Raw genomic sequence first — 55498 nt, forward strand, 5'->3', positions numbered from 1 at the left:
CTCGCCCGCGCCGCGCGACACCGCGCCGCCGGATTTCGGCGAAACGTAGATCAGATCCGTGGTCTCCCCGGTCACCGCGCAGTTTTCGAGTGCCAGCCCGAAGCCGAGCTCGGAGAGCATGGCCAGCTCGAAATGGATGAGATGCACGGCCGCGCTGCCGACGTCGTCGAAATCGTCGAGCGAATGCTCGAGCAGCGCAAAGATGTCCTCGTGCGGATCGCGCTCGGGCAGCAGCCGCGCAATCGAGGCCAGGTGGGTGATGCCATAGACACCATGGGAGGATGCCAGCAGCGTAGCGGCGCGCAGCTTCAATCCCTCGATCGCGTAGGTGCCGAGATGCTCGTCGAGCCGCGCCCGCCACACCGCGCTGACGCTGTTGCCGGGCTGCAAGAGCGGCCGCAGCCGCGAGCTGGCGCCGCCGCGCACCAGGCCGAGATGCCGGCCGTGCTGACGCGTCAAGAGTTCGACGATGGCGCTGGATTCGCCATGCCGCCGCACACCCAGCACGATGCCTTCGTCGGTCCATTCCATGGGGATGAAGCTTATCGCATTTCGAGCTGTCGTAGGGTGGGCAAAGCGAAGCGTGCCCACGCATTTTTCGTGATCGAGAGAGGTGGTGGGCACGGCGCAAGGGCGCGCCTTTGCCACCCTAGGGAACCTCTCGAAATCTAGGCGTTGAACCAGCCCCTCGCATCGCCGGTGAAGGAGAAATACAGCCCGAATGCCGTCAGCACGCAGGAGACGATCTCGATGGCGCTGTCGAGCTCCAGACCCCGCTCGCCGAGGATCTGAGCGAGCGAGATCGCCGACAGCACCAGCGCCGCTGCCAGCACCCAGCGCGGCCAGTTCTTGCGCCAGCGCGCAGCCAGCCAGACGAAATAGACCAGCAGCAGGATCATCCCGCCGGCGAGCAGCGTCGCCGTCATGATCATCTGCTCGGTCATCTCCATGGAGGGCGTGCGATCCTGCACCGCCACCGACAGCGAGTCGAGCATCAGCGAGGCATAGAGCAGCGCTTCGAAACGCTGGACGTTGCGGGGCACGCTCATAAAATACCGATCTGTTCTTGCTTATTCTTTGGGGAATTCCAGGCCCATCTCGCGGTAGCGATCGGGGTCGTCACCCCAGTTCTCGCGCACCTTGACGAACAGGAACAGATGGACCGGCACGTCCAGGATCTGCATCAGTTCCTTGCGCGAGTCCGCGCCGATCGACTTGATGGTGGCGCCGCCCTTGCCGAGCACGATCTTGCGCTGGCTTTCGCGCTCCACGAAGATCGTCTGCTCGATGCGCACCGACTTGTCCTTGCGCTCCTCCCATTTGTCGGTCTCGACCGTCGACTGGTAGGGCAATTCCTGGTGCAGCTTCTGATAGATCTTCTCGCGCGTGATCTCGGCCGCCAGTTGCCGCATCGGCGCGTCCGACATCTGGTCCTCGGGGTAAAGATACGGGCCCGGCGGCACCATCTCGGCAAGCGTGCTGCGGACGTCGTCGACACCATCGCCCGAGATCGCCGCGATCATGAAGGTTCTGACAAACTTCGTGCGCTCGTTGGCGGCCTGCGCCAGCGCCAAGAGCTTCTCGCGCTGGACCAGATCGACCTTGTTGATGACAAGGATCTTGTCGTGATTGACGCTGGCGGCCTTGGCGAGGATCGCCTCGGCCTCCTCGTCGATGCCGGTCTTGGCATCGAGCAGCACGCAGACGAGATCGGCATCATGCGCCCCGCTCCAGGCGGTCGACACCATGGCGCGGTCGAGCCGCCGCTTGGGCAGGAAGATGCCGGGCGTGTCGACCAGAATGATCTGTGCGTTGTTCTCGATCACGATACCGCGGATCAGCGCGCGCGTGGTCTGGACCTTGCGCGAGACGATCGTGACCTTGGCCCCGACCAACGCATTGACCAGCGTGGACTTGCCGACATTCGGCGCGCCGATCAACGCGACGAAGCCGCAGCGCGTCGCCGTGGGCGTCTCGCCGCTTGTTTCAGCCGTCATTGCCACCGCCAACGCCTTCACGTTCGATCATCACTGAAGCTGCTACTTTCTCCGCCGCGCGCTTGCTGCCGCCGATGCCTTCGGCCGGCGCCAGTCCCGGCAGGTCGACGGCGACGCGGAACTGCGGATCGTGATGCGGGCCGGTCCGCTCGACCTCGCGATAAACGGGCGTCGGCAATCCCTTGCCCTGCGCCCATTCCTGCAGCACGGTCTTGGGATCGCGCAACGGGCGCCGCGGCTTGTGCATGCGCTCGGTCCAGTTGCGCTTGACGAATTCGTCCGCCGCCGCATGGCCGCCGTCGAGGAAGATCGCGCCGATCACGGCCTCGCAGATGTCACCGAGGATGGATTTTCGCAGGCGGGCATCGGCGCTGGAGCCGACCGAGCCGAGCTTGATGTCGTCGAGCAGGCCGAGCGACTTGGCAACGTCGGCGCAGCTCTCCTTGCGCACGAGCTCGGCAAGCCGCTTGGACAACTCGCCTTCATCGGCATTCGGGAAGGCATGATAGAGCATGTCGGAGACGACGAGCCCGAGCACGTGGTCGCCGAGGAACTCCAGCCGCTGATAGCTGTCACCGCGCTTGCGCCCGGACTTCAGCGCCGAGACATGCGTGATCGCCTGCATCAAGAGGTTCGGATCAGCGAAGTGGTGGCCGATGCGGGCCTCGAGCGCCGCGTTGGCGTCGGCCGCCGCCTTGGCCTTGTCCTTGGCCTTGCTGCTCCGCGTCCGCTTCTTCTTCGCGGGCACCTTGCCTTCAGGTGCCTTTCCCTCGGGAGTCTTGTTCGCAAGCGTCTTGGTTGCAGCTTCGCCGTCAGGGGCGGCTTGCGCCTCGATCGATTGGGTCGCGACGTCCTTGGCTTCGTCTTTCATCGGACGATTTTGAAGAAGCGATTCCAGCGCACCGACCACGGCCAGCGCCAGAACATCCAGGCATGCTCGCCCTCGCCGATCGAGAAGAAGATCATCTGGGCGCGGCCGATCAGGTTTTCCGCGGGCACATAGCCGACCTGGCCGAGGAAGCGGCTGTCGGTCGAGTTATCGCGGTTGTCGCCCATCATGAAGAAGTGGCCGGGCGGCACCGTATAGACGTTGGTGTTGTCCATGTAGCCGTTGTCGGCGCAGTCGAGCGTCTCGTAGGAGACGCCGTTCGGCAGCGTCTCCTTCCAGCGCTTCACCCGCGAGATGCCGCCGCCTTCGGAGCCGCACGGATCCTCGCCGACATATTCGCTCATGCGTTGGCGCTCGACCGGGGTATCGTTGATGTAGAGCAGACCGTCCTTCATCTGGATGTGGTCGCCGGGCAGTCCGATCACGCGCTTGATGTAGTCGGTGCTGTCGTCCTTCGGCAGACGGAACACGACGATGTCACCACGGTTCGGATCCGAGCCCCAGATCCGTCCCGAGAACAGCGGCGGCGAGAACGGGATCGAATAGTGGCTGTAGCCGTAGGAATATTTCGAGACGAACAGATAATCGCCGACCAGCAGCGTCGCCTTCATCGAGCCGGACGGGATGTTGAACGGCTGAAACAGGAAGGTGCGGATCACCAGCGCGATCAGGAGAGCATGGATCACGACCCGGACCGTTTCGCCGACGCCGCTCTCAGTTTTCGTTCCTGAAGTCACGCTCATTGCTCTCTCAATTCCGGCCGGCGATCACAGAACGCTCTCCCTCCGCGAACGGCCCACCCGGCTCGCAGCCCAAGGAGATTGTCCTGATTCTGATAGTGAGGGCCAATTCCGGCGTAAAGCCGAATTCACCCAGCCTGATTTGCGTCGGCAAACTTTTAGACGGTTGTCGCATGCCACGCAATCAAGGATCGCATCAAAAACTCGCAAGCCATTGACTTGTAACAAGAATTATAAATTAATCACTCGTCGTTCAGGGCTTAGCCAGCGGCACGGCGGAAATGATCACGAACGCCTGCGCCAGCGGCCAGTCATCGGTGATCGACAGATCAATCTGGGCCTCGAACCCCTCCGGCGTCAGGGCCTGGAGGCGGGCCAGCGCTCCCCCGGTCAGCCGCATCGACGGCTTGCCCCCGGGCAGATTGATCACCCCCATGTCGCGCCACCAGACGCCCTGCCGGATGCCGGTGCCGAGCGCCTTGGAGCACGCCTCCTTGGCGGCAAAGCGCTTGGCATAGGTCGCCACCACCATCTTCTCGTTCTTGGCGCGCCGCTCCGCCTTGGCGCGTTCGGCGGCGGTGAAGATGCGGTCGAGGAAACGCTCGCCATGGCGCTCGATCACCTTGGCCACACGGGTGATGTCGATCAGGTCGGAGCCGATGCCGATGATCATGCACGGCTCCGGCCGCGATCCATCGCCGACCGCATCCGGCGCACCGTGTCGGCAAGACCGACGAACAGCGCCTCGCCGATCATGTAGTAGCCGATGTTGAGCTCCAGGATCTCGGGTAGCGCGGCAATCTTCTCGGCCGTCGCATAGTCTAGCCCGTGCCCGGCATGGACCTCGAGGCCCGCGTCCTTCGCCAGTTTCACGCCCGCCACGATCCGCAGCCACTCCGCCTCGGCCTTGTCGGTATGGCCGTCGGTGACGGCATCGCACCAGGCCCCGGTGTGGATCTCGATCACGGGCGCCCGCAGGCGGGCTGCCATTGCGATCTGCGCGGGATCGGCGGCGATGAACAGCGAAACGCGAATGCCGGCATCGTTCAGCCGCGCAATATAGGGCGCAAGCGCATTATGCTGGCCGACCACATCTAACCCGCCTTCGGTGGTCACCTCCTGGCGCCGCTCCGGCACCAGGCACACCGCATGCGGCTTGGTGGCGAGCGAGATCCGCATCATGTCGTCGGTCGCCGCCATCTCGAAATTCAGCGGCTTGGAGATCTCCGCCTTCAGCCGCGCCATGTCCTCGTCGCGGATGTGCCGGCGGTCCTCGCGCAAATGCGCAGTGATGCCGTCGGCGCCGGCCTCGATCGCCAGCAGCGCGGCGCGGACCGGATCCGGATGGCGGCCGCCGCGGGCGTTACGGACGGTCGCGACGTGGTCGATATTGACGCCGAGGCGGAGCGGAGATGCAGGCATTTCAGGACTCGCGAAGTGATGTTTCCCAACTCGTCATGCGCGGGCTCGACCCGCGCATCCATCTTCTTTGAAAAGATGGGTTGCCGGGTCAAGCCCGGCAACGACGTGCTTCATCCATTAACGCGTTCGACTTTGGCGACGACCGCCTTGGCGCGCAGCTGGGCCAGGATCGCGCTCAAATGCTTGAGATCGTAGACTTCGAGATCGATTGTCGTCTCCGTGAAGTCGGGCGAGCGGCGCTGCATGCTGATATTGTCGATATTACCGTCATGCTCCGCGATCACGGTCGCGATCTGCGCCAGCGCGCCGGGCTCGTTGACGTTTTCGACCTTGATACGCGCCGGAAAGCGCTGCGGCGCGGAGTCCTCGATGTCCCAGCGGACGTCGAGCCAGCGCTCCGGTTCCTCCTCGAAATCCTTCAGCGCCGGCGACTGGATCGGATAGATCGTGATCCCCTCGCCCGGCGTGACGATGCCGACGATGCGGTCACCCGGGACGGCACCGCCGTTCGGCGCGAACTTCACCGGCAGGGCGGAATTGTTGCCGCCGATGGGAATCGCAACCGGGCTGCGCGACGGCTCCGGCGACTTCTCCTTGAGCTTGGCCGCAAGTGCACCCTTCTTGATGCCGTACCGCGCGACACGCTCTTCCTTGTAGTCAGGATACATCGCGCGGGCGACATGGGAGGCCTTGATCTCACCGCGCCCCACAGCCGCCATGACGTCCTCGATCGAGGTGCGCGCCAGCCGCGGCAATGCGCCCTTGAGCTTGTCATCGGCGTATTCGATCTTGGCACGTTCAAACAGGCGCTCGACGATCCGCCGGCCGAGGCCGACATATTGATCGCGCACGGCGGTCCGCGTGGCGCGGCGGATCGCGGCACGCGCCTTGCCGGTGACCGCGAGCGTCTCCCAGGCCGAGGGCGGCGCCGACTGCGCTTCCGAGGTCAGCACCTCGACCTCGTCGCCGTTCTGCAACTCCGAGGACAACGGCGCGAACTTGCCGTTGATCTTGCACCCCACAGCGCTGTTGCCGACGTCGGTATGCACGGCATAGGCGAAGTCGATCACATTGGCGTGGCGCGGCAGCGCGATCAGCTTGCCCTTCGGGGTGAAGCAGAACACCTGGTCGTGGAACAGCTCGAGCTTGGTGTGCTCGAGGAATTCCTCGGGATTGGCGCTCTCCGAGAGAATGCCGATGGTATGGCGCAGCCAGGCGAACGCGTTGGACTCACGCTTGAGGAATTCGGTCGGCGATCCCACGCCTTCCTTGTAGAACACATGCGCGGCGATGCCGCGCTCGGCGATCTGGTCCATCGCCTCGGTGCGGATCTGCAGCTCGACACGCTGGTTGCCGGGTCCGATCACGGTGGTGTGGATCGAGCGGTAGTCGTTCTGCTTCGGCGTCGAGATGTAGTCCTTGAACCGCCCCGGCACGACCGGCCAGGTGGTGTGGACGATGCCGAGCGCGCGATAGCAGGCCTCGATGTCGTTGACCACGACACGGAAGCCGAAGATGTCGGACAGCTGCTCGAAGCCGACCGATTTGCGCTCCATCTTGGTCCAGATCGAAAACGGCTTCTTGCGGCGGCCATAGACCCGCGCCCCCAGGCCGCGATGACGCAGATTGTTGGAGAGCTGGTCCTCGATCTCGCCGATCAGATTGCGGTTACGCTCGGCGAGCGCATCGAGCCGCTGCATCACCACCGAATAGGCTTCGGGGTCGAGGGTGCGGAAAGACAGATCCTCCAGCTCCTCGCGCATCTCCTGCATGCCCATGCGCCCGGCCAGCGGCGCGTAGATGTCGAGCGTCTCCTCGGCGATGCGCCGGCGCGATTCCGTCGGCACGAAATCGAGCGTGCGCATGTTGTGCAGGCGGTCGGCGAGCTTGACCAGGAGCACGCGGACATCGTCGGCAATCGCCAGCAGCAGCTTGCGCAGGTTCTCGGCCTGCTTGGCCTCGCGCGAGACCAGCTCAAGCCGCTTCAGCTTGGTCAGGCCCTCGACCAGCGCGCCGATCTCGGGGCCGAAGATCTGGTCGATCTCGGCACGCGTCGCCTCCGTGTCCTCGATCGTGTCGTGCAGCAGGGCGGCGACAATGGTGGCGTCGTCGAGCTTCAGATCAGTGAGAATCGCCGCCACTTCGAGCGGGTGCGAGAAATAGGGATCACCGGAGGCGCGGGTCTGCGACCCATGCGCCTTCATGGCGTAGACATAGGCGCGATTCAGCAGGTCTTCGTTGGTGTTCGGATTGTAGGACCGCACACGCTCGACGAGGTCATATTGACGCATCATCCGCGCGCGCGGTTTCGCCGGCCGTGCCACTGGCGCAGTCGGAGCGACGGCAACCGATTCGGTTGCGGCCAGCATCTGCGTGGGTCTGCGGCGTCGATACACCATGCCGTCCTGCCTTCAGACGGACCAGGAAGTGGCCCGTTGTATACATCCTAAGCTCCGATCGCGGCTGCGGCCGATCAATTCACTGACAGGCGCGGCGCGAACGGGCGACGCTATGGTAACCACGAAAACGCCAACAAAAGCAAAGGCCCGAACGCGGGTTCGGGCCTTTGATAAGATCACAAGAAGTCGACGATCGCGAGTAAGACGATTACTCGTCCTCTTCGGGCTGCTCTTCGGGCGGCGCGAGGCCTTCGAGACCCTTCAGGAGCTCCTCTTCGGTCATGCGCTCCACGGCAACTTCGGTATCGTCCGCATCGACGCTGGCGCCGGCGGAGCCGATCAGCGGAACCGTGTCCGGCTCGGGCTCGTCGACCTCGACGAACTTCTGCAGGGAGTGCACCAGCTCCTCGCGCAGGTCCTCCGGCGAGATGGTCTGGTCGGCAATTTCACGCAAAGATACAACAGGGTTCTTGTCGTTATCGCGGTCAACCGTTAGTTGTGACCCGGACGAAATCATGCGGGCGCGGTGGGCGGCCAGCAGGACCAGGTCAAACCGGTTGTCGACCTTGTCGATACAATCTTCTACGGTGACGCGAGCCATGGACTGTCGCTCCGTTGTGGGTGGGACGAAATATGTGGATGATCGGGGCTAGTTATAGGGGCTGGGCCGATTTCGCAAGGCCAAATTGTGATTTGGCCTCGCCAAACGGCTCTGCTACCCCCACATTGGGGCTGAGATGGGTGGACCCCCGGGCTGCCATGGAAAGTGGCGCCGGGTGTAAGCAGGGCCGCCATAACTATACCTTGATTGCCCCGACTTCTCCGGATTTGCGGTTTCGACGGGTTTCGGCAGCACTTTGAACTGCGCGGCACGCTGCCGCCGCGCCAACAATAAAACGATCAATCACGAACACACTACGCGAGCAAACTGAATGTCACCTTCCCCTACCAACAAGATCGCGCTCTTCATCGACGGGGCCAATCTTTACGCGACGGCGAAAACCCTCGGCTTCGACATCGACTACAAGCGCCTTCTGAAGGAATTTCAGAGCCGCGGGACGCTGCTGCGGGCGTTCTACTACACAGCAATCATTGAGGATCAGGAGTATTCCTCGATCCGCCCGCTGATCGACTGGCTTGATTACAACGGCTACACCGTCGTCACCAAGGCGACCAAGGAGTTCATCGACGCCTCCGGCCGCCGCAAGGTCAAGGGCAACATGGACATCGAGCTCGCGGTCGATGCCATGGAGCTCGCCGAGCACATCGACCAGATGGTGCTGTTCTCCGGTGACGGCGACTTCCGCTCGCTGGTCGAGGCCGTGCAGCGCCGCGGTGTCAGGGTCACGGTGGTCTCCACCATCGCCAGCCAGCCGCCGATGATCGCCGACGAGCTGCGCCGGCAGGCCGACGTCTTCACCGACCTCGTCGAGTTGCAGTCCAAGCTTGGCCGCGACCCGTCCGAGCGCCCCGCCCCGCGCGACCGCGGCGAGCGTGGCGAGGGACGCCACCACGCCCCGCAATTCCTCCAGCGCGCAACCACGATGGCGCCGAGGGGCGATGACGACTTCGAGGAGTGAGGCGGCCCGGTCAAGCCTTAAGACCCCGACTCTCATCCCCCACCGTGACTGTCCGCTCTGTCCGCGCCTGGTCGCCTTTCGCGAGGCGAACCGCGCGCGAGAGCCGCTTTGGCACAACGCGCCGGTCCCGCCTTTCGGCGACATTACGGCCCGTCTCCTGATCGTCGGTCTCGCGCCGGGGATGCAGGGCGCCAACCGCACCGGCCGGCCCTTCACCGGCGACTATGCCGGCGACCTGCTCTACGCCACGCTGCTGGAATACGGCTTCGCGAAGGGCCGCTATCAGGCCCGGCCCGACGACGGGCTGAAGCTGGTCGACTGCAGGATCGCCAATGCCGTGCATTGCGTTCCGCCGCAGAACAAGCCGCTGCCGGCCGAGATCAACACCTGCCGCCAGTTCCTCGTCGCGAATCTCGAAACCATGCCTAAGCTGCGCGCGATCATCGCGCTCGGGCGGATTGCGCACGACAGCGTGCTCAAGCCCCTGAAGCTGAAGGCATCCCAGGCTCCCTTCGGCCACGGCGCCGTGCACCAGGCCGGCCCGTTCAAGCTCTACGACAGCTATCACTGCTCCCGCTACAACACGAACACCGGCGTGCTGACGCCGGACATGTTCCGCAGCGTGTTCGCGAAGGTGAAGGCCGGTCTCGACTAGGCTTTGGCAGGATTGGCCTTCAGCCAGTCCAGCACGTCGCCGGCGTTCCGGTCCGGCGGGAACACCGGATAGAACACGTGGGTGATCTTGGCGTCATCAACGATCAGCGCAAGACGCTTGATCAGCGTCAAGCCCGCGACCTCCATGGTCGGCAGATTGAGCGCGCGCGTGAACGCCAGCTTCTCATCCGAGAGCACCGGGAACGGCAAATGCAGGCGCGAGGCCATCTCAGTCTGGTAGGCGTTGCTCTGCGTCGAGAGGCCGAACACGTGGGCAGCGCCGGCAGCCTTCAACTCCGCGAACAGGTCGCGAAACGCACAGGTCTGCGGCGTGCAGCCCCGCGCCCCCGGGATCATGTCCCAATCGTCGACCAAAGAGATCTTGCCGGGCTCGCCGGTGCGGGGATAAGCGAACACCACGGTGCGCCCCGGTAGCGCCGCCAGATTGACCGAGGTGTCATCGGTTGCGAGCAGGCTGATCGCGGGCACCATCAGCCCCTTCAGATGCGCGGCACCGCCATCGTCATCGGGAGCGGGAATTTGGCTCCAATCGACCTCGAGCAAGTTCTTCTGAGACATCTCGTCCTCTTGCCGGCCTCTCAGGCCCTATCCCCTCGCCCGCATCAGGCGGCCCTTCTCACGGCTCCAGTCGCGCTTCTTCTCGCTCTCGCGCTTGTCATGCAGCTTCTTGCCCTTGGCAACTGCGAGCTGCAGCTTGGCCCGACCGCGTTCGTTGAAATAGAGCTTGAGCGGGATCAGCGTCATGCCCTCGCGATCGACCGCGCCCATCAGCTTGTTGATCTGCCGGCGGTGCAGCAGCAGCTTTCGCGGCCGCTTCGGCTCGTGGTTGAAGCGATTGCCCTGGAGATATTCGGGGATCGTGGCGTTGATCAGCCAGATCTCGCCGTTCTTGGAATCGGCGTAAGACTCCGCGATCGTGCTCTTGCCGTTGCGGATCGACTTCACCTCGGTGCCGGTCAGCGCAATGCCGGCCTCGATCGTATCCTCGATGGCGTAGTTGAAGCGGGCCTTGCGATTTTCCGCCATGACCTTGATGGGACGTTCGTTCTTATCGGCCATGTCAGACAAACCTGATCGAGATACGCAGCGAAGCTAACAGATTGGATGAAACGCGCGCGTCACTTCTTGAGGAGATCGCGGATCTCGGTCAGCAGAACGACCTCCGCCGACGGCTTCGGCGGCTCCGCGGGCTTGGCCTCCTCCTTGCGCTTCAACGTATTCATGGCGCGGATCACCAGGAACAGCACGAAGGCGATGATGATGAAGTTGATCGTCAGCGTCAGGAAGTTTCCGTAAGCAAGCACGGCGCCTTGCTTTTTCGCATCCGCTAAGTTGGTGGCGGTCACCGCCTTCGACAAGGGGACGTAGTAGTTCGAAAAGTCGAGGCCGCCGGTCGCCGCGCCGATGACCGGCATGATGATGTCACCGACCAGCGAGGTGACGATGGCGCCGAAGGCCGCGCCGATGATGACACCAACGGCGAGGTCGACGACGTTGCCTTTCATGGCGAACTCACGGAACTCCGTGAGCATCTTCCGGCCCTTCTCGTCGACGCTCATAAACGGCTCCCCGGCAGGAAAATCAGTTGATCAGCCCGGCGTGCACCATCGCGCTGCGCACGGCGGCGCGGGTCGGCTCGGACACCGGGACCATCGGCAGGCGCAGCGTCTCGTCGAACTTGCCGAGCAGCGACATCGCGTACTTGATCGGCGCCGGATTGCTCTCGATGAACAGGTTGTTGTGCAGCGGCATCAGCTTGTCATGGATCGCGAGCGCCGCCTTGGTATCGCCCTTCGCCCACGCCGCGTGGAACTCGGCGCACAGGCGCGGTGCGACATTCGACGTCACCGAAATGCAGCCGTGGCCGCCATGCGCCATGTAGCCGATGATGGTGGCATCCTCGCCGGAAAGCTGGTTGAAATCCTCGCCCATCGCGGCGCGCTGCTGCGACACGCGCACCATGCTGGCGGTCGCGTCCTTGACGCCGGCGATGTTCTTCAGCTCCCATAACCGCTTCATGGTGTCGACCGACATGTCGATCACCGAACGCGGCGGGATGTTGTAGATGATGATCGGAATGCCGATCGCGTCGTTGATCGCCTTGAAGTGCTGGTACATGCCTTCCTGGGTCGGCTTGTTGTAGTATGGCGTCACCACCAGTACGGCATTGGCGCCGGCCTTCTCGGCGTGCTGGGCGAGCTCAATGGCTTCCTTGGTCGAGTTCGAGCCCGCGCCGGCGATCACGGGCACCCGCCCCTTGGCCTCCTCGATGCACCATTCGACGACCTTTTTGTGCTCGTCATGGGAAAGCGTCGGGCTTTCGCCTGTCGTGCCGACCGGAACCAGGCCATTGGTGCCTTCCGAAATCTGCCAGTTGACCAGGGAGCGGAACGCCGCCTCGTCCAGCGAGCCGTTTTTGAACGGCGTGACCAAGGCGGTGAACGACCCCCGGAATTTCGTCTTGGCTGCCATGGACTTCCTCCGTACGCGGCGAGTTTTAGAGCAAGCCCTTTCATATCGGGTCTCACCCGCCCGTAAAAGGCCTGCATCCGCGTGACGCAGCCGTTTAAGCCGCGATTTTGCCGCGGTGGTGGTGCAAACCCGGCGACGGTAAGCGGCTGTTGGTATTTTGTCCTCATATTCAATCAAATACAGCCAGGTCTTGTACACACAGGTCTTGGGCCAATTGACTGATTCGGGGCGACGAACCGCCGTGACCTCCTTATCCCGTTCCGCATGGCGATCTGCCGGTCTGGCGCTGTGCCTGATGGCCGGCCTGTCGGTCGGCTGCGTCGCTCTGGCCAAATCCAGCGAGACGACCGAAGACGGCACCAAGCGACCCGCCAAACAGGCGGCCAAGGGAACCGCAAAGCCAGCCGCCAAGCCGCCTGCGAAGGATACGGCAAAGGGCTCCGCCAAGGAGACCTCGAAGGGCGCGGGCAAGGACAGCGCCAAGGATACGGCAAAGGATACGGCCAAGGGTGCAAGCAAGGGAGCAACTCCGCCGACGGCCAAGGATGCTGCGAAGAAGCCTGCCGGCAAGGACGCCGCAAAGGACAAACCGAGACCTGCAGCTGCAGCCGCGGCACCAAAGTCACGTCCAGCCGCTGGCGCGCCGGCGCCCCAGGCCGCGCCGGCGGTGACGGCCACCGTGAGACCCACTGCCCCTGCTCCAGTCTCCGCCAGACCCGTTGCAACGCCCGTGCTCGCGCCAGCGACCCGTCAGCATGCCGCACCGCGCAAGCCTGTGACGCCAGCCGCGGTCGCTGCGACCTCATCGACGTCGCAAGCCGACAAGGACACGCTGGAGAACGTCATCGAGCTCGTGCGCAAGCGCAAGCCGGGCGATGCCACCAGTTACGCGGATTCGATTTCCGATCCCGTCGCGCGAAAGCTCGCCGAATGGATCATCCTGCGCAGCGAAGACAATGGCGCCAGCGTCGAACGCTACCGCGCCTTCCTCTCCGCCAATCCGAGCTGGCCGTCGCAGACCTTCCTGCGCCGTCGCCTTGAAGCTGCGATGTGGGACGACCGGCGCGACGATTCCGTCGCGTGGTCGTGGTTCGAGAACGAATCGCCTGTCTCGGCCAAGGGCCGCTTCGTGCTCGCCAAGGCGATGCTGGCGCGCGGCGACCGCGCCAATGCCGAGCGGCTGGTGCGCGAGGCCTGGCGCAACGATCCGATGTCGGAGGACACCGAGAACAACGCGCTCGACCAGTTCGGCGCGCTGCTGACGCCCGGCGACCAGAAGGCGCGGATGGACACGCTGCTCTATGGCAGCGAGCACGAGGCGGCGATGCGCGCCGCCCGGCGTCTCGGCGCCGGCTATGTCGCGCTTGCGAAAGCCCGCATTGCCTCCTTCAAGAAAGCGCCGAACACGCGCGCATTGCTGGAAGAGGTGCCGCGCGAGCTGCACAGCGATCCCGGCTTCATCTTCAGCAAGATCCAGCTGCTGCGCCGGGAAGAGAAGTTTGCCGAGGCCGCCCAGCTGATGCTGGCGGCACCGAAGGATCCGAACCGGCTCTACAATCTCGACGAATGGTGGATCGAGCGGCGCCTGCTGGCGCGCAAGATGATCGACACCGAGGATTTTCGCAGCGCCTATCTGATCGCACGTGATGCGGCCCTGCCCTCGCGCGACATCTACAAGACCGAGCAGGAATTCACCGCCGGCTGGATCGCGCTGCGCTTCCTCAACGATCCCGCCGCGGCCGCCCAGCATTTTGCCCGCATCGGCGTCGGCAGCGTCAATCCGACCACGCTGGCACGCGCTGGTTATTGGCAAGGCCGCGCCGCGGAAGCCGCCGGCCGCCAGCAGGAGGCGCGCAACGCCTATGCCCGCGCCGCCGAGCAGTCGACCAGCTATTACGGCCAGCTCGCGCGCGCAAAGCTCGGCCTGCCGCAGATCGAGCTGAACAGCCAGCCGCGCGGCCGCGGCGCGGAGCGGCTCGAGATCGTGCGCGCGGCGCAATTGCTCTATGAGCTCGACGAGCGCGAGATGGCAGTTCCCATGCTTGCCGATATGGGCGAGAACGGCGATCCCGAGGCACTCGCCGGCCTCGGCGAGCTGACCCAGCGCTATAGCGATGCGCGCGGCATGCTGCTGGTCGGCAAGGCCGCGCTCAATCGCGGGCTACCGTTCGACTTCTACGCCTACCCCGTCAACGGCATTCCGCAGTTCACGCAGATCGGTCCCGAGGTCGAGCGCAGCATCGTCTATGCGATCGCGCGGCAGGAAAGCGCCTTCAATCCGGCCGTGGTCTCGCCGGCGCAGGCCTATGGCCTGATGCAGGTGACCCCTGATGCCGCGCGCTATGTCTGCAAGCGGCATGGCGCGACCTATGACCCGTCGCGGCTGAAGAACGATTCCTCCTACAACGCCACGCTTGGCGCGGCTGAGCTCGGCGGCCTGCTCGAGGATTATCGCGGCTCCTACGTCATGACCTTCGCCGCCTACAACGCCGGTCGCGGCAGCGTGAAGAAGTGGATCGATCGTTACGGCGATCCGCGCGACCCCAAGGTCGACGCGGTCGACTGGGTCGAACTGATCCCGTTCTCCGAAACGCGCAACTACGTGCAGCGGATCATGGAGAATCTTCAGGTCTACCGCGCCCGCTTTGGCGGCGGCACGCGGCTTCAGATCGAGGCCGATCTGCACCGCGGCGCCGGCAGCGTGGAGTAGCGGCCATCTCCGCTCCATTTGCGGACGAGATTTGTGCGGGAACGGGTTCCGATCTCGGCCAGTGTTGCGTAAATGGCACAAACAAACGGCGATGCGTTCTTATCGTGTTGTTTTGATTTGGCTTTCTGAACCGAGGCCGACGCCCACCCCCTCTCTCCGGACAGCAGAAACGGCCTTGGCAGCGCTCCGGATGGGTTGCTTGCAAAAATCGCTGGGAAAATTCGCGCCCAAACACGCGCTTCGAAATTGACCAGCCCAAGCAATTAGATGCATAAGGCTCGCACCGGAGAGGTGGCCGAGTGGCTGAAGGCAACGCTTTGCTAAAGCGTCATACGGTCTCAAGCTGTATCGAGGGTTCGAATCCCTCTCTCTCCGCCACCCCATTCAAATGACCCGATAGCACCGCTGAAAGCCGGCGGCAGATCTCGCCCGTCAGGCTGGCGCTCCACTGACGGAGCGCGGTCCACGGCGCTGTCCCCGTTCCAATGAACGGAGATGGCTCAATGCGCGGACACCCAGGCCCTCGCCTCGCGCTGCGCAGCCGAGATCTCGGCATCCGACATCTGGCTGGCCACTTCCTGGCGCAGCGCGATGGCGTCCTTGCGCCCCTTCAGAGCGGCGAGGTTGAACCATTTGTGCGCGGCAACGAGATCGACCAGGCCGGCGCGACCGCTCGCCCAGTAGATCCCGCGCTCGAACAGAACGTCCGACAGCGCGCTTGCATCGATCGGCGTCGCCGTATCGAGATCGAAAGTCCCCTGAAACATAACGCATCCCCTTTTTCTTGTGCCGCCCCGAATCCGCCGAGCGCGGCTCCCGTCCAACTCGATGCACGTGATCCTTCCGGATCGCGCGCTGTTCAACTCATCCCCAGGGCTTCTCGCCCATTGCCGTTTGCCGGCTTGTTGAAGGCGATGATGGCGGGCAAATTTGAATGGCAGTTTAAGTATCGCGATGAAGCAGACGTAAACGCAAGGCTGCCCCTCGCCTGCGGGAACTTCAAGAAGTCCCTGATTCGCAGGTACTTCTGCGATTCGTCAGAATAGATTTACCTTGCGGTTTTCGGACATCGATAACCATCGCGCACGGTGGCGGACCGCGTCCGCTCCGTCATTCACCGCCACCGGGTCTCGCCTTCGGCGAGCCCGATGACAGGCTCCGGCGGGGGATCCAGCACACCACGGCCCATCGCTTCAACCGCTGCCGCCTCGGCGTACTGGATCGCCCGGTCGAAGCCGGGCGATGACACTGCGAATGGGGAAGCGCCGCGCAAGCCGCGCGCGGCCTCAGCCCTCGCCTGCCTCAGGGCAGAACGGCCGGAACCACGACAGCCAAGTTCATGCGGCGGCGTCGCGGTCAGATCAACAATGTGGGGAAAGGGATTGCCGGCAATACCCCGGCCTCAGGGAACGAGGGCGTCGGCGAACACGTCAGGACCAGATTCCAAATGAGCCCGAAGGCCGCTTGTGGAATTGCGGAGCCCTTTTGAGGGAGACCGCACCGAACGAAGAAAACTCTGTTTCTTCTGCCGGACCGTAAAGTCGAACGATCCGACCGTTGACCTGATGTCTCGCCGACACCCTCTTTCGTCGACCAGAACCTCTAGGAGGCGCCGATGACGTGCCGGCTACCAGGAGCCGGCAACTTCAGAAGTCGAAGTTACTTCTTCTTCTTCGCGACCTTGCGGGTCTTCTTCGCAGTCTTCTTCACTGCGCTCTTCGCCTTCTTCGCCTTCTTCGCTTTCTTGGCCATGTTGCCCTCCGATGTGTGAGATGGCTTTAATCGCTGTGCGCATTCGGGGATCGAATGCACTCACCCCGAATACACCAACACGACGAAAAAAACATCTTCTCACTTAAGGAAGTGTTGACGACGCCGCGCGCGTGCGCCAGCCGCACTTGATTTGCCGGTCAGCAGAGACACGCGTTCGCGATCGCAAATGCGTCGCGCTGTATCGACGCGGCCGTGCAATGCGATTGCACGAAAACACTATGCAGCAAGTATGATTCTGCGCGCGCGCATCGCGCGCGATCGATGCGATGAAGCGCGCGACTATGCGAGCGGTCGCCTCGCGAGGCGGAGTCGCGGACTCTGAGTCGCGCTTTTTGGCAATGAAATTATTTTCATGCTTAACGGCGGAAGCGCTCGTCTGAGCGTGTGCAAGTCGCCGTTTTGAGCGAATCGAGCGAGCTGCGATTCGCCTCGCCGCGTCACGCTCGGATGGGATGATAACGCTATCGACGACGCGCGCGTGCGTCGCATCGCGAGGCTGATGCGAGGTGACGAAGCGTGTCGTCACCTCGTCCGAACGCGCGACGCTAGATGCCGAGCTTGGACTTGAGCAGCTCGTTGACCGCCTGCGGGTTGGCCTTGCCGCCTGAAGACTTCATCACCTGGCCGACGAACCAGCCGAGCGACTGCGGCTTGTCCTTCACCTGCGCGGCCTTGTCGGGATTGGCTGCGATGATGCCGTCGACAACCTTTTCGATCGCCGAAAGATCCGTCACCTGCTTCATGCCGCGGCTTTCGACCAGCGCGCGCGGGTCGCCGCCCTCCTGCCAGACGATCTCGAACAGATCCTTGGCGATCTTGCCCGAGATCGTGCCCTCGCCGATCAGGTCGATGATGGCGGCGAGCTGCTCGGCGTTAACAGGAGAGTCCGTAATGTCCCGGCCCTCCTTGTTGAGACGGCCGAACAGCTCGTTGATCACCCAGTTCGCCGCCATCTTGCCGTCGCGGGTGCGGTTGGCGAGCCTGTCCAGCACGGACTCATAGAACATCGCGCTCTCGCGCTCGGCGACCAGCACGCTCGCATCATAGGCCGATAGGCCGAAGTCTGCGACAAAGCGCGCCTTCTTCTGGTCCGGCAGCTCCGGCAGCTTTGCTTTCAGCTCGTCGACGAAGCTTTGCGAGAACTCGAGCGGCAGCAGATCCGGATCGGGGAAGTAGCGGTAGTCATGCGCCTCCTCCTTGGAGCGCAGCGAGCGCGTCTCGCCCTTGTTGGCGTCGAACAGGCGCGTCTCCTGGTCGATCTTGCCGCCATCCTCGATGATCTCGATCTGGCGCCGCGCCTCGTACTCGATCGCCTGGCCGATGAAGTTGATCGAGTTCAGGTTCTTGATCTCGCAGCGGGTGCCGAGCGGCCCGCCGGGCTTGCGCACGGAGACGTTGACGTCGGCACGCAGAGACCCCTTCTCCATGTCGCCATCGCAGGTGCCGAGATAGCGCAGGATCGAGCGCAGCTTGGTCACATAGGCCTTGGCCTGCTCGGCATCGCGGATGTCGGGCTTGGAGACAATTTCCATCAGCGCCACGCCGCAGCGATTGAGATCGATCAAGGACTGCGACGGCAATTTGTCGTGCAGCATCTTTGCCGGGTCCTGCTCCAGATGCAGCCGCTCGATGCCGACGATGGCGGTCCTGCCGCCCTCGAGCTCGAGCAGCACCTCGCCCTCGCCGACGATCGGCGACTTGTACTGGCTGATCTGATAGCCCTGCGGCAGATCGGGATAGAAGTAGTTCTTGCGGTCGAACACCGAGCGAAGATTGATTGTCGCATTCAGCCCAAGCCCGGTCCGGACAGCCTGCCTGACGCATTCCTCGTTGATGACGGGGAGCATGCCCGGCATCGCCGCGTCGACCAGCGACACTTGCGTGTTCGGCTCGCCACCGAACGCGGTCGAGGCACCCGAGAACAGCTTCGAGTTCGACGTCACCTGGGCATGGATCTCCATGCCGATGACCACCTCCCAGTCACCGGTGGCGCCTTTGAGAAGCTTGTGCGTGGCCGTGCTCATGTCTTGCTCCCGAGCAGCGCGGCAGCGATCCGCTGCCACTCCGCTTCCAATGAATCCTTTGCCGCGACCTGGCCCGCCTGGCGATACCAGTAGCCGGCGTTACCAAGGTCACCTTCGACGCGGTGCAGATAAGCGTGCACCCAGGCGGCGTCGCGGCCGTTGTCGTCCTGGACGATCTTGTGCGCCTGGTCCCAGTCGCCCTTCGCAGCCCACCAGAGACCCCTAAGCGGCGCGTTCAGCTCAGGCGCGGGTACCGCGCCGTCGAGGCTCGCGATGAAATCGGCGACATTCACCACCACCTCGCTGGCGTGAAGCGGCCGGCGGCCTGCTCGATCACCTCGCCGAGCGAGAACAGCGTCTCCTCCTCGAAAGGGCGGCCGATCAGCTGCAGGCCGAGCGGCAGGCCCTGTGCGTCCTTGCCTGATGGCACGGCGATACCAGGCAGGCCCGCCATGTTCACGGTCACCGTGAAGATGTCGTTGAGATACATCTCGACCGGATCGGCACCGCCCTTCTCGCCAATGCCGAAGGCCGCCGACGGCGTCGCCGGGGTGAGAATCGCGTCCACGCCCTTGGCGAAGCAATCCTCAAAATCCTTCTTGATCAACGTGCGCACCTTCTGGGCCCGCAAATAATAGGCATCGTAATAACCGGCCGAAAGCACATAGGTGCCGATCATAACGCGGCGGCGCACCTCCGCGCCAAAGCCGCTGGCGCGGGTGTTCTCATAGAGCTCGATGATATTCTTAGCCGACTCGCGCAGGCCATAGCGGACGCCGTCGTAGCGCGCGAGGTTGGACGAGGCCTCCGCCGGCGCCACGATGTAATAGGCCGGCAGCGCGTATTTCGTGTGCGGCAGCGACACTTCGACCAGCTCGGCGCCGGCGCTCCTGAGCCAGGCCGCACCCTCGCTCCATAGCTTCTCGATCTCGGCCGGCATGCCGTCGAGGCGATATTCCTTGGGGATGCCGATCTTCATGCCCTTCACGGACTTGCCGATCGCCGCCTCGTAGTCCGGCACGGCAATGTCGGCCGAGGTGGTATCCTTCGGATCGTGGCCGGCCATCGAGCGCAGCAGCATCGCGGCATCGCGCACGCTGCGCGCGATCGGGCCCGCCTGGTCGAGCGAGGAGGCAAAGGCGACGATGCCCCAGCGCGAGCAGCGGCCATAAGTCGGCTTGATGCCGACGGTGGCCGTGAACGCCGCCGGCTGGCGGATCGAGCCGCCGGTGTCGGTCGCGGTCGCGCCCATGCAGAGTAGCGCGGCGACGGCCGAGGCCGAGCCGCCGGACGAGCCGCCCGGCACCAGCGTGGTGTTGCTTCCTTCGCGCCGCCAGGGATTGCCGACGGGGCCGAAGCACGAGGTTTCGTTGGCCGAGCCCATCGCGAACTCGTCATTGTTGAGCTTGCCGAGCATCACGGCGCCGTCGCGCCAGAGCTGCGAGGTCACCGTGGACTCATAGGTCGGCACGAAATTGCCGAGGATTTTCGAGCAGGCCGTGGTGCGCACGCCCTTGGTCGCGAACAGATCCTTGATGCCGAGCGGGATGCCGGCGAGCGGCCCCGCCTCGCCCCTGGCGAGCTTGGCGTCCGCCTCGCGAGCCATCGCGCGCGCCCGGTCGGGCGTCTCCAGAACGAAGGCATTGAGCAGGCGCGCTTGCTCGATCGCGGAAAGATGCGCGTCGGTCAGCTCGAGCGACGTGAAAGTCTTGTCGGCGAGACCCTTGCGGGCCTCGGCGAGCGTCAGCGATGTCAAATCGGTCATTTATTGATCGGGCTGCAGAAGAACGGAGACAGGGTCTTGTCGTTGGCCGGGTCGTCTTTTTTGGCGGCCGCATTCGCCGCGGCCTGGAGCTCGTCGAGCACTTCATTGACGGCGACATTGGGATCGGCAGCCTTGCCCTGCCGCTCCATCTTGTCGAGGTAATTCATGTAGGCCTGATAGGCCTTCTCATCGTCGCAAAGCAGACACATCGGAGCACGTCCTAAGACTCTTTAGTTTGACGCGTTTTCTCTACGCGAACCGGTATCCGCTTCGCTCGAAAACGCTATGCAAGTTACTCGACGACCTTCGGCACCAGGAAGAAGTGTCCCTCGGTCGCCGGCGCGTTGGCAACGATATCGTCGGCGATCCCGCCGTCATCGACCACGTCCTGCCGCTTCTTCATCTGCATCGGGGTGACCGAGGTCATCGGCTCCACGCCCTCGACATTGACCTCCGAGAGCTGCTCGACAAAGGCGAGCATGGCGTTGAGCTCGCCTTGCAGATGCGGAACCTCGTCCTCGGAAACCGCAATGCGCGCGAGATGCGCGATGCGGCGGACGGTGGTGGCGTCGACGGACATTATATAAGGCCTCTCACGGCAAAACCTATGTGCCGTATAGCAGAGGCCGGTTTTGCGCCGCAACCGGCGCCTTTCCCCTATCCAGCCAGCGCTTTCATGCGGGCGAGCGCCGATTTGGCGAGATCCCGGGTCAATTCGGCTGCCGGGACCTCACGGCCGAGCGCAATCGCCTGCCCGGCCCAGAGATTGGTGAAATCCACCCTGCCCTGCTTTTCGGCCGCCGCCTTCAACGGCCCCAGCGCGGTCGCCGCATGGGGAAACGGCGGCGCGTCGGGTGAGATCGGCCCGGCTTCGCGCATCAGGCGATTCTGGACCCCGCGCGCCGGACGCCCGGTCATGACATTCGTGATCACGGTGGAATCGTCACCCGCCTCGGCGAGTGCCTTGCGCCCTCCGGGCGTGACCTTGGATTCGGGACACCGCAGATACGCGCTGCCGATCTGCACGCCGGCGGCGCCGAGCGCGAAGGCCGCGGCGATGCCACGTCCGTCAGCGATGCCACCACAGGCGATCACCGGCACCTTCACGGCATCGACGACCTGCGGCACCAGCGCAAACGTGCCGGGCTGCTCGGCGATCCTGTCGGTCAGGAACATGCCGCGATGGCCGCCGGCCTCGGCGCCCTGCGCAATAATGGCATCGACGCCGCGCTGTTCGAGCCAGACCGCTTCCTTCACCGTCGTGGCAGAAGCTATGACGAGGCAGCCGGCCGACTTCACGCGCTTGAGCAGCGCCGGCTCCGGCAGGCCGAAATGAAAGCTGACGACCTCCGGCTTCAGCTCCTCGACGACTTTGCAGAAGGCGTCATCGAACGGTGCCCGGTTCGCCGCGTTGATCGGCGCTGACGGATCGAGACCATGCTCGGTGTAATATCCCGCAAGCCGCTGCTTCCACCGCGCTTCGGCCTCAGGCGTGAGATCGACCGGCTTGTGGCAGAAGAAGTTCATGTTCACCGGCGCCTTGACGCGCTGGCGAATGAGACCAACCTGCTCACGCGCTTTCTCCGCCGACAGCATCGCGCAAGGCAGCGAACCGAGCGCGCCACCTTGCGCGGCCGCGATCACCAACTCGGCATCCATCACACCGGCCATCGGCGCCAGCACGATCGGGAATTCGGTCTTGAACAGATCGATCAGTCGACGGTCAGGCCACATGGCATGTCTCTCTTGGTTCAGGCGAACGATGCGATCGAGTTGCGTCGGCCGGCCAAAAGCTGCTCGGCTTCGGACGCAATCCGCTCGATGATCTCGGCCGCCGGCGGAATATCATGGATCAGGCCGACCGCCTCTCCCGCGATCACCGCGGCGACGTCAAAATCGCCCGAGATTTTCGCCGCTGCATACTCTGCCGAAACCGCGGCGACATTCTGCATCAGCTCGACCTCGCGGCCGATCCAGCGGCGGGCGTGGTCATTGATCAGACACCGTCCCGTGAACGGCGCGGGCCAGACATTGTTGCGCGAGAGATCGAAGATGATGCCGCGCACGGTCGAGCCGCTGCTCGCCGCGCAGATGCGCCGCTTGGCCTCATCGGCGCCGTCGGCCTCCTGGCTCGCATAGAAGCGCGTGCCGAGCAGCACGCCACTTGCACCCAGCATCATCATGGCGGCGAGACCGCGGCCGTCGGCGATGCCGCCGGCTGCCACCACGGGCACACGGCCCGCTGCGAGGTCGACGATGGCAGGCACGAGATCGACGGTGGTGCGTGAGGCGCCGTGGCCGCCCGCCTCTGTCCCCTGCGCGATCACAATATCGGCGCCGGCATCGAGCGCCTGCCGCGCCATCGTCTCGTCCTGCACCTGGCAGATCAGCCGCGCGCCCGCGGATCTGATCCGCGGCGCGAACGGCGCGGGGTCGCCGAACGACAACATGATCGCGGACGGCCTTGCGGCGAGCGCGATGTCGAGCAGCTCGGGCCGCTTGGCGAGGCTCCACGTAATGAAGCCGATCCCGAACGGCGCACGCAACTCGGCGAGCTTCGCACTCTCCTGCTCCAGCCACGCCTTCTCGCCGTAGCCGCCGCCGAGAATGCCGAAACCGCCGGCGGAGCTAACAGCCCTCACCAGACGGCTACCTGCGATGACGTCCATCGGCGCCAGCAGGACGGGATGCTTGATCTCCAACAGCCGCGTCAGCGGCGTCGTAATGGGCATGGCCTCTCCCCGGTCTGGACACGGAGACTAGGCGCGTCTAGCATTCTCGAAAAATGAATTGTTGCGAACGCTGCCATCACAAAAGCGGAACGACGCCATGGAACTGAGCGACATCAAGACCTTTGCTGCAGTCGCCCGCACCGGCGGCATCACCCGCGCCGCCGAAGAGCTCCACACGGTGCAATCCAACGTCACCCAGCGCATCAAGGCCCTGGAGGCCGAGATCGGCACGCCATTGTTCGAACGCCATAGCCGCGGCATGGCGCTGACAGGCGCCGGCAAGCGCCTCCTTCCCTACGCCGAGCGGATGGCCGCGCTGTCGCGCGAAGCCCTGCTCGCGGCGCGCGACGATGGCGAGGCGAAGGGACCGCTGTCGATCGGCTCGATGGAGACCACGGCTGCGGTGCGGCTGGCGCCGTTGCTGGCCGATTTCCACCGCCGCTTTCCCGCCGTGCGCCTGTCCTTGCGCACATCGCCGACTGCCGATCTCGTCGCCGGTGTACTCGAAGGCACGCTTGATGGCGCCTTCGTCGCCGGCCCAATCGCGCATGACGACCTCACCGTGACAAGCGCATTCCGCGAAGAGCTGGTGCTGGTCAGCGCACGGCGCTGGGGCTCGCTCGCCGAGCTGCGCGCTGCTACGTCCGAGTCAGGCCCGACCGCGCTGGTGTTCCGCACCGGCTGCACCTACCGTCAGCGCCTCGAGCAGATCTTTGTCGAGTTCGGCTGGCCCTCGGCCGCACGCTTCGAGCTCGGCACGCTGGACGGCATGATCGGCTGCGTCGCCGCCGATATGGGCGTCACGCTGCTGCCGCGCGCGGTGGTCGAGCGCAGCGCGATGACCGGCAGCGTGACCATGCACGCGCTGGGCCCCTCGCATGCGCGCGTCGAGACGCTGTTCATCCAGCGCCGTGCCGGCCATCAAACCAGCGCGCTCGTCGGGTTTGCCGCCTGCCTGAAGCAGGACGACGAAACCATCGCGGCATGATATGCGCTAGTCCATGCCCGCTCTTATCCTGCCCCTCGTCGATGCTGCATTCCACTGGCCCGAACGCGGCGCACTTGTCGGCCTTGACCTCGGCACCAAGACCATCGGCGTTGCCGTGTCCAATCCGGACCGCCGGCTGGCGACCGGCGTCGAGACCATCCAGCGCAAGCAGTTCAAGCAGGATGCCGCCCGCCTGCTCGCCATCGCCGCCGAGCGCAAGGTGGTCGGCTTCGTGCTCGGCCTGCCCATCAACATGGACGGCAGCGAGGGTCCGCGCGCCCAGTCGACACGGGCGTTTGCCCGCAATCTGGCCAATCTGACCCCACTGCCCATCGGCCTCTGGGACGAGCGCCTGTCGACCGCCGCGGTCGAGCGCGAGCTGATCGGCATGGATGTCAGCCGCGCCAAGCGCGCCGAGGTGATCGACGAGCACGCCGCCATCTTCATCCTGCAGGGCGCGCTCGACCGGCTCGCCAATCTTCGCGCAGCATCGGGAAATGGCTGATTCATGGCCGTCGTGGTCGCGGCGCTGCTGCCGGTCTTCATCCTCATTGTGCTCGGCGTGGTGCTCAGGCACAGCCTGATGCGCCTCGACACGCAATGGCACGGATTGGAGCGGCTGACCTATTTCGTGCTGTTCCCGATGCTGCTGATCCAGACGTTGGTGAAGGCCGATCTCTCAAAAGTTCCGGTCGCCGGCGTCGGCGGCGCGCTGCTGCTGTCGGCGCTGGCGATGTCGCTGCTGTGCCTCGCGCTGCGCCCGGCCCTGTCGCGGCTCGACATCGACGGTCCCGCCTTCACCTCGATCTTCCAGGGCGCGACGCGCTGGCAGACCTATGTGGCGCTGTCCGTCTCCGCCAATCTGTACGGCGAGGTCGGGCTCGCGCTGGCCTCGGTCGCGATGGTCGCGATCATCCCGCTGGTGAACGTGTTCAGCGTCGCCGTGCTCGCGCATTACGCCTCGCCCGAGAAGCAATCCGCGCGTGCCATCGCCATGACCGTGATCCGCAATCCGCTGATCTGGGCCTGCGCCATCGGCATCGTCATCAATGTCGTCCATTTGCCGCTGCCAAAGATCTGGCACGAGGTCGCCGACGCGCTCGGCCGCTCCTCGCTCGCCATCGGCCTGCTCGTCACCGGAGCCGGCCTCCAGCTCAAGGGCCTGCTCCGTCCGAGCCTGGGGGCGACGATCGGCGTGGCGTTCAAACTGGTGCTGATGCCGGTGCTTGCGCTGACGCTTGCCGCCTGGTTCGGGCTGACAGGCACCAACCTCGCGATCGTCGCGATCTGCGCAGCGGTGCCGACCTCGCCGAGCGCCTATGTGCTGGCTCGTCAGATGGGCGGCGATGCGCCATTGCTGGCGCAGATTATCACGCTGCAGACGATCCTGGCGGCAATCACGATGCCGATCGCGATCGCGCTGGTGGCGTAGAACCCGTCGTTAGCGGGTACATCTCTCTCAACACCGTCATTGCGAGGAGTTCTTGCGACGAAGCAATCCAGAATCTCGGCGGAAAGATTCTGGATTGCTTCGCTCCGCTCGCAATGACGGAACGTGAGGCGACGGCCGGGCTAGCCGCCCAGCCACGTCGTCAGCACCACAGCGGTCATGTTGTTCAGCCCATGCAGCACGATGGTGAGCCACAGCGAGCCCGCGCGATAGCGCATATAGCCGAACCACAGGCCGATCGAGAAAACCTCGGCAAGGAAGTAGAGATCGTACTGGATGTGCACCACCGTCCACACCAGCGACGACAGCACGATCGCGCCGGGCACACGCAGAAAGCTCTCCGACCAGCCGCGATAGAGGAAGCCGCGCGCAAGCACCTCTTCCGACATCGGCGCGGCTACGCTGAAGGCGAACAGAAGCAGCACCGCGCCGCCCTTGTCGCGGCCGGATTTGAGGAGATCGGTCATGAAGCCAGGCGTCGCCTCGCGGCCCAGCGAACGCGAGACAACCTCCCATGCGAGCACGATCAGGACGAGACCGACCGCACCCAGCAGGATTTGCCGCCATGACGGCCAATGCAGCGCGAGATAATCGATAAAGGAGGCTTTCCTGATGCGAATGGCAAGCCACGCCACGAGAAGCGTTGCGGGCAGCCCGGCGATGACCGACAGTGCGAGCGCCTGAGGCTCAGCGCCGACGAGCTGCAGCGATGCGAGATCGAGCGGCAGACCGCGGCTCACCACGAGCCACACAACCGCGCCGATCTGCCCGACGAACATCGCGACAAGGAGCATGAAACCCCACAACGCCGTGCCCCAGAATTTCCAGACGCGCGGCTGCGCCGGCGTCTCGGTCAGCGGCGGATGGTCGGGATTGAGGGAGTCCATCAGCGAGACTTTCGTTGGGATTGCTGTCATTCCGGGGCGCCCAAAGGGCGAACCCGGAATCTCGAGATTCCGGGTTCGATGCTTCGCATCGCCCCGGAATGACGGCAAAAGAGAAGCAAGATACTCACGGCAGCGCCCGTTCCAGCAGCGCACGCACGTCGCCGTTGTCGAGCTCGACGGCGCCGTACATGCTGGCATGATGGGTAGCGAGGCGCGTGGCGGCGAACAGTTCTGCGTGATGCGGTGACACGCCATTGAGCGCGGCCGCGCCAGCCAGCAGCGCCAGTTTCTCGACCGCGAGCCGCGCGACGCGCTCGCCGTCAGTGCGGCGGAACGTCTTGCCGATGAAGGCGACGGCCTCGCCTGCCCCCGGCAGGCCCTTCGTCTCGGCCGCGAGAGCCTGCAGCACCGCCATCGCCGCCTCGCCCTCGCGCGAGAGCGCGCGGAGCACGTCGAGGCACATCACGTTGCCAGAACCTTCCCAGATCGCATTGACCGGCGCTTCACGGTAGTGGCGCGCCAGAATGCCGTCCTCGACATAGCCGTTGCCACCCAGGCACTCCATCGCCTCGTAAAGGAATGGCGGCGCGCTCTTGCAGGTCCAGTATTTGATCGCGGGCGTCAGCAGCCGCATATAGGCGGCCTCCGCAGCATCATGCGGCGTGCGGTCGAAGGCGCGGCAGAGCCGCATCACCAGCGCCGTGCTCGCCTCCACATGCAGCGCCATGTCCGAGAGCACGGCCTGCATCAAGGGCTGATCGGCGAGATGCTTTTGGAACACGCTGCGGTGACGGGCGTGATGCAGCGCATGCGCGAGCCCCGAACGCATCAGGCCGCTTGAGGCGATCGCGCAATCCTGCCGCGTCAGCTGCACCATCTGGATGATGGTGCGGATGCCCTTGCCCTCTTCGCCGACGCGTTCGGCATAGGCGCCGACGAACTCGACCTCGGACGATGCGTTCGAACGGTTGCCGAGCTTGTCCTTCAGCCGCTGGAACTGGATCGCGTTGACCGATCCATCCGGCGCGAAGCGCGGCATGAAGAAGCAGGTCAGCCCCTGCTCGGCCTGCGCCAGCACCAGGAACGCATCGCACATCGGCGCCGACATGAACCATTTGTGGCCCGTGATACGATAGGCGCTGCCGTCCCGCACCGCGCGCGTCATGTTGGCGCGCACGTCGGTGCCGCCCTGCTTCTCGGTCATGCCCATGCCGAGCGTCATGCCGCGCTTGTCCCACCACGGCGCGAAGCTTGGATCATAGCTTCTCGTCGACAGCACCGGCATCACCTTGCTGAGCAGATCCGGCTGCATCGCCAGCGCGGCGACCGAGGCGCGCGTCATCGTGATCGGGCAGAGATGCCCGGTCTCGACCTGCGCGGCCATGTAGAATTTCGCCGCGCGAATGACTTCGGCCGCGTCGCCCGCAGGCCTGCCGTCCGCGGTCCATGTCGAATTGTGCACGCCGGCATGCGCGCTGTGCGCCATCAGCTCGTGATAGGCGGGGTGAAACTCGACCTGGTCGCGGCGATTGCCCTTGGCATCGAAGGTGCGGAGCTTGGGCGTGTTCTCGTTCGCGATGCGGCCGCAATCGGCCATCGCCGCCGAGCCCCAATGCCTGCCGAATTCGGACAGCTCCCGTTCCGCGGCGGCGCCGCCATTGGCCTTCACGGCCTCGACCAGCGGCTGATCGACCGTGAACAGATTCACCTCCTCGAATGGCGGCGACTGGTTGAAGACCTCGTGGGTCGCGAATACAGGCTGTGTCATGGCGTGTCTCGGGCCGGAATCAGTTCCGCCGCGGCTGGATCGGGAAATCATAGGCCGCCCCGCCCGCCCCCGGCAGGGAAAAATGCCACCACTCCTTCGAATAGTTCACAAAGCCTTGCCTCGCCATCGCAGCCACCAGCCGCCTGCGCCAGGCGCGCTGATCGGGCGAGATCGACGGTGCTGCGGTATGCCCCTTCTCATCGGTGCAGTCATAACCGGTGCCCATGTCGACGCTGCCTTCCGGCAGCCGCGCCGCGACCGGCGCCGTGCAATCAGCGTAGGACCTCGACGGATCGATCCTGGCGGAATTGTCGGCCTTGAGATCGACCAGCGTGAGATCGAGCGCGGCGCCCGTGGAATGCTGCGAGCGGCTCGCGATATAGCCGAGGCGGAACAGTTCGGTCTTGGGAATCTTCGGATTGTAACGCCGATCGGCTGCGGTCTCGTGGCCGTTCTGCGACCATCTCACCATGTCGAGCGAGGCCCGCGCCGGCCGGTAGCAGTCGAACATTTTCAGCGACAAGTTCTGCGTCGCCAGTTCCTGCTGGACCGCTTTCAGCCGCAGGCCGACTTCGCGCTTCACCACGCATTCGCCGGCACCATAGCCGGCGAGCGGACGACCGACGAAATTGTTCGGCGTGGCGTAGCGGATGTCCTGGATGATGGTGGGATCGATATCCCGCAGATAGACGAAGCCGCCGGGGAGTGACTGGGCGTGAGCGGTGGAGATTGCGATGATTGCTAAAAGTGCGATCGAAATCGTTCTGATGGAGCGCATCTAAACTTCCCTGTCATTCCGGGGCGGCTCGAAGAGCCGAACCCGGAATCTCGAGATTCCGGGTTCGATGCTTCGCATCGCCCCGGAATGACAGCAAGACAGATCAGGGGATAACTCCCCGCCCCGGCATTGGCCCTTGCTCCATCAGCCATCCGCGCCTATAGCTCTCGCTTTAATGACATCGAAATCGACCTTCGTCCTCGGCCACCGGCATTTGCTGGGCATCGAGGGCCTTTCCGCGGCCGACATTACCGGCCTCCTCGACCTGTCTGAAGAATATGTCGAGCTCAACCGCCAGGTTGACAAGAAGCGCACCGTCCTGCGTGGACGGACGCAGGTGAACCTCTTCTTTGAAGCCTCGACCCGGACCCAATCCTCGTTCGAGCTCGCGGGCAAGCGCTTAGGTGCCGACGTCATGAACATGTCGGTGTCCTCCTCGTCCATCAAGAAGGGCGAGACGCTGGTCGACACCGCGATGACGCTCAACGCCATGCACCCCGACATCCTGGTGGTGCGCCATCACGCCTCCGGCGCGGTGGAACTGTTGGCGCGCAAGGTCGACGGTTCCGTGATCAATGCCGGCGACGGTGCGCATGAGCACCCGACCCAGGCGCTGCTCGATGCGCTCACCATCCGCCGCAACAAGGGCCGGATCGAGGGCCTGGTGGTCGCGATCTGCGGCGACGTGCTGCATTCGCGCGTGGCGCGTTCCAACATCATCCTGCTCAACACCATGGGCGCCCGTGTCCGCGTCGTCGGCCCCTCCACGCTGCTGCCGCCCGGTATCGAGCGGATGGGCGTCGAGGTCGCGCGCGACATGCGCGAGGGCCTCAACGGCGCCGATATCGTGATGATGCTGCGGCTGCAGCGCGAGCGCATGAACGGCTCCTTCGTGCCATCGACCTCGGAATATTTCCATTATTTCGGGCTCGACCAGAGGAAGCTCGCCTACGCCAAGCCCGATGCGCTGGTGATGCATCCCGGTCCCATGAACCGCGGCGTCGAGATCGACACCGCGGTTGCCGACGGCGCGCAATCCCTGATCCGCGAACAGGTGGAGATGGGGGTTGCCGTGCGCATGGCGGTGCTGGAAGCACTCGCCCGTAACCTGCCGAACGCGTGATGCCCATGCTGATCGACCGCCGCCCGATCCTGCTCGCCAACGCCCGCGTCGTCGATCCCTCCAGGGATTTCGACGGCACCGGCGACGTCCTGATTGCCGACGGCATCATCCGCGAGACCCGCCGCGGCATTGGGGCGGCCGGCGTCCCCGAGGGGACCGACGTCATCAACTGCTCCGGCAAGATCGTGGCGCCGGGCCTGATCGACATGCGCGCCTTTGTCGGCGAGCCCGGTTTCAGCCATCGCGAGACCTTTGCGAGCGCCAGCCAGGCGGCCGCGACCGGCGGCATTACCACCATCATCTGCCAGCCGGATACATCGCCCGTCATCGACAATTCCGCGACCGTCGACTTCGTGATGCGCCGCGCGCGCGACACCGCGATCGTCAACATCCAGCCGATGGCAGCGCTGACCAAGGGCATGCGCGGCGAGGAGATGACCGAGTTCGGCCTGCTCAAGGCCGCCGGCGCCATCGCCTTCAGCGATGGTGACCGCAGCGTCACCAATTCGCAGGTGATGCGGCGCGCGCTGACCTACGCCCGCGATTTCGACGCGCTGATCGTGCATCACACCGAAGACCCGGACCTGGTCGGCGAAGGCGTGATGAACGAGGGCGAGTTTGCCTCGCGCCTCGGCCTGATGGGCATCCCGAAGGCCGCCGAGGCCGTCATCCTCGAACGCGACATGCGCCTCGTTGCGCTGACCGGCGGCCGCTATCACGCGGCCTCGCTGTCCTGCATCGACTCGCTCGAGATCCTGAAGCGCGCCCGCGGCGCCGGCCTTGCGGTCAGCGCCTCGGTCTCGATCAATCATCTTGCGCTGAACGAGAACGACATCGGCCCCTACCGCTCCTTCCTGAAACTGTCACCGCCGCTGCGCACCGAGGACGACCGCCGCGCCCTGGTCGAGGCGGTGGCCTCCGGCCTCGTCGACGTCATCATGTCCGACCACAATCCGCAGGACGTCGAGGTCAAGCGCCTGCCGTTCGCGGAAGCCGCTCCCGGCGCCATCGGGCTCGNNCCTGCGGCTGGTCCACAATGAGGAACTCGAGCTCAAGACGCTGATCCGGGCCATGTCGACGCGGCCGGCCGAACTGCTTGGCCTTCCGGGCGGAACCCTGCGCGTGGGCAGCCCGGCCGATGTCGTTGTGATCGATCCCGATGTCCCCTGGGTGGTCGATCCCGCCGATCTGAAATCGCCCTGCAAGAACACCCCGTTCGACGAAGCCCGCTTTACAGGCCGCGCAGTCAGGACCATCGTCGGCGGACGAACGGTTTACGAGCATGTCTAATGGGCGCTGGTTATGTCAGCCATGGAGAGGCCGCCAGAGGATTTGTAGACATGGGGCTTGATGCATTCCTGCCGGTGGCCTTCATCATCGGCTACCTCCTCGGCTCGATTCCGTTCGGGTTGATCCTGACCAGGCTTGCCGGCACGCAGGACCTGCGCTCGATCGGCTCCGGCAACATCGGCGCCACCAATGTGCTGCGCACCGGCCGCAAGGGCCTCGCCGCGGCGACCCTGCTGCTCGACGCGCTCAAGGGCACCGCGGCGGTGGTGATCTCAGGCTATATCGCCGGCCCCAATGCCGCGATGCTGGCAGGTCTCGGCGCCTTCCTCGGCCACCTCTTCCCGGTCTGGCTCAAGTTCAAGGGCGGTAAGGGCGTCGCCGTCTATATCGGCATCCTGCTCGGCCTGTTCTGGCCGGCGGCGCTGGTATTTTGCCTGATCTGGCTCGCGACAGCCTTCACCACCCGCTACTCCTCGCTCTCGGCGCTGGTGGCGGCCTTCATCACGCCGCTGTTTCTGTGGTGGTTCGGCCACCTTGCCCTGGCCTCGCTGTCCGTCGTGCTGACGCTGCTGCTGTTCTACATGCACCGCGAGAACATCAAGCGACTGCAATCAGGAAAAGAAGGCCGCATCGGCGAGAAGGCCTAAACAGCGCTTTCGAATCCAAGATCGGAAAAACTACGGATACCGCCGCGCCTCTTCCGCATTATATGCCAAATCCTGTTCGCAACTTTCACCCCACACGCGGGAGCTAGTGGCGGTCAGGTTCCATGCCTGTCATCCTGACAGTGGACATGGCGTTACGCGGTTGCTCAGAATGAGCGAGAAGATTGACGGCACGCATGAAGACGGTAGCTCGCAGAGCACTGCGGCGAGCCGCCTGCTGCTGTCGACCAATATCTGGTCTGCCGCGCCTACATCGCCTCCCGCGCCAAAACCCGCTCCCGTTCCGCCGGCGCCGCCGCCCGCTACCATCGTGCAAGCGCCCGCGCCGGTCATAACGACAGCCGCGCCCCTTGCGCGCACTCGCCCCCAGCAATGGCCTCCGCGGAAACTTTCGGTGGCGCTCCAGGGCGGCGGCACCTTTGCCGCCTTCACCTGGGGCGTGCTGGAGCGGCTCCTGGAAGAGCCATCCATCGAATTCGACACCATCAGCGGCGCCAGCGCCGGCGCCATCAACGCGCTGCTCCTCGCCTGCGGCCTTGCCGAGGGCGGCCGCGAAGGTGCCCGCAACCGGCTGAACCGGTTCTGGACCCGGTTGATGCACGAGGCCTCGTTCCGCTCGCTGATGCTGGTCGGCGGCTTCTCACCGGCAGGAAGCTCGGTCGCCTTCGGACCGACGCTGCGCTCCGGCCAGTTCGATCCGTTCGATCTCGACCCGCTGCGTCAGGCGCTCTCGCGCGACATCAATTTTGCCGCCTTGCGCGATGCGAAATGCCCGAAGCTGCTGATCGCGGCGACGCGGATCCGCGACGGCCAGCAGCAGATTTTCGGCAACGACGCTATCACCGCGGATGTCGCGCTCGCCTCGACCTGTCCGCCCCTCGTTCATTGCGCCGTCGAGATCGATGGCGAGGCCTATTGGGATGGCGGCTTCGGCGGCAATCCGCCGCTGCTGAAACTTGCGCAGCAATCGACGACTGCCGATCTGCTCATCGTCCAGGTCACGCCGACGCGCGACAGCTATGTACCGATCACGCTCGCCGCGATCGATCGCCGTCTCGACCAGATCGCAGCCAATGCCGCGCTCAAGGCCGAGATCGCAGCGATCGAATGGGCGCAGGCGCACGCAGCGCCAGCGCTGCGGCTCTCCAAGATCGCCGCCGAAGACTCTGTTGACGGACTTGCGCAGCGCTCGTCGACCGATCTCGGCCGCGGCTTCATCCGCCTGCTGCACCGAAGCGGCCGCGAGGCCGCCGAGCGTTGGCTTGGCGCGACTGGCGCCGCGCCCCAGCGCGCGTTGCCCGCCGCCGAACCCGCGCTAGCCTGATTTCGCCAGCGCATTCTCCAAAAACCACGCCGCCGCCAGCGCGCCGGGATCGTTGCCGAAGCGCGCGATCACCTGCACGCCAACAGGCAGGCCACCGACCTTCATCACCGGCACGTTGACGCAAGGATTGCCCATCAGCGTCCACAGCCTGTTATAGCGGGGCGAGCCGGTCGAGGCGAGCTCCTTGGCCGGCGCGGTGCCGGGCGCGGAATAAGTCAGCAGCACGTCGAAACCCTCGAACAGCTCACCGAGCTCGCGGCGGCCGCGGCGAGCGATGCGGCGCGCATCATCATATTCCTTCGGCGTCAGCCCGACGGTCTCATCAAGGCTGGCGCGAAGCATCGGTGCGATCTCGTCGTGATGCTGGTCAAACTCCCAGGCGAGCGCGCGATGCGCCTCAAAATCCTGGATGATCGGGTGGATGCGCCAGGCCTCCTTGACCGCTTCGGGCAGATCGATGATCTGCACGCTGGCGCCGGCCTTCTCGGCCGCCTTGATCGCGGCCAGCAAGCCCTCCTCTGCTGCCGGCTCAGCGGCTTCGGCAAACTCCTGCCGGACCACGCCGATGCGCGGCGCTTTCGCCGGCACAATGCCGGAGAACTCGGTGCGACCGGTCATCGCCAACAGTCCGCGCGCGAGATCTTCCGCGCGCGATCCGAACAGGCCGACCGTGTCGAGCGCCCAAGAATAGCATTTCACGCCGACCGTCGGCAGCATCCGGAACGACGGCTTGATCGCGGCGGCCCCGCAATAGGCGGCAGGCCGGATCACCGAGCCGCCGGTCTGCGTGCCCAGCGCCAGCGGGATCATGCCGGCGCCGACGGCGGCCGCCGAGCCCGACGACGAACCTCCAGGCGTATGACCGGGATCGTGCGGATTGAGCGTCGGCGTCGGATCTCGCGATGCGAACGCCGTGGTGGTGGTCTTGCCGATGATGGTGGCGCCCGCCCGCTTCAACATCATCACGACAGGCGCATCGGCGCGCGGCTGCCAGCCACGATAGATCTCCGAGCCCATCTCGGTCGGCATATCAGCGGTATCGATGATGTCCTTGATCCCGACGGCGATGCCGCGCAGCGGACCGGAGGCCTGCGCCTTCGCCGAGATGTCGTGGCGGACGAAGGCATGGACGTCCTTCTCCTTGGCCTCGATCGCCGCATGCGACTGGGCGATGGCGTGCTCGGGCGAAAGCTCGCCCGCTTCGATGCGGCGCTGGAGATCGGCGAGTGAAATCATGGCAATACCCTTCTTATTGGCATCGCTTTTAGCATTGCGACAAGGCCGCGCAAGCGCATGCCACGCTTGCTCACGCCCTCAGGTTGTTCCATGCTGCCTCTACAAGGAGACACCGTGGACGCCATCAACAAGAGCGTGGAGCTGAGCGAGCAAGAGCGGATCGACCGTCTGCGGCTGATCCGCTCGGACAATGTCGGGCCACGCACCTTCCGCTCGCTGGTCGATCATTTCGGCAGCGTCCGCGCGGCGCTGGAGCGGCTGCCGGATCTGGCCCGCCGCGGCGGCGCGCAGCGGTCGGGGCGCATCTGCAGCGTGGATGAAGCGAAGGCCGAGCTCGCCGCAAGCCGAAAGTTCGGCATCGCCTGGCTCGCGCCCGGCGAGGACGGATATCCGGCGCGGCTTTCGACGCTCGACGATGCCCCACCTTTGCTCGCCATACGCGGCGACAGAGCGACGCTGATGCGGCCGATGATTGCGATCGTCGGCTCGCGCAATGCCTCCGGGGCCGGCCTGAAATTCGCCGGCCAGCTCGCGCGCGAGCTTGGCGAGGCCGGATTCATCATCATCTCAGGGCTTGCCCGCGGCGTCGACCAGGCGGCGCATCGCGCCAGCGTCGAGAGCGGCACCATCGCGGTGCTCGCCGGCGGCCACGACTGCATCTATCCGCCCGAGCATGGCGATCTGCTCAGCGCGATCCTCGATCATCAGGGCGCTGCGATCTCGGAAATGCCGCTCGGCCACGAGCCGCGCGCCCGCGACTTCCCTCGCCGCAACCGGCTGATCTCGGGCGCATCGCTCGGCGTGGTCGTGGTCGAAGCCGCACACCGTTCCGGCTCGCTGATCACCGCGCGCATGGCCGCCGAACAGGGCCGCGAAGTGTTCGCGGTGCCCGGCTCGCCGCTCGATCCGCGCGCCGCCGGCACCAATGATCTGATCAAGCAGGGTGCAACGCTCGTCACGGAAGCGTCCGACATCATCAATGCGGTGCAGCCGATCGTGGAGCGGCCGCTGATGAGTCCCGCGAGCGAGCCCGACAGCGAGCCGTTCGAGAGCGATCCGCAAGGCCACGACCGCGACCAGATCACCGGCCTGCTCGGCCCCGCCCCCATCTCGATCGACGATCTCGTGCGCTTGTCCGGCGCCTCACCCGCGATCGTGCGCATGGTGCTGCTGGAGCTCGAGCTCGCCGGTCGGCTCGAACACCACGGCGGCGGACTGGTGTCGCTGATCTAGGCGTTGTTGCGCTCGTCGAACCGCGTGCGCGCCGCCGCGATCTTCTCCTGGTGCGCGATCGCCCACTCGCCCAGCGCCTTCACCGGCTGCTGCAGCCCGTGGCCGAGATCGGTCAACTCATAATCAACGCGCGGTGGAATGGTCGGGAAAATCGTGCGCGTGACGAGGCCGTCGCGCTCCAGCCCGCGAAGCGTCAGGGTCAGCATCCGCTGCGAGATGCCGTTGATCATTCGCTTCAGCTCATTGAAGCGCTTCGGCCCGTCGCTGAGCATCATGATCACGAACACGCTCCATTTGTCGCCGACGCGCGCGAGGATCGAGGCGACGTTGCGGCAGTCGGAATGGTTGGGATCGGGCCTCCGTTCGGCGGGAAAATCGATGTGTGTCGGTTCCAAAGATGTGCCCATGGCTCAAAAATGTGCGTTCTTGCGGGGTTTTTGACAGTCACTCATGTAGTGCGGGTTACAAATCTATACCATGGGTGACCCCAATGAAACTCCTCCATATCGACTCCAGCGTTCTCGGCCCCCACTCCGTCTCCAGGCAGGTTTCCGCCGCCATCGTCGACCGACTCAGGCAGGCCACGCCCTCGCTTGAGGTCGTCTACCGCGACCTGACCGAGACCCCGCTCGCGCACTTGTCCGGATCCCACTTGGCCGCCGCCCAGGGCGCACCCGCGCCTGCGGAGCTCGGACCTGACCTCACCGCGAGCGAGACCGTCCTGAATGAGTTCCTCGATGCCGACATCGTCGTGATCGGCGCGCCCATGTACAATTTCACGATTCCGAGCCAGCTCAAGGCCTGGATCGACCGCGTGCTGGTGAAGGGGAAGACGTTCAAATATGACGCGAGCGGCCCGGAGGGCCTTGTTGGCGACAAGCGCGTGATCGTGGCCATTTCGCGCGGCGGTCATTATGGCGCCGAGACGCCGTACGCGGCCGGCGAACATCTGGAAACCTATTTGCGTTGGGTGTTCGGCTTCATGGGGATCACGAGCCTGGAATTCATCTCCGCAGACGGCGTCAATCTCGGGCCCGAACATCGCGAGAAGGCGCTTGCGGGGGCCCTCCAGGCCGCAACGGGCCTGCAAGCGGCCTGAGGCTACGCCGACGACGTCAGCCGCGAGCGGTGCTGCGGCGGCTGACAGAGCGGCAGATTGGTTGCGAAGCTAAAACCAGGAGCCCTGGATGCCCAGGATTACGGCCACGAGCGACATGAGCAGGCCGATGCCGGAGAAGATGGCAACCCCGATGAATTCCGACATGTCGGAGTGCTTGGCAGGAACTGCGGAGCGTTCAGTGTAAATACGCGGGTCTGAAATCGGAGCTAAAATGCGTGCTGCCTTTGGCATGACGGGCTCCCTCAAATGGGTCCTATGACCCCTGCCCGTAGAAAAGTCACGCAAAGGTTCAACGCGTCACGCAAGCTTCAGAAAATACATCTCGCGAGACGCGGGAACCGGCCGGCGCAACCATTTTCGGCAAGTGCCGGCCGATTCAGTTTGAAACTGATTTGATCAGCCGCGATAGATCGGCGCGCCGGCGGGTGAGGCAACCGCGCCGCCATCGACGAAGATCTCCTGGCCCTGAATATGGGCGGCATCGTCCGAGGCGAGGAACAGCACCGTCTTCGAGATGTGATCGGGTTCGCCAATGCGCCCGAGCGGCGTCGACATTCCGATGCGCTTCTCGAATGCCTTCTCGGCTTCGGGCGTGGCAATCGCAGCGCCCCAAATCGGCGTGCGGATCGCACCGGGCGCGACCACGTTGACGCGGATGCCGCGCGGCGACAGCTCCGAAGCCATGATCCGCGCCATCGCTCGCACGCCGGCCTTGGCCGCGCCATAGGCCGAATAGCCGGGAATGCCGAGCACTGAGATCACCGAGCCGTTGAGGATGATCGAGGCGTTGTCGTTGAGGTAAGGCAGCGCGGACTGAACGGTGAAGAATACGCCGGTGAGGTTGGTGCTGATCACCTTTTCGAAAGCCTCATGCGTCGTCGAACCGAGCGGCGTGTTGCCGGGGATGCCGGCATTGGCGAACACGATGTCGAGCTTGCCGAACTTGTCGGTGCCCTTCTTGATCGCAGCTTCGGTCGCGGCAATGTCGGTCGCATCGGCCGCGAGCGCGATCGCGTTCGGGCCGAGTTCCCTGGCCGCGGCCTCCAGCGTCTCCTTGTTGCGCCCGGTGACGATCACCTTGGCGCCCTCGGCCACGAACAGCTTCGCCGTTGCCAGGCCAATGCCGCTGTTGCCGCCGGTGATCAATGCCGTCTTGTTCGTCAACCTCATGCTCGTCTCCAGTGGTTGCATAATGAAACTATGTTGCCATCTAGGGCATATGGTTTTATGATGCAACCACACATCCGCGTGATCGGCGCCAAGAGCGGGCGAATGCGACAGGACCAGCACGATGGTGAAGCGAACGAGTTTTGAGGGTGATGCCTGCCCGATCGCACGATCGCTGGAGGCGATTGGCGACTGGTGGTCGCTGCTGATCATTCGCGATGCGCTGTTCGGCGTGCGCCGCTTCGGCGAGTTTCAGAGCAAGCTCGGCATGGCCAAGAACATCCTGTCGGCGCGGCTGCGGTCGATGGTCGACCACGGCATTCTGGAAACAGCCCCCGCCTCCGACGGCACCGCCTACCACGAATATGTGCTGACGCCGAAGGGCCGCGGCCTCTTCCCGATCCTGGTCGCGCTTCGGCAATGGAGCGAGGAATTCGACGATCATCCCGAGCAGATCACGACCATCCTCGTCGATCGCGCAAAAGGCCGACCGGTGAAGAAGCTCGAACTGCGCGCCGAGGACGGCCGGCTGCTCAGTCAGCCCGATACAATGGTGAAGCTGCGGCCGGCATCGCGCCGGCGGTCTGCGTAAGAGCAGCGTACTGTCGCCACACCGTCATTGCGAGGAGCCGTTGCGACGAAGCAATCCAGACTGTCTCTGCGGTGGGATTCCTGGATTGCTTCGCTGCGCTCGCAATGACGAGGTGGGTACGGTATGCCCTACACCGCCCCGCCCTCACGACAGCTTGCGCTTGCTCCGCAGCCGCAAATGCTCCTCGGCCTCCAGCTTGGTCATGCCAAGGAGATAATGGAGCACGCCCAGCTCGTGGCGCTCGGCGAGCTTGCGCAAGCTGGCCACCTGCTCGGCTATGAAGGCAACCGCCTCGTCAGCGCCGCCCTCGCCCGGTTCCTCGTTGCGCGAACGTGCTTGCGCGCGCGCCGCGTCGCGCGCGCGTTTCCGTCCTGGTTTTGCCACCAGTCCCACCCGAATCCATGCCCCGCGGGGACATTACGCCGACAGCGACCACAACTCCAAGGTGGTAATTTGCAACTTTCTCGATATGAAACTTTTCCCATTCGGAGGGCTTTCAACACCCTTCGATTTGACAGGACCCGCCCCACCACCCATGTTCGGGACGAAACGGCCGACCCGAATCTAGAGGAAATCGGCCCGAGATTTCCCCGTAAGTTACTGGAACTACATGAATATCGTCATTGTGGAGTCGCCGGCGAAAGCCAAGACGATCAACAAATATTTGGGCTCGTCCTATGAGGTTCTGGCCTCGTTCGGCCATGTTCGCGATCTGCCCGCGAAGAACGGTTCCGTCGATCCCGAGGCCAATTTCAAGATGATCTGGGAGGTCGACCCCAAGGCGGCCGGCCGGCTCAACGATATCGCCAAATCCCTGAAGGGTGCCGACCGCCTGATTCTGGCGACCGACCCTGATCGCGAGGGCGAAGCCATCTCCTGGCACGTGCTGGAGGTGATGAAGGAGAAGCGCGCGCTGAAAGATCAGAAGATCGAGCGCGTGGTGTTCAACGCCATCACCAAGCAGGCGGTCACGGACGCCATGAAGCATCCGCGCCAGATCGACGGCGCGCTGGTCGACGCCTATATGGCGCGCCGGGCGCTGGACTATCTGGTCGGTTTCACGCTCTCCCCCGTGCTGTGGCGCAAGCTGCCGGGCGCCCGATCGGCCGGCCGCGTGCAGTCGGTGGCGCTGCGCCTCGTCTGCGACCGCGAGCTGGAGATCGAGAAGTTCGTGCCGCGTGAGTACTGGTCGCTGATCGCGACCCTGCTGACACCGCGCGGCGACGCCTTCGAGGCACGCCTGGTTGGCGCCGACGGCAAGAAGATCCAGCGCCTCGACATCGGTACCGGCGCGGAAGCCGAGGACTTCAAGAAGGCGCTGGAAGCGGCCACCTACGCGGTGACCGCGGTCGACGCCAAGCCCGCGCGCCGCAATCCGCAGGCGCCCTTCACCACCTCGACCTTGCAGCAGGAAGCCAGCCGCAAATACGGCTTTGCGCCGGCGCACACCATGCGCATCGCCCAGCGCCTCTATGAAGGCATCGACATCGGCGGCGAGACCACCGGACTCATTACTTATATGCGTACCGACGGCGTGCAGATCGATCCGTCCGCGATCACCCAGGCACGCAAGGTGATCGGCGAGGATTACGGCAACGCCTATGTGCCTGACGCCCCGCGCCAGTACCAGGCCAAGGCCAAGAACGCCCAGGAAGCGCACGAAGCGATCCGCCCGACAGACCTCACGCGCCGTCCCGACAGCATGAGCCGCAGGCTCGATGCCGATCAGGCCAAGCTGTATGAGCTGATCTGGAAGCGCACCATCGCGAGCCAGATGGAATCGGCCGAGCTGGAGCGCACCACGGTCGACATCACGGCCAAGGCCGGCGGTCGCACGCTGGAGCTGCGCGCGACCGGCCAGGTCGTCAAGTTCGACGGCTTCCTCGCCCTTTATCAGGAAGGCCGCGACGACGAGGAGGACGAGGATTCACGCCGCCTGCCGGCGATGAGCCAGGGCGAGGCGATCAAGCGGCAGTCGCTCTCCGTCACCCAGCACTTCACCGAGCCGCCGCCGCGTTTCTCCGAAGCCTCGCTGGTCAAGCGCATGGAAGAGCTCGGCATCGGCCGGCCCTCGACCTATGCCTCGATCCTGCAGGTGCTGAAGGACCGTGGCTACGTCAAGCTCGAGAAGAAGCGCCTGCATGGCGAGGACAAGGGCCGCGTCGTGGTCGCGTTCCTCGAAAGCTTCTTCAACCGCTACGTCGAGTATGACTTCACCGCCAACCTGGAAGAGCAGCTCGACCGCATCTCCAACAACGAGATCTCCTGGCAGCAGGTGCTGAGGGATTTCTGGACCGGCTTCATCGGCGCCGTCGAGGAGATCAAGGATCTGCGCGTCGCGCAGGTGCTCGACGTGCTCGACGACATGCTGGGCCAGCACATCTATCCGCCGCGCACCGACGGCGGCGACATCAGGCAGTGCCCGAGCTGCGGCACTGGCCGTCTCAACCTGAAGGCCGGCAAGTTCGGCGCCTTTGTCGGCTGCTCGAACTATCCGGAATGCCGCTACACCCGTCAGCTCGCCGCCGACGGCGAGACCACCGCCGACCGCTCGCTCGGCCAGGATCCGGCGACGGGCCGCGATGTCTGGGTCAAGGCCGGCCGCTTCGGCCCCTACATCCAGCTCGGTGAGCAGAAGGATTATGAGGAAGGCGAGAAGCCGAAGCGTGCGGGCATCCCGAAGGGCACCTCGCCCAGCGATGTCGACCTGGAGCTTGCGCTCAAGCTGTTGTCGCTGCCGCGCGAGATCGGCAGGCATCCCGAGACCGGTCAGCCGATCACGGCGGGCCTCGGTCGCTTCGGGCCGTTCGTGAAGCACGAGAAGACCTATGCCAGCCTCGAGGCCGGCGACGAAGTCTTCGACATCGGCCTCAACCGCGCCGTGACGCTGATTGCCGAGAAGGTCGCCAAGGGCCCAAGCCGCCGTTTTGGTGCCGATCCCGGCAAGGCGCTCGGCGATCATCCCACCCTCGGCACCGTCACCGTGAAGAGCGGCCGTTATGGCGCCTATGTCACCGCGGGCGGCGTCAACGCGACCATCCCGGCCGAGTTCGAAAAGGACACGGTAACGCTGGCGCAGGCGATCGCATTGATCGACGAGCGCGCGGCCAAAGGGGGCGGAAAGGGCGGCGGCAAGGCGAAGGCCAAGAAGGCCGCGAAGCCGGCCAAGGCCAAAAAGACGACAGAGCAGGCTGCGGACGGTGACGACGCCGCGCCGAAGCCAAAGAAACCGGCCGCGAAGAAAGCCGCGGCCAAATCCGAATCCACAAGCAAGGCGCGCGCAGCCGTGTCGACGACTGCCAAGACGTCGCCGACCAAGAGCGCCGCCACCAAGGCTCCGGCCAAGAAGAGTGCCGGCAAGAATTAGAGGTTAAGTGAAACCAAAGAAAGACCGTGGCTTTCCCGACAGGCAAGCCATCGTCGCCTTCATCAAGGCACATCCAGGAAAGGTCGGAACGCGCGACATCGCGCGCGAGTTCGGCCTGAAGAACGCCGACCGCATCGAGCTCAAGCGCATTTTGCGCGAGCTCGCCGACGACGGCACCATCAAGAAGAAACGCCATACGGTCTCCGAGCCGGACGCCCTTCCGCCGACGCTGCTCGCCGACATCACCGGCCGCGACCGCGACGGCGAGTTGATCGCCTCCCCCGCCGAATGGGACGAGGTCGAGAGCGGCGAGCCGCCAAAGATCCTGATCGAGATGCCGCGCCGGCCCAAACCCGGCACCGCCGCCGGAATAGGCGACCGCGCATTGCTGCGGGTCGAGCGCACGGACGAGGGCGAAGGCCCGGCCTATCGCGGCCGTATCATCAAGCTCATCGACAAGGCCAAGAGCCGCATTCTCGGCGTGTTCCGCGCGCTGCCTGAAGGCGGCGGACGGCTCATCCCCGTCGACAAGAAGATGGCCGACCGCGAGCTGAATATCGCCGCCGCCGACACCAAGGGCGCGCAGGACGGCGACCTCATCAGTGTCGACATCGTCCGCACCCGCAGCTTTGGCCTCGCCTCAGGCCGGGTGAAAGAGAGGCTCGGCTCGGTCAAGTCGGAGAAGGCGATCAGCCTGATTGCGATCTACGCCCACGACATACCCTTGCAGTTCTCCGCCGCCGCCGAGCGCGAGGCGGAAGCGGCGGAGCCTGCGAATCTCAGGGGACGCGAAGACTGGCGCGACGTCCCCCTCGTCACCATCGATCCGCCTGATGCCAAGGATCACGACGACGCTGTGCATGCGCAAGCAGACCCTGATCCGAACAACAAGGGCGGCTTCATCGTCGACGTCGCCATCGCCGACGTGAGCTTCTACGTCCGGCCGGGCACCGCGCTCGACCGCGACGCGCTCGACCGCGGCAACTCGGTCTATTTCCCCGACCGTGTCGTGCCGATGCTGCCCGAGCGCATTTCCAACAATCTCTGCTCGCTGGTGCCGGGCGAGCCGCGCGGCGCGCTCGCGGTGCGCATGATCATCGCCCCTGATGGCCGCAAGAAGTCGCACAGCTTTCATCGCATCCTGATGCGCTCGGCTGCGAAGCTGAGCTACGCGCAGGCGCAGGCTGCGATCGACGGCCGGCCCGACGACACCACCGGTCCCCTGCTCGACACGATCCTGAGGCCGCTCTATGCGGCTTACGCCTGCGTCAAGCGCGCGCGCGATGAGCGCGATCCGCTCAATCTCGATCTGCCCGAACGCAAGATCCTCTTGAAGAGCGACGGCACCGTCGACCGCGTCGTCGTGCCGGAGCGTCTCGACGCGCACAAGCTGATCGAGGAGTTCATGATCCTCGCCAATGTCGCGGCCGCCGAGATGCTGGAGAAGAAGTCGCTCCCGCTGATCTACCGCGTCCATGACGAGCCGACGCTGGAGAAGGTCCATGCGCTCGCAGAATTCCTGGAAACGCTCGACGTCCCCTTCACCAAATCAGGCGCGCTGCGCCCCACCCTGTTCAACCGCGTGCTGGCCCAGCTCGAAGGCCATGACTACTACCCACTGGTGAGCGAGGTGGTGCTGCGCGCCCAGGCGCAGGCGGAATATTCGTCGGAAAACTATGGACACTTCGGCCTGAATTTGCGTCGGTATGCGCATTTCACCTCGCCGATCCGTCGCTATGCCGACCTCGTCGTGCACCGCGCGCTGGTCCGCGCGCTCGGGCTCGGCGAAGGCGCCCTGCCCGACAGCGAGACGCCGGAAACTTTAAGCGAAGTCGCGGCCCACATTTCGCTGACCGAGCGGCGCGCGATGAAGGCGGAACGCGAGACCGTCGACCGCCTGATCGCCCATCACCTCGCCGACCGCATCGGCGCGACCTTTCAGGGCCGCGTCTCCGGCGTCACCCGTGCCGGCCTGTTCGTGAAGCTGAGCGACACCGGGGCCGACGGATTGATCCCGATCCGATCCCTCGGCACGGAATATTTCAACTATGACGAGAGCCGCCACGCGCTGATCGGCACGCGCAGCGGCACCATGTACCAGCTCGGCGACGTCGTCGACATCAGGCTGATCGAAGCTGCCCCCGTTGCCGGCGCGCTGCGTTTCGAGCTGCTGTCGTCCTCTAGCGAGACGAGCCCGCGCGATCGCAGGCGCTCCAATCCGCAACGCCGCCCCTCATTCAAGGCCCATCCCGGCCGCAGCCCGGATAAAAAACGCAAGCCGTCAAAGCAGAAATCCGGCAAGGCAAAGGGCAAGGCAAAGGGCAAGGGAAAGGACAAGGGAAAGAACAAGGGCAAGAGCAAAGGCAACAAGGGCAAGGCTTGGTGACCATGAGCACGGCGCCAAAAATCTGGACGCGCGAGACCGGCCTCGTCGAGAAGCGCGACCTGTGGGCGGCGATGAAGCGCGGCTTTCGCGGCCGCTGCCCACGCTGCGGCCAGGGAAAGCTGTTCCGCGCCTTCCTGAAGACGGCGGACCATTGCGCCTCTTGCGGCCTCGACTTCACGCCGCACCGCGCCGACGATCTGCCAGCCTATCTCGTCATCGTCATCGTCGGCCACATCGTGGTGCCCACCATCCTCTGGATCGAGACCAACTACACGACGCCGGTCTGGCTCAGCTTCGTGGCCTATTTGCCCTTCACCTTCTTCGCCTCGCTCGCCCTGTTGCAGCCGGTGAAGGGAGCTGTGGTCGGCTTGCAATGGGCTCTGCGCATGCACGGGTTTGACGAGAACCCGCCGGATGGTATTCCGCCTGTATAAGCAACAAGCAAGAACCGTCTGGGTGAGGATATGAGCGACACGGCGCAGACAGCCGAGAAGGCCAAAGTCCACGAGGAAAAGGAAGCCGATCACCATCCCTATTTCCGCCCTCGGGATGCGGCAACGCTGATCCTGGTCGATCGCAGCGGCAGCATTCCAAAGGTGCTGGTCGGCAAGCGCCACGACAAGGTCGTGTTCATGCCCGGAAAGTTCGTCTTCCCCGGCGGCCGCGTCGACAAGGATGATCATCGCGTGCCGTGTGCGGCCCCCATCACTCCTGAACTAGAGGCCAATCTCGCCAAGGGCAGCCCGAAGACGCCGGCCTCGCGCGCCAAATCGCTGGCGATCGCCGCGATCCGCGAGGCCTGCGAGGAAACCGGCCTCTGCCTCGGACGCAAGGCTGAAGGCAAGGCGAGGCTCGAAGGCCCCTGGAAGCCGTTCGCCGATGCGGGCCTCCTGCCCGATCCCTCCAGCCTGTTCCTGATCGCCCGCGCGATCACCCCGCCCGGCCGCGTCAAGCGGTTCGACACGCGCTTCTTCACCGCCGATGCGTCGGCGATCACCCATCACGTCGAGGGCGTGATCCATCCGGATGCGGAGCTGGTCGAACTGGTCTGGGTCGAGCTCGGCTCAAGGCCGCTCGCCGATCTGCATCCCATGACGCGGAATGTGCTCAACGAGCTCCACGCCCGCCTTGCCACCGGCCCCTTGCGCCACGACGCGCCGGTGCCGTTCTTCCATTTCTACGGCGGCAAGATGCAGAAGGATATTTTGAGCTAAGGGCTCGTGTAGCCCGGATGGAGCGCAGCGTAATCCGGGGCATCTCCATCGCGGAGGGACTTTCCCGGATTGCGCTGCGCTCCATCGGGGCTACGCGCGCAGAGTATTCTTTCACGCGCCGTCAGCGTCGGGCTCGGTGCCGACATAGTCGCGCGCCGGCAGCTTCAAGACGCGGCCGATCTCGCTGGCGAGCTTGTTTGCATCCTCGCGCTTGGTGAAGCTCTGCAGCGTGATCGGCTCGGTGCCCTTGTTGCCGCAGAGATTGACGTCGTAGGTCGTCAGCTCGGGATCGTAGTCGTCGGTGATGCTGATGAAGTGATAATCGGCGAGATCGCGCGATTTGCGAAAGTTCAGCGGGCCGAATTGCCTGGTGACGACGATCTGGCGCAGAGCCGCGTTGAGCACGACGAAGCTGCGGAAGGTCAGCAGGATCAGGCCGGGAATGCCGACGAGCAGCCCGAGGCCCGAAAACACCAGCACCGGCACAAGGTCATCGGCAAGCCGGCCGAAGCCGGAGAAATCCTGGCGCAGGCCGAGCGCGACATTCCACAGCAGATAGAAGCCCGCCGCCAGCAGCGGCAGCGACAGCAGCCGGCCGAACCACGGCATCGGTCGGTCGATCCGGACGATGCCGCCGTCTACGGTCATTGCGCTGGCCATGAAAGGTCTCCTCGGGAGCGAAGGTCATGGCTTGGTCGGCGCAGGCGGCTGATTGGTTCGAAGGGACCCCCTCCCCGTCATTCCGGGGCGCGCGCAGCGCGAACCCGGAATCAATCGGGCCGCAGAGATCGGCGTCGGATAGATTCCGGGCTCGCCGCTAACGCGGCGCCCCGGAATGACGGAAACGTGCTGAACGTGCCGCAAAAAACAAAAAATTCTTCTTAGCCATCCCAATGGCGGAGTTCCGCGGCGTGCCTATGTCTTTCCCCAACAACACCAGAACGGGATTTTGGGCGCGATGGCACAACGGCAACTCAAGCTTGGCGCGTTCATGCGCCCGATCAGCATCCACACCGGCGCCTGGCGCTATCCCGGGGCCTGGCCCGACGCCAATTTCAACTTCTCGCACATCAAGACGCTGATCAGAAAACTCGAGGCCGGCAAGTTCGACGCCTTCTTCATGGCCGATCACCTCGCCGTCCTGAACATGCCGGTCAACGCGCTCAAGCGCAGCCACACCGTGACCTCGTTCGAGCCGTTCACGCTGCTCTCTGCCCTTTCCGCCGTCACCGAACGGATCGGCCTGATCGCGACGGGCTCGACCACCTTCGACGAGCCCTATCACGTCGCCCGNCCCGCCGCTTCGCCTCGCTCGATCATCTCAGCGGCGGCCGCGCGGGGTGGAACATCGTCACCACCTCGAACCCGGACGCCGCGCTCAATTTCGGCCTCGACGACCACATGGAGCACGCCGAGCGCTACAAGCGCGCCCGCGAATTCTACGACGTCGTCACCGGCCTGTGGGATTCCTTCGCCGACGACGCCTTCGTGCGCGACGTCGAGAGCGGGCTGTTCTTCGATCCGTCGAAGATGCACGTGCTCGACCACGTCGGCAAATATCTGAAGGTGCGCGGCCCGCTCAACATCGCCCGCCCGGTGCAGGGCTGGCCCGTGATCGTGCAGGCCGGCGCGTCGGAAGACGGCAAGCAGCTCGCGGCCGAGACCGCGGAAGCCGTCTTCACCGGCGGCGGCAGCCTCGCCGACGGGCAGAAGCTCTACGCCGACATCAAGGGCCGCATGGAGAAGATCGGCCGCGACCCCGAACATCTCAAGATCCTGCCTGGCGCCTTCGTCGTGGTCGGCGACAGCGTCGACGAGGCCAAGGAGAAGCGCGCCCTGCTCGACAGCCGCGTGCACTACGACAGCGCCATCGCCTCGTTGTCCGTCATCCTCGGCACCGACGCCTCCGGCTTCGATCCCGATGGACAGCTCCCCGAGATCCCCGAGACCAACGCCAGCAAGAGCGGCCGCCAGCGCATGGTCGACCTCGCCAAACGCGACAAGCTCACGGTGCGCCAGCTCGCCCAGCGTGTCGGCGGCTATGGCGGGCTGTCCTTCGTCGGCACGGCCAAGACCATCGCCGACCAGATGGAGGAATGGCTGGTCGGGCGTGGCTCGGACGGCTTCAACATCATGTTCCCGTTCCTGCCCGCCGGCCTGGACGATTTCGTCGACAAGGTGGTCCCGGAGCTGCAGAAGCGCGGGATTTTCCGCAAAGAGTATGAAGGGGCCACTTTGAGGGCGAATCTGGGCCTGCCGCGGCCGAAAAACCGCTTCTTCGAGGCTTAATCGGCCCGATTTGAGTGGTTTTGCGGCCCTAAATCCTTGACTTCCCCCGGTTTCTGGCTAGGTTGCCGGCCAACGCGGGCCGTTTGGCCGGCTCCAGATTCCCCTGATTTTCTGAGGTTCAGAACATGGCCAAAGCGGTCACCATCAAGGTCAAGCTCGTGTCCTCGGCCGACACCGGCTTCTACTACGTCGCCAAGAAGAATTCGCGCACCATGACCGACAAGCTGGTCAAAAAGAAGTACGACCCGGTCGCGCGCAAGCACGTCGAGTTCAAGGAAGCCAAGATCAAGTAAGATCTCGGAACGCTGAAGACTTTTGCGGGGCCCTATCGGGCCCCGTTTTCATTTGGCCCAACCCTCTCCACACGTCATTGCGAGCGCAGCGAAGCAATCCAGAATCCCTCCGCGGAAAGACTTTGGATTGCTTCGGGAGGCTGTCATCGGGCCGCGCTTGGCGCGGACCCGTTGGCTCGCAATGACGGAGCGTGGGGTGACAGCACGCGCCCCTCTGCTGTCCGGGACGCGCAGCACACCGCCAGCCTCGCGAAATCCTGGCGTGGTTAGAGTGGATCCGACTTCCACGCTCCAACCATTCATGAATCGCAGACAGCGCCGGGCCGCGGCGGCCAAACAAACCGGAAGAACCTCGCCGGCCGCACTCTGCCAGGCCGGCTTTGCGCATTTTCGTTCGGGGCGAATCGCCGAGGCCGAGCTGTGCTGCCAGCAGGCGCTGACACTGGATGAGCAGCACCCGGATGCGCTTCATCTCCTGGGTGCGCTTTGTTTTCACGCGCAGCAGCCTGACGCCGCCGAGGAATGGATCGGCCGAGCCGTCCGGCAAGCGCCGAAGGCCGAGTATCTCCTCAGCCTCGCCACGGTGCTGGAGCGACGGGGACGGCTCGAGGACGCACGGCACCACTACAGCCATGCCTTGAGCCTGAAGCCCGGCGATGCCGGCCTGTGGAATCACCTCGGCAACCTGCTCTGGCACCTCGGGCACAAGGACGAAGCGGCGCAGCACCTGTTGCAGGCCTTGAAGCTCAATCCGCACTATTGGGAAGCCGCGCACAATTGCGGCATGCTGCTGCTTGAGCTCGAACGGCATGCGGAAGCCGTAAGATGCTTCGACATCGCCGAGAGGCTGAACCGAAGTTCCGCGGCCCTGCATCAGATGCGTGCCGTTTGTCTCTCGGCGCTGGGCCGCTTCGACGAAGCAGAGGCCGACTACGAAAAATCCATCGCGCTCGATCCGAACCTTGCGGAGACGCACAACAATCTCGGCCTCTTGCATTGGCGATTTGGCCGGCTGGAACAGGCCTTTGCCTGCTTCGATCGCGCGCTCGCGCTCCGCCCGGATTTCCACGCCGTGCTCAACAACAAGGCCGTGGTCCTGCTGCATCTGCAAATGCTGGATGAGGCCTTTGCGACCCTGCGCAAATCGCTCGCCGCCGCACCTGATGATGCGCAGACGCTGTTCTATCTGGCGACGCTTCAGCTCCTCACTGGCGATTTCGCGCACGGCTGGCTTGCGCGCGAGGCGCGTTGGCGGCTGCCTTCAATCGGCCTGGTCGATCGCGGATTTTCGCAAGCCCTTTGGCGTGGCGACCAGNCCAGCCGCTCGCAGGCAAGACCATCCTGCTGCACTCCGACGAGGGGCTGGGCGATGCGATCCAGTTCGCCCGCTATGTGCCTATGGTGGCAGCATCAGGCGCGCGCGTCATTCTCGAGGTCGAGCCTCCGATCCAACAGCTTCTGGGCGGCATCGAAGGGGTCGCAGAATGCATCGGCCGCTCCTCGATGCCGGAATTCGACTTGCACTGCCCCCTGGGAACGCTGCCGCTCGCATTCGGGACGCGGCTCGACACCGTCCCGCTCGCACAAGGCTACGTTCCTGCGCCGCCGGCAACGCGAATGACAGCGTGGGAAGACCGGCTTGAACAGCGGCTTGGCGCTCACGATCGCTTCCGCGTCGGCCTGGTCTGGGCCGGCAACCCTGACCACAAGAACGACCACAACAGATCGATGACTCTACACACACTCGCGCCGCTGCTGGATTGCGACGCCCAGTTCGTCTCCCTGCAAAAAGGCGTTCGCGATCAGGACCGCGCCTTCCTCGCCGAACGCCGTGACATCGTCGACCTTACGGAGCATCTCACCGACTTCAGCGAAACAGCGGCGCTGATCTCCTGTCTCGATCTGGTGATCACAATCGACACCAGCGTTGCCCATCTCGCCGGCGCGCTTGCCGCGCCCGTCTGGACGCTGCTGCCCTTCAACCCGGATTGGCGCTGGCTGCTCGAACGCGACGACAGCCCGTGGTATCGATCGATGCGGCTGTTCAGGCAGACAACGCGCGGCGACTGGGCCAGCGTGGTGGAGGAGGTTCGCCGCGAACTCGAAAAGCAGGTTACAGACTAAGTCGGCTCAAGGTTGTGCTTGGGGATTTCCGCAGCTCTTGATATATTTTACCAAAGTCCATCCAGACAGCCGGCTTCGGCGACAAAGGGCGCGATGCGGGTCGCACTGCTCTCCGACATCCACGGCAACGAAATAGCTCTTCGTGCCGTGCTGGCCGACATCAAGCGGCGCGGCGTCGATCAGACTGTTTGCCTCGGCGACGTGGCCACGCTGGGACCATCCCCGCAAAGAAGTGTTGACCTCCTGATCGAGCTGAATTGTCCATGCATCATGGGCAATCATGATGCCTTCCTGCTGGAGCCCGGACTGGTCAAGACTTACACGCAGGCCTCAGCTGTCATCGATGCCATCGACTGGTGCCGGGACCAACTGTCGAGCGGGAGTTTCGACTATCTCAGGACCTTCAAGCCCGTTGCCGAGCTTCCGCTGGGCTTGGGCGCGATGCTGCTCTACCACGGGTCACCCCGCTCAAACGTCGAAGACATTCTTGCGACCACCCCTCCAGAGCAATTGGACGTGCTTCTCGGAGAGCGGCAGGCGAGTGTCATGGCCGGCGGCCATACCCACGTCCAGATGCTGCGACAGCACCGAGGTCGCCTTGTCCTGAACGTCGGCAGCGTTGGCATGCCCTTTAGGGATTACGTTGCGGGAGCGCGTCCAACGATCCTCGCTCATGCGGAATATGCGGTCCTTGAGGAGATCAACGGTGTCGTCGACGTCTCTCTCTGTCGCGTGCCGCTCGACAGGACCGCAATGCGAGACAGCCTGGCTCGGTCCACCAGTCCTCTGAGCGGCTGGCTCGCCGAGCAATATGTGTGAGGCGCAGCGGTCGAATGGCCGTTTTGCGGCCCTGCGCCCTCGCGACCCCGTTTTTATTTGCCACCAATGGTCGTAGCCTCCACGTCCATGATCGCAGCCTTGGACGAGGGACATGTCGGTGGCTATTCGGTCGCTTACGGCCGCAACGATACCTATTTTCCGGTCTACGTCACGGCGGCGCTCGCCGCGATCTTCTGCACGGCTGCGCTTCTCACCGGCGCGATCTACTGGCTTGCGCTCGCGGCACTCGCGGCCGGGTTCACCTACTACAACATTCCGCTGCTCGAGACCGGCCGGCCCACGATCGGCGCGAACCAATACGGCATCTTCATCCAGGCCTTCGGCCTGATCCGGTGGCGCGCCATCGAGCGCATCGATCTCGTCGAGATCGCCGAGCGCGCCATGACGGTGCATGAACTCCAGATCGTGCTGAACGCACCGCTCACCAGCGCGCTCGTGGCCGACTGGCGCAAGCAACCGTCCTGGCGCTGGCTGATGCGCCTGCCCTGGCGGATGAGCCACACCAACATGGTACGGATCAATGTCGAGCCGTTCGATCAGCCGCCGGACATGATCCATCGCACCTTCCTGCGGATGTGGCGCTACTACCGCAGCTAGTGCACGACCTCGCCATGCAGTGCGAGGTCGAGACCGTCGCGCTCCATATCCTCCGACACCCGCAAACCGACGAACAGCTTGATCACGGAGAGGATGATCAGGCTGACGACGGCGTCGTAAACAAAGACGGTAGCGACGCCGATGCACTGGTTGACGAACTGGCCGGGATTTCCTTCCAGCACGCCCGCGGTGCCACCATATTGCTCGACGGCAAAGACGCCGGTGAGCAGCGCGCCGACGATGCCGCCGAGGGCATGGACGCCGAAGCAATCGAGCGCGTCGTCATAGCTGAACATGGCCTTGAGCCCGGTGCATCCCCAGTAGCAGAGAACGCCGGCCGCGATGCCGATCACGAAGGCCCCTACCGGGCCCACGAAACCGGACGCCGGCGTGATGGCGACGAGGCCCGCGACCGCGCCCGAGCAGATGCCGACAACCGTCGGCTTGCCCTTGAGCGACCACTCCACCAGCATCCAGGTGAAGCCGGCGACCGCCGTTGCGATCTGCGTCACCAGCATCGCCATGCCGGCCTGCATGCCTGCCGTCACCGCGGAGCCCGCGTTGAAGCCGAACCAGCCGACCCACAGCAGCGAGGCGCCGATGAAGGTCAGCACCATGTTGTGCGCCGGTCCCGTTTCCTTGCGCTTCCCGAGCATGATGGCGCACATCAGGCCCGCGACGCCGGCGTTGATATGCACGACGGTTCCGCCGGCGAAATCGAGCACCTTGACCCAGGCGGCGTCGTTGCCGGACGAGAAGATGCCGTCGGGGCCCCACACCCAATGCGCGATCGGCGCGTAGACGAAGATCGCCCACAGGCCGATGAACCAGAGCATCGCGGAGAATTTCATCCGCTCGGCGAACGCCCCTGCAATCAGCGCCGGCGTGATGATCGCGAACGTCATCTGGAAGCAGATGTAGACGCTTTCGGGAATCGTCGCCGCGAGCGGATTGGGATTGCCGATCCCGCCCTTGCCGATGTCGCTGAGGATGTCCCTCAGGAACATGCGGTCCAACCCGCCGATGAACGGCGTGCCGGCGCGGAAGGCCAGGCTGTAGGTCAGGATCGCGAACAGGATGGTGACGAGGCAGGTCACCGCGAAGCTGGTCATCACGGTATCGCCGACGTTCTTCTTGCGCACCATGCCGCCATAGAACAGCCCAAGCCCCGGAACCGTCATCATCAGCACCAGCGCAACGGAGGTGAGCATCCAGGCGGTGTCGCCGGAATTGGGCGTGCACTTTTCGAGGATCTTGCCGCCGCAGGCGGGCGGGGCCGCATCCTCGGCGAGCGCAACCTCGCCGAGGGCGAGGTAGAGAAGCGCAATTCCCAACAGCGCGACCACCAGTGTCACGAGCCTTTGGCGCGTGGATGTTCTCGACTCCATCATCGTCCTCCCAAGTCTCAAGAGATCAATCGCAAGAGATTGGCTTCCGGGCATTGTTTGCATGGAACCGCAGGGACGATCATTCGCGCCGGAGCGACAGCGCCAGCGTGATCGGCTCGGATTTTCGGGGCAAAATGATCGAGGCTCGGCGCGATGAGGTCGTCGAGCGTCGATGTCTGGAGACTGGCATCGACCAGCCTCATGGCTTATCGGCCTTTCCCTTGTCGCCGGATCGGAAAGCGTTAGACGCGGTTCCAATTCCAGGCGAAAGGAGATGCAAGATTCGCACCATCGGAACGATTCAATCAAGCTGCTGAATGCGCTTCGATTCCAGTTTGCTGCTGTGCGGGAGCCGCGCCACGCGCTGCTTCACAGAGGTGCGCATCGCCCAACGGATGAGCAGCGGCTGATGATGCCTACGCGGTTCGCAGCAAGGGCGGCGCGGTCGGTTTGATCAGCGCGAATGCGATCTGGACGATGCCGCCGGCAAGGCCGAGCGCGACGCCGATGCGCCAGGCCATGGAGTAGGAGCCGAGCGTGTCATAGATCAGCCCTCCTCCGTAGGCGCCGAGGAAGCTGCCGATCTGGTGGCTCATGAAGGCCAAGCCCTGAATCATCGCCTGCCAGCGCAGGCCGAACATCTCGGCGACGGCGCCGGCGACCAGCGGGCCGACGCCCATCCACAGGAAGCCCATGATGGCGCCGAACAGCAGCGTCGAGAACGGCGTTGCCGGCAGCATGAAGTACCAGGCCAGCGCGAGCGAACGCAGCAGGTAGATCGCGCCCAGCAGCGCCAGCTTGTTCCAGCGCTGGCCGGCCCAGCCGAAGAACAGCGAACCCAGCACGTTGAAGCCGCCGATCATGCCGAGCGTCTGCGCGCTCAGCATCGGATCGAGCCCGCAGATGGCGAGATAAGACGGCAGATGGGTAGTGAGGAATACGAGCTGCATGCCGCAGACGAGATAGGCGCAGGTCATCACCGCGAAGGAGGCGTTGCCGAACGCCGCCCTCGTCACGGAGGCGGCCGTGGCATCGCCGATATCGTCGGCAGCAGGCTTTGGCAGCGGAATGGCATCGACGCGGCCGGCGTACCACGCTGCCGGGATCATCAGCACCGACATGACGACAAAGCCGGCAAGGCCAATGCGCCAGCCAAAACCCTCGTTGAGCATCTGCCCGACCGGCGCCGACGGCAGCGCACCGAGCGAGCCGGCGCCTGAGACGATGCCGAGCACGGTCGAGCGCACCGTCTCGGGCACCGCGCGCGCCGCCACCGACATCGCGATCGCAGCCGCGGTGCAGGCCAGCGAAGTGCCGATCAGCACGCCCGCGCCGATCATGATGCTGACGAGCCCGTTCGCCGTGGCCATCAGCGCGAGGCCGGCGATGTACATCAGCGCGCCCGCGATCATGATCGGGCGGAAGCCGTAGCGCACCGTCATCGCCCCGGCGAGCGGCTGGAGGAAGCCCCAGGCGAGGTTCTGCACGGCAAGGGCCAGTGTGAAATCCGACACCGAGAGATGGATGTCGTGCGTCAGCGGCGGCATGAAGATGCCGAGCGACTGCCGCAGCCCCATGCTCAGCGTCAGCATGATCGAGGCGCCGATCAGGATCGGCAATGTCGGACGCAGGACCTGCAACAGGGGCATTTTTGTTCTCCCTCATGGGCGCTGGCCGCGCGCCGGCATCTGCATGACCGGTTGATTTTGGTTACACAGACCTGTGTAATTAGTCTATAGGTAACGGGCGCTGTCAAGGTGCTTGTTACACAGGTCTGTGTTATGCCGTCCGCCGAAAAATCCGACATGAAGGAAAGGATCCTTCAGACCGCCGACAGGCTGTTCTATCTGCAAGGCATTCGCGCCATCGGCGTCGATACCATCGCGGCCGAGATCGGCATCAGCAAGCGCACGCTCTACAATCACTTCCCCTCCAAGGATGCGCTGATCGCGGCCTATCTGGAGCGCCGCTTCGTCAGCGCCCGCCCCTCCGACAAGCCGCCGGCCGAGCAGATCCTCGCGACCTTCGATTCGCTGGAGCGGCGGTTTGCAGCGAAGGATTTTCGCGGCTGCCCGTTCGTCAACGCAGTCGCCGAGCTCGGCCCCACCGACCGCGCCGTGAAGAAGATCGCCATCGCCTTCAAGGAAAGCCGCCGCGTCTGGTTTCGCGAGCGACTGACCGAGCTCGGCGTCGCCGATGCG

The 55498-nt window shown here is 64.6% G+C and carries 55 protein-coding genes, 1 tRNA gene and 3 pseudogenes (1 of these 59 only partly in view); 27 read left to right on the forward strand and 32 right to left on the reverse strand.

The window, feature by feature from the left end; all coding sequences use genetic code 11:
* The 9 genes and pseudogenes from recO to rpoZ all read right to left on the reverse strand — a co-directional run.
* Positions 1–531, reverse strand: a pseudogene (gene recO / locus AOQ71_RS33855) (DNA repair protein RecO); the annotation flags it as partial.
* A 137-nt stretch (positions 532–668) separates the two neighbouring features.
* Positions 669–1049 carry a hypothetical protein gene (locus AOQ71_RS33860; protein WP_057756453.1) on the reverse strand — a complete coding sequence of 127 codons (381 nt, stop codon included), beginning with the start codon at positions 1047–1049 and terminating at the stop codon, positions 669–671.
* Between the two features lie 21 nt (positions 1050–1070).
* Positions 1071–1997, reverse strand: a complete 927-nt coding sequence (gene era, locus AOQ71_RS33865) for a GTPase Era (RefSeq protein ID WP_057756456.1) — start codon at positions 1995–1997, stop codon at positions 1071–1073.
* Positions 1987–2868, reverse strand: coding sequence for a ribonuclease III (gene rnc / locus AOQ71_RS33870; protein WP_057756459.1), 882 nt, complete (start codon positions 2866–2868; stop codon positions 1987–1989). Before rnc ends, era begins: the two co-directional genes overlap by 11 nt.
* Positions 2865–3629 carry a signal peptidase I gene (gene lepB / locus AOQ71_RS33875; RefSeq protein ID WP_057756462.1) on the reverse strand — a complete coding sequence of 255 codons (765 nt, stop codon included), beginning with the start codon at positions 3627–3629 and terminating at the stop codon, positions 2865–2867. The genes rnc and lepB overlap by 4 nt, the downstream gene beginning before the upstream one ends.
* A gap of 250 nt (positions 3630–3879) precedes the next feature.
* The gene (gene acpS, locus AOQ71_RS33880) at positions 3880–4299 is read right to left on the reverse strand and encodes a holo-ACP synthase (protein WP_057756466.1); all 420 of its coding nucleotides are present in this window, start codon (positions 4297–4299) and stop codon (positions 3880–3882) included.
* On the reverse strand, positions 4296–5048 hold the full coding sequence (locus tag AOQ71_RS33885; protein ID WP_057756470.1) for a pyridoxine 5'-phosphate synthase: 753 nt from the start codon (positions 5046–5048) through the stop codon (positions 4296–4298). Before AOQ71_RS33885 ends, acpS begins: the two co-directional genes overlap by 4 nt.
* Before the next feature lie 110 nt (positions 5049–5158).
* Positions 5159–7447 (reverse strand): RelA/SpoT family protein, encoded by a 2289-nt coding sequence (locus AOQ71_RS33890; protein WP_057756474.1) that lies wholly within the window; start codon positions 7445–7447, stop codon positions 5159–5161.
* A 208-nt stretch (positions 7448–7655) separates the two neighbouring features.
* Positions 7656–8048 (reverse strand): DNA-directed RNA polymerase subunit omega, encoded by a 393-nt coding sequence (gene rpoZ / locus AOQ71_RS33895; RefSeq protein WP_027522935.1) that lies wholly within the window; start codon positions 8046–8048, stop codon positions 7656–7658.
* Positions 8049–8379: 331 nt separating this feature from the next.
* Here rpoZ and AOQ71_RS33900 point away from each other — a divergent pair, with 331 nt between their 5' ends.
* Both AOQ71_RS33900 and AOQ71_RS33905 read left to right on the forward strand, forming a co-directional pair.
* Positions 8380–9027, forward strand: coding sequence for a LabA-like NYN domain-containing protein (locus tag AOQ71_RS33900; protein ID WP_018644573.1), 648 nt, complete (start codon positions 8380–8382; stop codon positions 9025–9027).
* Positions 9008–9682 carry a uracil-DNA glycosylase gene (locus AOQ71_RS33905; RefSeq protein WP_057756477.1) on the forward strand — a complete coding sequence of 225 codons (675 nt, stop codon included), beginning with the start codon at positions 9008–9010 and terminating at the stop codon, positions 9680–9682. Before AOQ71_RS33900 ends, AOQ71_RS33905 begins: the two co-directional genes overlap by 20 nt.
* Here AOQ71_RS33905 and AOQ71_RS33910 read toward each other — a convergent pair.
* The 4 genes from AOQ71_RS33910 to dapA are packed head-to-tail and all read right to left on the reverse strand — an operon-like array spanning position 9679 to position 12174.
* Complete coding sequence (locus AOQ71_RS33910; protein WP_057756480.1) at positions 9679–10260, reverse strand: peroxiredoxin; 582 nt, start codon at positions 10258–10260, stop codon at positions 9679–9681. The genes AOQ71_RS33905 and AOQ71_RS33910 overlap by 4 nt on opposite strands.
* A gap of 27 nt (positions 10261–10287) precedes the next feature.
* Entirely contained in the window at positions 10288–10761 is a 474-nt protein-coding gene (gene smpB / locus AOQ71_RS33915) for an SsrA-binding protein SmpB (RefSeq protein ID WP_024341117.1), read from the reverse strand.
* Positions 10762–10820: 59 nt separating this feature from the next.
* The gene (mscL, locus tag AOQ71_RS33920; RefSeq protein WP_057756776.1) at positions 10821–11234 is read right to left on the reverse strand and encodes a large conductance mechanosensitive channel protein MscL; all 414 of its coding nucleotides are present in this window, start codon (positions 11232–11234) and stop codon (positions 10821–10823) included.
* A 49-nt stretch (positions 11235–11283) separates the two neighbouring features.
* Positions 11284–12174 carry a 4-hydroxy-tetrahydrodipicolinate synthase gene (dapA, locus tag AOQ71_RS33925; RefSeq protein ID WP_057756483.1) on the reverse strand — a complete coding sequence of 297 codons (891 nt, stop codon included), beginning with the start codon at positions 12172–12174 and terminating at the stop codon, positions 11284–11286.
* Between the two features lie 295 nt (positions 12175–12469).
* On the opposite strand from dapA, the gene AOQ71_RS33930 reads away from it, so the two are divergent.
* A complete protein-coding gene (locus AOQ71_RS33930) occupies positions 12470–14884 on the forward strand; it encodes a lytic transglycosylase domain-containing protein (RefSeq protein WP_057756486.1) in 2415 nt (804 codons plus the stop codon).
* A 285-nt stretch (positions 14885–15169) separates the two neighbouring features.
* Positions 15170–15262 (forward strand) — tRNA-Ser (locus AOQ71_RS33935).
* Between the two features lie 122 nt (positions 15263–15384).
* Here the strand turns inward: AOQ71_RS33935 and AOQ71_RS33940 are convergent.
* From AOQ71_RS33940 to AOQ71_RS33975, 8 genes are all read right to left on the reverse strand, one after another.
* Positions 15385–15651, reverse strand: coding sequence for a hypothetical protein (locus AOQ71_RS33940; RefSeq protein WP_057756490.1), 267 nt, complete (start codon positions 15649–15651; stop codon positions 15385–15387).
* A 1551-nt stretch (positions 15652–17202) separates the two neighbouring features.
* On the reverse strand, positions 17203–18681 hold the full coding sequence (gene gatB / locus AOQ71_RS33945; protein ID WP_057756493.1) for an Asp-tRNA(Asn)/Glu-tRNA(Gln) amidotransferase subunit GatB: 1479 nt from the start codon (positions 18679–18681) through the stop codon (positions 17203–17205).
* The gene (locus AOQ71_RS33950; protein WP_083514677.1) at positions 18678–18980 is read right to left on the reverse strand and encodes a hypothetical protein; all 303 of its coding nucleotides are present in this window, start codon (positions 18978–18980) and stop codon (positions 18678–18680) included. Before AOQ71_RS33950 ends, gatB begins: the two co-directional genes overlap by 4 nt.
* Positions 18971–20446: an Asp-tRNA(Asn)/Glu-tRNA(Gln) amidotransferase subunit GatA gene (gatA, locus tag AOQ71_RS33955; protein ID WP_057756497.1), complete on the reverse strand. Its 1476-nt coding sequence runs from the start codon at positions 20444–20446 to the stop codon at positions 18971–18973. The genes AOQ71_RS33950 and gatA overlap by 10 nt, the downstream gene beginning before the upstream one ends.
* Positions 20443–20655 (reverse strand): hypothetical protein, encoded by a 213-nt coding sequence (locus AOQ71_RS33960; RefSeq protein WP_057756502.1) that lies wholly within the window; start codon positions 20653–20655, stop codon positions 20443–20445. The genes gatA and AOQ71_RS33960 overlap by 4 nt, the downstream gene beginning before the upstream one ends.
* Before the next feature lie 83 nt (positions 20656–20738).
* A complete protein-coding gene (gatC, locus tag AOQ71_RS33965; RefSeq protein WP_057756505.1) occupies positions 20739–21026 on the reverse strand; it encodes an Asp-tRNA(Asn)/Glu-tRNA(Gln) amidotransferase subunit GatC in 288 nt (95 codons plus the stop codon).
* A gap of 77 nt (positions 21027–21103) precedes the next feature.
* On the reverse strand, positions 21104–22180 hold the full coding sequence (locus AOQ71_RS33970) for an NAD(P)H-dependent flavin oxidoreductase (protein WP_057756508.1): 1077 nt from the start codon (positions 22178–22180) through the stop codon (positions 21104–21106).
* Between the two features lie 17 nt (positions 22181–22197).
* Positions 22198–23178, reverse strand: a complete 981-nt coding sequence (locus AOQ71_RS33975; RefSeq protein ID WP_057756512.1) for an NAD(P)H-dependent flavin oxidoreductase — start codon at positions 23176–23178, stop codon at positions 22198–22200.
* Positions 23179–23275: 97 nt separating this feature from the next.
* Here AOQ71_RS33975 and AOQ71_RS33980 point away from each other — a divergent pair, with 97 nt between their 5' ends.
* Genes AOQ71_RS33980 through AOQ71_RS33990 form a run of 3 tightly spaced genes read left to right on the forward strand, consistent with a single transcriptional unit; the run spans position 23276 to position 25598 of the window.
* Entirely contained in the window at positions 23276–24166 is an 891-nt protein-coding gene (locus AOQ71_RS33980; RefSeq protein WP_057756515.1) for a LysR family transcriptional regulator, read from the forward strand.
* 13 nt (positions 24167–24179) lie between these two features.
* Entirely contained in the window at positions 24180–24671 is a 492-nt protein-coding gene (gene ruvX, locus AOQ71_RS33985; RefSeq protein WP_057756517.1) for a Holliday junction resolvase RuvX, read from the forward strand.
* A 3-nt stretch (positions 24672–24674) separates the two neighbouring features.
* A complete protein-coding gene (locus tag AOQ71_RS33990) occupies positions 24675–25598 on the forward strand; it encodes an AEC family transporter (RefSeq protein WP_057756520.1) in 924 nt (307 codons plus the stop codon).
* Between the two features lie 140 nt (positions 25599–25738).
* On the opposite strand, the gene AOQ71_RS33995 is transcribed toward AOQ71_RS33990, so the two are convergent.
* From AOQ71_RS33995 to AOQ71_RS34005, 3 genes are all read right to left on the reverse strand, one after another.
* Positions 25739–26503, reverse strand: coding sequence for a CPBP family intramembrane glutamic endopeptidase (locus AOQ71_RS33995; protein WP_057756780.1), 765 nt, complete (start codon positions 26501–26503; stop codon positions 25739–25741).
* Positions 26504–26627: 124 nt separating this feature from the next.
* On the reverse strand, positions 26628–28271 hold the full coding sequence (locus tag AOQ71_RS34000) for an isovaleryl-CoA dehydrogenase (RefSeq protein WP_057756523.1): 1644 nt from the start codon (positions 28269–28271) through the stop codon (positions 26628–26630).
* Between the two features lie 19 nt (positions 28272–28290).
* The gene (locus AOQ71_RS34005) at positions 28291–29049 is read right to left on the reverse strand and encodes a M15 family metallopeptidase (protein WP_057756527.1); all 759 of its coding nucleotides are present in this window, start codon (positions 29047–29049) and stop codon (positions 28291–28293) included.
* 175 nt (positions 29050–29224) lie between these two features.
* On the opposite strand from AOQ71_RS34005, the gene AOQ71_RS34010 reads away from it, so the two are divergent.
* The 5 genes and pseudogenes from AOQ71_RS34010 to AOQ71_RS34025 all read left to right on the forward strand — a co-directional run bounded on the left by AOQ71_RS34010 (position 29225) and on the right by AOQ71_RS34025 (position 33451).
* Positions 29225–30172 carry an aspartate carbamoyltransferase catalytic subunit gene (locus AOQ71_RS34010; protein WP_057756530.1) on the forward strand — a complete coding sequence of 316 codons (948 nt, stop codon included), beginning with the start codon at positions 29225–29227 and terminating at the stop codon, positions 30170–30172.
* Positions 30172–31189: amidohydrolase family protein (locus AOQ71_RS34015; RefSeq protein ID WP_430648668.1), on the forward strand; the 1018-nt coding region annotated here is incomplete at its 3' end. The genes AOQ71_RS34010 and AOQ71_RS34015, both read left to right, overlap by 1 nt.
* A 2-nt stretch (positions 31190–31191) precedes the next feature.
* A pseudogene (locus tag AOQ71_RS49055) lies at positions 31192–31462 on the forward strand (amidohydrolase family protein); the annotation flags it as partial.
* Positions 31463–31512: 50 nt separating this feature from the next.
* Complete coding sequence (gene plsY, locus AOQ71_RS34020; RefSeq protein WP_057756533.1) at positions 31513–32109, forward strand: glycerol-3-phosphate 1-O-acyltransferase PlsY; 597 nt, start codon at positions 31513–31515, stop codon at positions 32107–32109.
* 169 nt (positions 32110–32278) lie between these two features.
* The gene (locus AOQ71_RS34025) at positions 32279–33451 is read left to right on the forward strand and encodes a patatin-like phospholipase family protein (RefSeq protein ID WP_057756535.1); all 1173 of its coding nucleotides are present in this window, start codon (positions 32279–32281) and stop codon (positions 33449–33451) included.
* On the opposite strand, the gene AOQ71_RS34030 is transcribed toward AOQ71_RS34025, so the two are convergent.
* Positions 33443–34687: an amidase gene (locus AOQ71_RS34030; RefSeq protein WP_057756538.1), complete on the reverse strand. Its 1245-nt coding sequence runs from the start codon at positions 34685–34687 to the stop codon at positions 33443–33445. The two genes, AOQ71_RS34025 and AOQ71_RS34030, sit on opposite strands and share 9 nt — an antisense overlap.
* A gap of 90 nt (positions 34688–34777) precedes the next feature.
* On the opposite strand from AOQ71_RS34030, the gene dprA reads away from it, so the two are divergent.
* Positions 34778–35920, forward strand: a complete 1143-nt coding sequence (gene dprA / locus AOQ71_RS34035; protein WP_057756541.1) for a DNA-processing protein DprA — start codon at positions 34778–34780, stop codon at positions 35918–35920.
* Here the strand turns inward: dprA and AOQ71_RS34040 are convergent.
* Positions 35917–36327 (reverse strand): winged helix-turn-helix transcriptional regulator, encoded by a 411-nt coding sequence (locus tag AOQ71_RS34040; RefSeq protein ID WP_057756544.1) that lies wholly within the window; start codon positions 36325–36327, stop codon positions 35917–35919. The two genes, dprA and AOQ71_RS34040, sit on opposite strands and share 4 nt — an antisense overlap.
* 83 nt (positions 36328–36410) lie before the next feature.
* Between AOQ71_RS34040 and AOQ71_RS34045 the strand changes: the two genes are divergently transcribed.
* The gene (locus tag AOQ71_RS34045; protein WP_057756547.1) at positions 36411–37019 is read left to right on the forward strand and encodes an FMN-dependent NADH-azoreductase; all 609 of its coding nucleotides are present in this window, start codon (positions 36411–36413) and stop codon (positions 37017–37019) included.
* Between the two features lie 69 nt (positions 37020–37088).
* Here the strand turns inward: AOQ71_RS34045 and AOQ71_RS34050 are convergent, their stop codons facing one another.
* Positions 37089–37271 carry a hypothetical protein gene (locus AOQ71_RS34050; RefSeq protein WP_057756550.1) on the reverse strand — a complete coding sequence of 61 codons (183 nt, stop codon included), beginning with the start codon at positions 37269–37271 and terminating at the stop codon, positions 37089–37091.
* A gap of 165 nt (positions 37272–37436) precedes the next feature.
* A complete protein-coding gene (locus AOQ71_RS34055; RefSeq protein ID WP_057756554.1) occupies positions 37437–38210 on the reverse strand; it encodes a glucose 1-dehydrogenase in 774 nt (257 codons plus the stop codon).
* A 121-nt stretch (positions 38211–38331) separates the two neighbouring features.
* Between AOQ71_RS34055 and AOQ71_RS34060 the strand changes: the two genes are divergently transcribed.
* Positions 38332–38799, forward strand: a complete 468-nt coding sequence (locus AOQ71_RS34060; protein ID WP_057756556.1) for a winged helix-turn-helix transcriptional regulator — start codon at positions 38332–38334, stop codon at positions 38797–38799.
* Between the two features lie 144 nt (positions 38800–38943).
* Here the strand turns inward: AOQ71_RS34060 and AOQ71_RS34065 are convergent, their stop codons facing one another.
* Entirely contained in the window at positions 38944–39183 is a 240-nt protein-coding gene (locus AOQ71_RS34065; RefSeq protein WP_057756782.1) for a hypothetical protein, read from the reverse strand.
* Between the two features lie 226 nt (positions 39184–39409).
* On the opposite strand from AOQ71_RS34065, the gene topA reads away from it, so the two are divergent.
* Genes topA through AOQ71_RS34085 form a run of 4 tightly spaced genes read left to right on the forward strand, consistent with a single transcriptional unit; the run spans position 39410 to position 45766 of the window.
* The gene (topA, locus tag AOQ71_RS34070) at positions 39410–42166 is read left to right on the forward strand and encodes a type I DNA topoisomerase (protein ID WP_057756558.1); all 2757 of its coding nucleotides are present in this window, start codon (positions 39410–39412) and stop codon (positions 42164–42166) included.
* Between the two features lie 7 nt (positions 42167–42173).
* Positions 42174–44552 carry a ribonuclease R gene (rnr, locus tag AOQ71_RS34075; protein ID WP_057756561.1) on the forward strand — a complete coding sequence of 793 codons (2379 nt, stop codon included), beginning with the start codon at positions 42174–42176 and terminating at the stop codon, positions 44550–44552.
* The gene (locus tag AOQ71_RS34080; protein ID WP_083514681.1) at positions 44546–44986 is read left to right on the forward strand and encodes a DUF983 domain-containing protein; all 441 of its coding nucleotides are present in this window, start codon (positions 44546–44548) and stop codon (positions 44984–44986) included. The genes rnr and AOQ71_RS34080 overlap by 7 nt, the downstream gene beginning before the upstream one ends.
* 30 nt (positions 44987–45016) lie before the next feature.
* A complete protein-coding gene (locus tag AOQ71_RS34085; protein WP_057756565.1) occupies positions 45017–45766 on the forward strand; it encodes an NUDIX hydrolase in 750 nt (249 codons plus the stop codon).
* A 111-nt stretch (positions 45767–45877) separates the two neighbouring features.
* Here AOQ71_RS34085 and AOQ71_RS34090 read toward each other — a convergent pair whose 3' ends face one another.
* Positions 45878–46426 (reverse strand): hypothetical protein, encoded by a 549-nt coding sequence (locus AOQ71_RS34090; protein WP_057756567.1) that lies wholly within the window; start codon positions 46424–46426, stop codon positions 45878–45880.
* A 298-nt stretch (positions 46427–46724) separates the two neighbouring features.
* Here AOQ71_RS34090 and AOQ71_RS49060 point away from each other — a divergent pair.
* The 7 genes and pseudogenes from AOQ71_RS49060 to AOQ71_RS34120 form a co-directional block, all read left to right on the forward strand.
* Positions 46725–47059: LLM class flavin-dependent oxidoreductase (locus AOQ71_RS49060; RefSeq protein ID WP_245317309.1), on the forward strand; the 335-nt coding region annotated here is incomplete at its 3' end.
* Between the two features lies 1 nt (position 47060).
* Positions 47061–48055, forward strand: a pseudogene (locus AOQ71_RS34095) (LLM class flavin-dependent oxidoreductase); the annotation flags it as partial.
* Between the two features lie 125 nt (positions 48056–48180).
* Complete coding sequence (gene rpmG / locus AOQ71_RS34100) at positions 48181–48348, forward strand: 50S ribosomal protein L33 (RefSeq protein WP_057756569.1); 168 nt, start codon at positions 48181–48183, stop codon at positions 48346–48348.
* Positions 48349–48649: 301 nt separating this feature from the next.
* Positions 48650–49663, forward strand: a 1014-nt coding sequence (locus AOQ71_RS45610; protein ID WP_205668282.1) for a tetratricopeptide repeat protein, incomplete at its 3' end; no start/stop codon positions are given.
* A 413-nt stretch (positions 49664–50076) separates the two neighbouring features.
* Entirely contained in the window at positions 50077–50472 is a 396-nt protein-coding gene (locus AOQ71_RS49065; protein WP_245317317.1) for a glycosyltransferase family 9 protein, read from the forward strand.
* A gap of 18 nt (positions 50473–50490) precedes the next feature.
* Positions 50491–51291, forward strand: coding sequence for a metallophosphoesterase family protein (locus AOQ71_RS34115; RefSeq protein WP_205668283.1), 801 nt, complete (start codon positions 50491–50493; stop codon positions 51289–51291).
* An 87-nt stretch (positions 51292–51378) separates the two neighbouring features.
* A complete protein-coding gene (locus AOQ71_RS34120) occupies positions 51379–51909 on the forward strand; it encodes a hypothetical protein (protein ID WP_057756575.1) in 531 nt (176 codons plus the stop codon).
* Here AOQ71_RS34120 and AOQ71_RS34125 read toward each other — a convergent pair.
* Together AOQ71_RS34125 and AOQ71_RS34135 are read right to left on the reverse strand one after the other, a co-directional pair.
* Positions 51906–53300 carry an ammonium transporter gene (locus AOQ71_RS34125; protein WP_057756577.1) on the reverse strand — a complete coding sequence of 465 codons (1395 nt, stop codon included), beginning with the start codon at positions 53298–53300 and terminating at the stop codon, positions 51906–51908. The genes AOQ71_RS34120 and AOQ71_RS34125 overlap by 4 nt on opposite strands.
* A 413-nt stretch (positions 53301–53713) precedes the next feature.
* On the reverse strand, positions 53714–54946 hold the full coding sequence (locus AOQ71_RS34135; RefSeq protein WP_057756581.1) for an MFS transporter: 1233 nt from the start codon (positions 54944–54946) through the stop codon (positions 53714–53716).
* Between the two features lie 156 nt (positions 54947–55102).
* Between AOQ71_RS34135 and AOQ71_RS34140 the strand changes: the two genes are divergently transcribed.
* On the forward strand, positions 55103–55498 hold the 5' portion of the coding sequence (locus AOQ71_RS34140; RefSeq protein WP_057756786.1) for a TetR/AcrR family transcriptional regulator. Its footprint extends 180 nt past the window's final position; the window shows 396 of its 576 coding nt (coding positions 1–396); it begins with the start codon at positions 55103–55105; its stop codon lies beyond the right edge, outside the window.

Origin of the sequence: Bradyrhizobium manausense (assembly GCF_001440035.1) — a bacterium.
GTDB lineage: Bacteria > Pseudomonadota > Alphaproteobacteria > Rhizobiales > Xanthobacteraceae > Bradyrhizobium > Bradyrhizobium manausense.

Excerpts from the sequence above, each read along its gene's own strand:
- AOQ71_RS33860 (WP_057756453.1), bottom strand. The coding sequence starts at position 1,049 with ATGAGCGTGCCCCGCAACGTCCAGCGTTTCGAAGCGCTGCTCTATGCC.
- era (WP_057756456.1), bottom strand. The coding sequence starts at position 1,997 with ATGACGGCTGAAACAAGCGGCGAGACGCCCACGGCGACGCGCTGCGGC.
- rnc (WP_057756459.1), bottom strand. The coding sequence starts at position 2,868 with ATGAAAGACGAAGCCAAGGACGTCGCGACCCAATCGATCGAGGCGCAA.
- lepB (WP_057756462.1), bottom strand. The coding sequence starts at position 3,629 with ATGAGCGTGACTTCAGGAACGAAAACTGAGAGCGGCGTCGGCGAAACG.
- acpS (WP_057756466.1), bottom strand. The coding sequence starts at position 4,299 with ATGATCATCGGCATCGGCTCCGACCTGATCGACATCACCCGTGTGGCC.
- AOQ71_RS33885 (WP_057756470.1), bottom strand. The coding sequence starts at position 5,048 with ATGCCTGCATCTCCGCTCCGCCTCGGCGTCAATATCGACCACGTCGCG.
- AOQ71_RS33890 (WP_057756474.1), bottom strand. The coding sequence starts at position 7,447 with ATGGTGTATCGACGCCGCAGACCCACGCAGATGCTGGCCGCAACCGAA.
- rpoZ (WP_027522935.1), bottom strand. The coding sequence starts at position 8,048 with ATGGCTCGCGTCACCGTAGAAGATTGTATCGACAAGGTCGACAACCGG.
- AOQ71_RS33900 (WP_018644573.1), top strand. The coding sequence starts at position 8,380 with ATGTCACCTTCCCCTACCAACAAGATCGCGCTCTTCATCGACGGGGCC.
- AOQ71_RS33905 (WP_057756477.1), top strand. The coding sequence starts at position 9,008 with ATGACGACTTCGAGGAGTGAGGCGGCCCGGTCAAGCCTTAAGACCCCG.
- AOQ71_RS33910 (WP_057756480.1), bottom strand. The coding sequence starts at position 10,260 with ATGTCTCAGAAGAACTTGCTCGAGGTCGATTGGAGCCAAATTCCCGCT.
- smpB (WP_024341117.1), bottom strand. The coding sequence starts at position 10,761 with ATGGCCGATAAGAACGAACGTCCCATCAAGGTCATGGCGGAAAATCGC.
- mscL (WP_057756776.1), bottom strand. The coding sequence starts at position 11,234 with ATGCTCACGGAGTTCCGTGAGTTCGCCATGAAAGGCAACGTCGTCGAC.
- dapA (WP_057756483.1), bottom strand. The coding sequence starts at position 12,174 with ATGGCAGCCAAGACGAAATTCCGGGGGTCGTTCACCGCCTTGGTCACG.
- AOQ71_RS33930 (WP_057756486.1), top strand. The coding sequence starts at position 12,470 with ATGGCCGGCCTGTCGGTCGGCTGCGTCGCTCTGGCCAAATCCAGCGAG.
- AOQ71_RS33940 (WP_057756490.1), bottom strand. The coding sequence starts at position 15,651 with ATGTTTCAGGGGACTTTCGATCTCGATACGGCGACGCCGATCGATGCA.
- gatB (WP_057756493.1), bottom strand. The coding sequence starts at position 18,681 with ATGAGCACGGCCACGCACAAGCTTCTCAAAGGCGCCACCGGTGACTGG.
- gatA (WP_057756497.1), bottom strand. The coding sequence starts at position 20,446 with ATGACCGATTTGACATCGCTGACGCTCGCCGAGGCCCGCAAGGGTCTC.
- AOQ71_RS33960 (WP_057756502.1), bottom strand. The coding sequence starts at position 20,655 with ATGTGTCTGCTTTGCGACGATGAGAAGGCCTATCAGGCCTACATGAAT.
- gatC (WP_057756505.1), bottom strand. The coding sequence starts at position 21,026 with ATGTCCGTCGACGCCACCACCGTCCGCCGCATCGCGCATCTCGCGCGC.
- AOQ71_RS33970 (WP_057756508.1), bottom strand. The coding sequence starts at position 22,180 with ATGTGGCCTGACCGTCGACTGATCGATCTGTTCAAGACCGAATTCCCG.
- AOQ71_RS33975 (WP_057756512.1), bottom strand. The coding sequence starts at position 23,178 with ATGCCCATTACGACGCCGCTGACGCGGCTGTTGGAGATCAAGCATCCC.
- AOQ71_RS33980 (WP_057756515.1), top strand. The coding sequence starts at position 23,276 with ATGGAACTGAGCGACATCAAGACCTTTGCTGCAGTCGCCCGCACCGGC.
- ruvX (WP_057756517.1), top strand. The coding sequence starts at position 24,180 with ATGCCCGCTCTTATCCTGCCCCTCGTCGATGCTGCATTCCACTGGCCC.
- AOQ71_RS33990 (WP_057756520.1), top strand. The coding sequence starts at position 24,675 with ATGGCCGTCGTGGTCGCGGCGCTGCTGCCGGTCTTCATCCTCATTGTG.
- AOQ71_RS33995 (WP_057756780.1), bottom strand. The coding sequence starts at position 26,503 with ATGGACTCCCTCAATCCCGACCATCCGCCGCTGACCGAGACGCCGGCG.
- AOQ71_RS34000 (WP_057756523.1), bottom strand. The coding sequence starts at position 28,271 with ATGACACAGCCTGTATTCGCGACCCACGAGGTCTTCAACCAGTCGCCG.
- AOQ71_RS34005 (WP_057756527.1), bottom strand. The coding sequence starts at position 29,049 with ATGCGCTCCATCAGAACGATTTCGATCGCACTTTTAGCAATCATCGCA.
- AOQ71_RS34010 (WP_057756530.1), top strand. The coding sequence starts at position 29,225 with ATGACATCGAAATCGACCTTCGTCCTCGGCCACCGGCATTTGCTGGGC.
- plsY (WP_057756533.1), top strand. The coding sequence starts at position 31,513 with ATGGGGCTTGATGCATTCCTGCCGGTGGCCTTCATCATCGGCTACCTC.
- AOQ71_RS34025 (WP_057756535.1), top strand. The coding sequence starts at position 32,279 with ATGAGCGAGAAGATTGACGGCACGCATGAAGACGGTAGCTCGCAGAGC.
- AOQ71_RS34030 (WP_057756538.1), bottom strand. The coding sequence starts at position 34,687 with ATGATTTCACTCGCCGATCTCCAGCGCCGCATCGAAGCGGGCGAGCTT.
- dprA (WP_057756541.1), top strand. The coding sequence starts at position 34,778 with ATGCTGCCTCTACAAGGAGACACCGTGGACGCCATCAACAAGAGCGTG.
- AOQ71_RS34040 (WP_057756544.1), bottom strand. The coding sequence starts at position 36,327 with ATGGGCACATCTTTGGAACCGACACACATCGATTTTCCCGCCGAACGG.
- AOQ71_RS34045 (WP_057756547.1), top strand. The coding sequence starts at position 36,411 with ATGAAACTCCTCCATATCGACTCCAGCGTTCTCGGCCCCCACTCCGTC.
- AOQ71_RS34050 (WP_057756550.1), bottom strand. The coding sequence starts at position 37,271 with ATGCCAAAGGCAGCACGCATTTTAGCTCCGATTTCAGACCCGCGTATT.
- AOQ71_RS34055 (WP_057756554.1), bottom strand. The coding sequence starts at position 38,210 with ATGAGGTTGACGAACAAGACGGCATTGATCACCGGCGGCAACAGCGGC.
- AOQ71_RS34060 (WP_057756556.1), top strand. The coding sequence starts at position 38,332 with ATGGTGAAGCGAACGAGTTTTGAGGGTGATGCCTGCCCGATCGCACGA.
- topA (WP_057756558.1), top strand. The coding sequence starts at position 39,410 with ATGAATATCGTCATTGTGGAGTCGCCGGCGAAAGCCAAGACGATCAAC.
- AOQ71_RS34085 (WP_057756565.1), top strand. The coding sequence starts at position 45,017 with ATGAGCGACACGGCGCAGACAGCCGAGAAGGCCAAAGTCCACGAGGAA.
- AOQ71_RS34090 (WP_057756567.1), bottom strand. The coding sequence starts at position 46,426 with ATGGCCAGCGCAATGACCGTAGACGGCGGCATCGTCCGGATCGACCGA.
- rpmG (WP_057756569.1), top strand. The coding sequence starts at position 48,181 with ATGGCCAAAGCGGTCACCATCAAGGTCAAGCTCGTGTCCTCGGCCGAC.
- AOQ71_RS49065 (WP_245317317.1), top strand. The coding sequence starts at position 50,077 with ATGACTCTACACACACTCGCGCCGCTGCTGGATTGCGACGCCCAGTTC.
- AOQ71_RS34120 (WP_057756575.1), top strand. The coding sequence starts at position 51,379 with ATGATCGCAGCCTTGGACGAGGGACATGTCGGTGGCTATTCGGTCGCT.
- AOQ71_RS34125 (WP_057756577.1), bottom strand. The coding sequence starts at position 53,300 with ATGATGGAGTCGAGAACATCCACGCGCCAAAGGCTCGTGACACTGGTG.
- AOQ71_RS34135 (WP_057756581.1), bottom strand. The coding sequence starts at position 54,946 with ATGCCCCTGTTGCAGGTCCTGCGTCCGACATTGCCGATCCTGATCGGC.